Below are 55,624 nucleotides of genomic sequence, written 5' to 3' on the forward strand. Positions count from 1 at the left end.
AGATCGTCGCCAAACGCTCGAATACGAGTAGAATCAACACCGTGCGCCATGTCCACCAAATTTAAACCGGACAGCAGTGGGCTTGTCCCAAGGATCTAAGCACGTCCAATTCAATCGAGACGTTGCAGATGCTCGGGACAGGCCCGAGCATGACGGAAGAGAGCTTTCGGGACTTCGCCCAAAAACAAAAACGGCCCCCGAAGGGGCCGTTATCATTTCTCACGCAACCTGCTTCTTCGCCGCAAGCTTGCGCTTCACATCCGGCGGCGTCGCTTCGTCCACAAGGCTCGTAATCGCATCTTCCAGCGACATCGGCGTCTGGTTCTGCGAACCGAGACGGCGGATGTTGACGGTGCGCTCTTCCGCCTCTTTCCGTCCGCAGACGATGATGACCGGAACCTTGGTCACCGAATGCTCGCGGATCTTGTAGTTGATCTTCTCGTTGCGGAAGTCGGTCTCGACCGCCATGCCCGCTTCGCGCAGCGCTTCGGCGACTTCGCGGCCGTAATCATCTGCATCCGAGGTAATCGTCGCAACCACGACCTGAAGCGGCGCAAACCACAGCGGCATATGGCCGGCGAAGTTCTCGATGAGAATGCCGAGGAAACGCTCCATCGAGCCGCAGATAGCGCGGTGGATCATGACAGGCTGGGTCTTCTCCGAGTTCTGGTCGATATAGAAGGCACCAAAACGTTCCGGCAGGTTGAAGTCCACCTGCGTCGTGCCGCACTGCCATTCACGGCCGATGGCGTCCTTCAGCGTATATTCGAACTTCGGCCCGTAGAACGCGCCCTCGCCCGGCAGGATGCCGGTCTTGATGCGGCCTTCGGACTGTTCCTCGATGGTCTTCAGAACATCCATCATCACGCTTTCGGCGCGATCCCACAGATCGTCGGAACCGACGCGCTTCTCCGGACGCGTGGAGAGCTTGACGACGACTTCGCTGAAACCGAAATCCTCGTAGACGGACAGGATGAGGTCGTTGATGCGCAGGCATTCCGCCGCCATCTGCTCTTCCGTGCAGAAGACATGCGCATCGTCCTGCGTGAAGCCGCGAACGCGCATCAGGCCGTGCAGAGCACCGGAAGCTTCATAACGATGCACGGTGCCGAATTCCGCAAGACGGACGGGCATTTCGCGGTAAGACTTCAAGCCATGCTTGAAGATTTGAACGTGACCCGGGCAGTTCATCGGCTTCAGGGCAAACACGCGCTGATCGGCTTCCTCGTCATCGGGATGGGTGAAGGCATGGGCGGATTTCACCGCGAACATGTTTTCCTGATACCAGCCCCAGTGACCGGAGGTTTCCCACAGCGACTTGTCCAGCACCTGTGGTGCATTGACTTCCTGATAGGTATTGGCGAGCCGGCGGCGCATATAGGCCGTCAGCGTCTGGAACATCCGCCAGCCCTTCCCGTGCCAGAAGACGACGCCCGGGCCTTCTTCCTGGAAATGGAACAGGTCCATTTCGCGGCCGAGGCGGCGGTGGTCGCGCTTTTCGGCTTCGGCCAGCACGTGGAGATAATTGTCCAGCTCTTCCTGCGTCGCCCAGGCGGTGCCGTAGATGCGCGACAGCATCGCATTGTTGCTGTCACCGCGCCAATAGGCCCCGGCCACCTTCATCAGCTTGAAGGCCGTGCCGATCTGCCCCGTGGACGCCATATGCGGACCACGGCAGAGATCGAACCAGTCACCCTGATAATAGATCTTCAGGTCCTGACCTTCCGGAATGGCGTCGACCAGCTCGACCTTGTAGTTCTCGCCCTTGGCGGCGAACACTTCCTTGGCCTTCTCGCGCGACCAGACCTCCCGTGTAAACGGCTTGTTGCGCAGAATGATTTCCTTCATGCGCTTTTCGATCTTCGGCAGATCTTCCGGCGTGAAGGGTTCGTTCTTGGCGAAGTCGTAATAGAAGCCGTTCTCGATGACAGGGCCGATCGTCACCTGCGTACCGGGCCAGAGCTCCTGCACGGCTTCGGCCATGACGTGGGCGGCATCGTGGCGGATGAGTTCCAGCGCACGGCCGTCTTCACGCGTGACGATCTCGATTTTCCCATCGGTGATGGTCTCGGACAAATCGCGCACGGTACCGTCAAGCGCAATGGCGACAGCCTTCTTGGCAAGCGATTTGGAAATGGATTCGGCGACCTCGCGGCCGGTCGTACCGGCGGGGTAGCTGCGCACGGATCCATCGGGAAATGTAAGGGAAACAGCTTCAGACATTGTATAGTTCTCCTATCCAGTCCCGCCAACGAATGCGGGTGGTGTTGGAATAATGATTTGCCCGCGACAAGCGGACAGGCAGGCTGATAAAGGCTTTTGCCATTGCAGTCAAAGGCGAAGGATAGGTCAGCGAAGCATTTGCGCGAGACCATTGACCGTATTGGCGTTGCGGGTCGTGCCGATACCGAGCCTTTTGGTGGTCAGCACGGACAGCAGCCTGCTCTCGCTCGGCTTGCCGCAAAAATCGATCCATAGATCGCCGCCGGCAAGAGCGATCTTTTCCCTCCCGCGGTATTTCTCCAGCAATTCAAGGACGCCGTTGTCCAGCGGCGCCCGCATCACCCGAACGCAGACATCCGGCGGATTGCCCTGGACGAAAGGATTATCCGCGGCCAGTTTCAGCCAGTCGCCGCCCGAACGAACGAGAATATCGACATGTTTGCCGAAGCGGTCTTCGAAGGCGCGCTCCAGCCTGTCCTCAAACTCACGAACAGGTGCCGCCCCGGCGCGAAAAACCAGATTTCCAGTCGCGACCAGCGTTCTGCATTCGGCAAGTCCCAACTCCTCCGCCAAGGCCCTGAGATCAGCCATGACGAGCCGCCTGCCCGCGCCTAGCACGATGCTGTGCAGCAGGGCCACATAGTCATTCATCGATGCAGGCTCCAGTAACGACAGGGCATCCACCAGCGCCTGCCGCCACCGAGCGCTTCCGGCACCGGGTCCAGCCCGCTGGTGCCTCCCGGTCCGCAGCGCGCGACGCGAAATAGGGTCATCCATCCGCCGGCCCAGAGCCCGTGTCGGGCAATGGCTTCATAGCCATATTCGGAACAGGTGGGGATATGGCGGCAGGAATTCCCGATGAAGCCGGATAGCGTGAGCTGATAAAACCGGATGAAACCGACGCCCAGAAGCCGCCCCGGCGTTTTGGCAAAGCTGCCTGTCCAGTTGCGGGATCGGCCCGCTTTTTTCGTCGTCTGCTGGTGCCGGCAGCCCGGTTCGCCGCACATCGCCTAACCCGCGGCGTTGAGAGCCGGCCGCCCCTCGATCTGGTCGAGCGCATCGACCACCGCTTCGAAGGTCAGCATGGTAGAGGCGTGGCGCGCCTTGAAATCGCGGACGGGCTGAAGCACCCGCATGTCTTCGAAACGGCCCGCCGGCCCCTCACCGTCCTGTTTCAGCATGGCGAGCATGTCTTCCCGCGCCTGCCGGATTTCGCCGCTGGAAGCCCCTATGATGTGGTGCGCCATGATGGAGGCAGAGGCCTGGCCGAGCGCGCAGGCGCGAACCTCATGCGAAAACTCCGTCACGATGCCGCCTTCGACCTTCAGATAGACCTTGAGCTTAGAGCCGCACAGCCGGGAGTGTTTCTCGGCGCTGGCGTCGGCATCCTCAAGAACGCCGATGAGAGGAATATTCCCGGCAAAGTCCAGAATGCGATTATTGTAGATGTCGTCCATCGTCGGTGCCCGGCGCGCTCGAGATTGCCCAAAAATAGGACAGGTCAAATTTTTCAAACACAGCGTTTGTCGCAGTGAAGCTTTCCTGCCCTCCATTCTCATTATATGCTAACGAGCTTTCTGGACATCAAGCCGTGATGAAATTAACGGCTCCGATACCGAAATAACAGCATCGGTCTTGCCAAAATGCTGTAAAACAACCAGATAGCAGCAACTGCGAACATGAGTTCGCGATGAAAAACGAATTCAGGTGCGGCCTTTACCCGCATCGGGAGAGACGGAATGGATGCGATCGTGAAGAATTTCCCCGGCGCTGGCGCAAAACCCGACGTGGCAGAAGCTCGCCCAAGCCAGGCCGAAGCGGAAGAAGCAGTGCGCGTTCTTCTGCGCTGGGCAGGAGAAAATCCCGCCCGCGAAGGACTTCTGGATACGCCGAAGCGCGTCGCCAAGGCCTATCGCGAGCTTTTTGCCGGTTATGAGCTGAACGTTCAGGACGTGCTCGGCACGACCTTCGAGGAAGTCGGCGGTTATGACGATGTTGTGCTGGTGCGCGACATCCCCTTCTTCTCCCATTGCGAACACCATATGGTGCCGATCGTCGGCAAGGCCCATGTCGCCTATCTTCCGGCCGGCCGCGTGCTCGGCCTGTCGAAGATCGCCCGCGTCGTCGAAATCTTCGGCCGCCGCCTGCAGACGCAGGAAAACATGACCGCGCAGATCGCCAGATCGATCGAGGAAACCCTGAAACCGCGCGGCGTGGCCGTCATGATCGACGCCGAACATATGTGCATGTCCATGCGCGGCGTAAACAAGCAGGGCTCCACGACGCTCACCACCAGCTTCACCGGCACGTTCAAGAACGATCCGGCCGAACAGGTGCGCTTCATGACCATGGTGCGGAACCGCTAAGCGCTGGACCGAAAAGTGTAGCGCGGGTTTCCGAGAAGCCCGATGCCCAGACAAATTTTGGAGTGGCGGACTGATTCCATTGCCTCCGCCGCTCTGAAACCTTCCGCTTTTCTCCCGGGGTAGCCATGTCCATTTCGTTTCCGTCCGCACCTGCGGACAAGGAAGTGCTCGAAAACGCAGGTCTTTTTTCGCCGAAATTCGATGCCCACGGCCTCGTCACCGCCGTGGTCACCGATGCCCGTGACGGCGAGTTGCTGATGGTCGCCCATATGAATGCGGAAGCTCTGTCGCTGACGCTGGAGACCGGCATCGCCCACTATTACAGCCGTTCGCGCGACAAAATCTGGAAGAAGGGCGAAACGTCAGGCAATCTGCAGACGGTGAAGGAATTCCGCACCGATTGCGATCAGGACGCCGTGTGGCTGAAGGTCTCCGTCGCCGGCCATGACGCGACCTGCCATACCGGCCGCCGCTCCTGTTTTTATCGTACCGTCGAGCTCTCCAACGGCGATGCGGTCACGAAGATCACCGACGACACCCGCCATTTCGATCCGGCCACAACCTATTCGGACACATAAACGGCCACCTTCCATCGGCCGCACCAATTTGCTACCAATATAGCGGGCTCCGGGGATTTGAGGGGAGCCTGAGGAACTGGCAGGGAGTGCGGTCATGTTGGGATGGGGAAATCGTCACAATCAACTTGCGGCTGGAAATCCCGAAGCCACCGGCAATGAGCCGCCCGTCACCCAGATCGTCGACAAACACCGGATAGCGCTGGCGCTTGGCGGCGGCGCAGCTCGCGGCTGGGCCCATATAGGCGTCCTGCGGGCACTGGACGAGGCTGGTGTGAAGATCGGCATGATCGCAGGCACGTCGATCGGCGCGCTGGTGGGCGGTTGTTATCTCGCCGGCAAGCTCGATGAGCTGGAGGAGTTCGCCCGTTCGCTGACGATGCGCCGCATTGCCGGCCTGCTCGATCTCACCATCGGCGGCGGCGGGCTCTTCGGCGGCATGCGGCTGACCAAACGCATGCAGGAACATCTGGAAGGCCTGCGCGTCGAAAACCTCGACCATCCCTTCATCGCCGTCGCGACGGAACTGCGCACCGGCCACGAGGTCTGGATTCACCAGGGCGATCTCGTCACCGCGCTGCGCTCTTCCTATGCCCTGCCCGGCATCTTCGAACCCGTGCAGTGCAACGGCCGCACGCTGATAGACGGCGCGCTCGTCAACCCCGTGCCGGTTTCGGTCTGCCGGGCCTATGAGCAAGCGCTGGTCGTCGCCGTCAATCTGAATTACGACCTTTTCGGCCGTTCCGCCGTGGTCAAGCACGCCGCCTCACCGTCGCATGGCGGCGCAGCACCGGCGGTGGAAAGCCCGCCGCGTCCCGGCCTGCCGGGCGTCATGGTGCAGGCGTTTAACATTATTCAGGACCGGATTTCGCGCTCGCGCCTGGCGGGCGATCCTCCCGACCTGATGATGCATCCCCGCATCAACGATATCGGCCTCTCGGAATTCCATCGCGCCAGCGAAGCGATCAACCGGGGATATGAGGAAACGCGCTCCCGCATTCCGGAGCTTGAACGCATGCAGCAGGCATTCCGCCGCTGATGCGCGAGACCCTCGCCTCATTCCTGTGCTTGTAACAGGAATGAGGGAAGTAATACGCTTCGCGAACTAACTCACCCGGCAATATAGGCCTTGATGTGCTCCGCTTCGGCTTCGATCTCGCCGATCCGCGCCTTCACCACGTCACCGATGGAAATGATGCCGGCAAGGCGGCCATTCTCTTCAACCGGCACATGCCTGAAGCGTCCGCCCGTCATGATTTCCATCAGTTCATCGGTGGTGGAATTGTGATGACAGCGTATGACATTCTTGGTCATGGCCACCGACACGGATTGCTGGAGGGAAGCGGCACCTTGGCCCGCCACGGCCTTTACGAGATCACGCTCCGTGAAGATGCCGAGAACGACGCCATCGGCGTCGGTCACGACGACGGAACCGATCTTATGCGCGTGCAGCGTTCCCGCCGCCTCACCGATGCTGACCTCCGGACCGACAGTCACGACGTCCCGGCCCTTGCGGTCGAGAAGATCCTTTACGAATGTTGGCATGCCTTCCTCCTCTTTTCAGCGATACGCAGCGCCGCAGTCTCCCCCGGCGGTTGCAAATCATGGGATATCGTGCGCTGAGGTCCGCATGAATGCAATCCCGGATGGGACGCGCGAAAGCAAATTTGCGCCACGGCCGACAAGGAGCGTGATCGGCTCAGGCCAGTCGTCGATCGAAAAGCCCGAAGAACAGGAAGCCGAGCAGAAAGCCGAAGACGTGCGCATCCCAGGCGATTTCACCGCCGACATCGCCGAACAGCGGCACGCCGACCGCAATCAGCACATTGCCGAACAGCCACATCAGCGTGAAGATCAGCACGGTGCGGTTGGAAAGCGCCCCAAGAATGCTCTGCCGCGGCATCAGATGCCCGAAGGAGGCGCTATATCCACCGCGCGCAGGGAAAGCGAAGCGGCAGGCTGCTCCCATCAGCGCCGAAACGACACCCGACGCCCCGATCAGCACGGTCACATCGCCCCAGTTCAGCGCCGCATGGCCGAAGGCGGAAACGGCGGCGGAAATGCACCATAACAGCACGAAGCGCACTGTTCCGATCCGGCGCAGAACCGGCGCGCCGAAGGCCATCAGCCACAATCCGTTAAAGAGAATGTGCTCGATGCCGCCATGCAGGAAAGAATAGGTCACCGGCGTCCAGAGCCATTCCAGCCCCTGCTGGGAAAACGGCACCGCATAACGCAGCGGAATGAAGCCGAAGGTGAAGATGAACCAGCCATTGCCTTCCTCTGACAAAAGATAGGCGGGAACGACATAAGCGACGATCAGCGCGGCCAGAATGCCGACCAGCAGCGATGGCAGGTTGAAGACGGGATTGTTCGTGTCGTCTTTCGGCTCCGGCGTTTTCGAAACCGGCGGCTGTTCGCCGTCCCCATAGGACATGATCCCATCCCTGTCTTGGTCGAATTTTGCGTTCCCCGAGCAATATAGGAAGCCCGAACGAAAAAAAAGCCGTCCCGCCCTTGAAGCGCTCGACGCCCAAACCGCAATCGGCAAGGACGCCGGGCCGCGGGCGGTCCGGCTTGCGGGCCCGCCTTAAAATAACAGGCGACGCCATCGAATTGTGCTGACGGAACTTTCCCCGACATGGCCGCTCCGATGCCACGACTATCGCCATCGGGCAATATCAACCCTTTGTTAACCTTAATAAATCCACTTGGCACGAAAATCGCTACACCTCCAGATACAGACGTTCGGATGGACATGATGTCCCAAAAACGAACATGGAGAGATGCTATGAAGAGCATGGCCGGACTGGACATATATGCCTATTGGGATGAACTGCGCGGCAAGCGATCGGCCCCGCGACGCGAGGACCTCGATCCAGCAAAACTGAAACATCACCTTGGCGATCTTTTTATCCTCACGGACAAGGGAGAGAACACGCCGTTCTTCCGCCTTGCCGGTACTCGTCTTTGCGATCTGTTCGGGCGGGAATTGCGGGATCGCCCGTTTTCGGAATTGTGGCAGCCGGCAAATGCCGTCTTCCCCTGCCGCGTCGCGCGCGGCATCCTGCACCACCAGTTGCCCGTGGTGTTCGATGTCGAGGCGGAGGACGGCCATGGCGCCGCACCGCTGGCATTCGAAATGCTGCTCCTGCCGCTTCGCACCGATCCCGACGCCGCCCCAAGGTTGCTCGGGGCGCTGGTTGCAGAGCGGCCAAGACACGAATTCGCCGCGCCCATCCAGTGCCTGTCCATGAAAAGCAGCCGCCTGCTGCGCCTGGACATCGCGCCGGCGGGGTTTCCGGTGAACAAGGGGGCCGAGGATACACTGCGCGCCGAAAGCTGCTAACGGACCTGTTCCAACGCTCCCCCCTCCGGGAGAGGTCCGACAGCGCCGGAATCTCAAAAAAATACGTCAGAACTGCAACAATATTGCCGATCAGAAAAATTGTAGAGGTTAAACAATACAGTCTGTTAACTCGCGCAAGGTAGAAATTTACCGTCATCATTCATTACAATTGCGCTGCCCATGTTTTCGTCCCGCTCGGTCAACACCGCCCAAATCCTGCGTCCGGTTGAGGAAGCTCATCTCGATGACGCCGTCCGTGTGTCCTTCACCGGCCGCCTGATGTTGCCCGACCATGAAGAATATGATTGCACCGCGACCGAGATGACCGCCGAAAGGGCGCAGTTCACCTGCTCGGGCATTGCCCGCCGCGGTGACCGCGTCATCGCCTATCTCCAGCATATCGGCCGGATCGAAGGCACGGTGACATCGCTCACCGCATCGGGCTTCCTCATCGCCATCAACGCGCCGGAGCGCAAGCGGGAAAAACTCACAGCGCAGCTCGCCTGGATCGCCAAGCGTCAATTGCTCGGCCTGCCGGAAGACCGCCGCCACGACCGCCTGACACCTCGCAATGCGAGAGCCCAGCTCGTTCTGGAAGATGGCGTGCTCGTCGCCTGCCGGCTGATCGACCTTTCCCTGTCGGGTGCGGCAATCGAGATCGAAAACCGGCCGCCGCTCGGAAGCCGGGTCCAGCTCGGCAAGAACATGAGCGGCAAGATCGTGCGCCACTTCATGGAAGGCGTCGCCGTGGAATTCGACCGCGTCCAGTCACCCGACGCACTGATCGAATTTCTCTAACTCATTCCACCCGGACACGGCAGGTTTTGCGCCGGTAAGAATGCGTGCAGCATTTTTGGCGCGTTTTGCGCTCGCCCCAATCGCATAATTGCGAAGATTCCCGGACGGCGCCTTGGCGGGCTATGCGCTGTCTTCGGCCCTATCGGGCTCATCAGCCGCTCCTGGCGTCAGGTGCTTTATTCTCACTTCTCGCCTACCGAACGTCCATTTTCACGCCCTGACGCCTACGGCAGACCGGCCTGGACCCATCACAGTCGGTAAAAGGGATGAGCGCGGCGGATCATGTTGCGCCCTTGGCCAGTTCATCCACGGCGCGAAAACCGCTCCGCAAAACTTTTTTCCAGAAAAAATGCAGTTTTTTTGAAGTTTTTTTGTCGCTTTTTCCGGCCTGTATCAGCCTGAAACAGCCATCCCAAAACGGGAAATCCACCTCTTCGCCAAGTGTCGCCAGCCGGCCGCACGCGAAAACGGAAACCGCAGCACGCGGAAAATGGCTGTCAATACAGCGGTCTAGATGGCTACCAAAAACCTAAAGCCACGATGCGTAAAATTGTAATAAAATTTGCTTCAAAGACGCATAAAAACTAGTTCGAATACAGTTCAAAACAACGGCTAATTTGCTGAAATTTAAGCTCAAATTGCGCTTCGCAAATTTCCGCCGGGTCAAAATATACCTGCGAATGTCTCCTCACCACGGGGAGACAAGCAATGAACAAGAACAACCGTTTCGTTTTCACTCTGATCGCATTCATCGTCAGCGCCTTCGCGCATCAGGCAAGCGCCTCGCCGGCCGCCGTCATGCGCGTCATCGGCAAGGCCAACCCGCCGATCGGCCACTATGAATTCTGCCAGACCTATCAGAGCGAATGTCAGCCGACCTCGCTGGACAACGGCCCGATGAAGCTGACCGAAGAGCGCTGGAAGACGATGCTCGACGTCAACTACACCGTCAACACCACCATCACGCCGATGACCGACATGGAAATCTATGGCGTCGAAGAACGCTGGGCCTATCCCACCACGGTCGGCGATTGCGAAGACTTCGTGCTCCTGAAGCGCAAGATGCTGATGAACAAGGGCTTCTCCGCCTCCAACCTGTTGATCACCGTGGTTCTGCAGCCGAATGGCGAAGGCCACGCCGTTCTGACCGTCCGCACCGATCGTGGCGATTTCGTTCTCGACAACATGCGCAACAAGGTCATGAACTGGTCTGAAACCGAATATACCTACCTGAAGCGCCAGGACACCGCCAATCCCGGCCGCTGGGTCAAAATTCAGGATGGCCGCGCCACCACTGCGGTTGGCGGCATCAACTGACCGCACGACCGACCCGTCTCCCCCCAAAAAGAAAAAGCCGGCTCCGCAAGGATGCCGGCTTTTTCATTGTCAAATCCGTTAAGCGTCAGAGCAGCCCAAGCTCCGCCAGTTCCCGCCTGAGATCGGAAGGCATGTCCTCGCCGCCCGTGCCGCCGCCGAGATCGCGGGGCGCCTCGTCGTCCTTCAGGTAACGCCAGCCCTGAAACGGGCGCTTCGGCGCAGGTGAGGTTTCGATGACCTCCGGGCCGAGAATGAGATCGCAGCGGGAAATACCGTCTTCGCCCTTGAAGGAGCGGATATCGAGAAGTTTCTGCCGCGCCTGCACCTGCCCCTTGATGACCCAGTAGAGCGAACCGCCCTCGAGCAATTCCTCGACACGTTTCGGGATCATCCGGGTTGTGTGGACGCTGTGCGGCTCGAGGCCTGCGGCAATTGCGGTCAGCGCACGATGCGCGACCCAGTCTCTCAAGTCCTGGATTGAATCCGCACCGACGCAAAGTTTGATGAGATGTAAAGGCATGGTTCTATCAATGCCTTTTTGCGGCGGGCGTCAAGCATGGCAACCATGCCTGACGCCCTGCCCGTTCAGCACTCCACAACGTTCACGGCAAGGCCGCCGGTGGAGGTTTCCTTGTATTTCTCGCTCATGTCGTTGCCGGTCTGGCGCATGGTCTCGATACAGGCATCGAGCGGCACGAAATGCTGGCCGTCGCCCTTCAGCGCCAGCGAGGCCGCCGTCACCGCTTTCACCGCGCCCATGGCATTACGTTCGATGCACGGCACCTGTACAAGCCCGGCAATCGGATCGCAGGTCATGCCGAGATGATGCTCGAGCGCGATCTCGGCGGCATTTTCCACCTGTTCCGGGGATCCGCCCATGACCGCGGCAAGGCCTGCCGCCGCCATGGCGGAAGCCGAGCCCACCTCGCCCTGACAGCCCACTTCCGCGCCTGAAATCGAGGCATTGTGCTTGATGATGCCGCCGATGGCGGCCGCCGTCAGCAAAAAGTCGCGCACGTCATCGACGCTCGCATCCTCATGGAAATGCCGGAAATATCTGACGGTCGCCGGAACGACGCCTGCCGCACCGTTGGTCGGCGCAGTCACCACGCGGCCACCGGCGGCGTTCTCCTCGTTCACCGCCATGGCGTAGACGCTCAGCCAGTCATTGGCCATGACCGGGTTCAGCCGGTTGCTGCGCCATTCCGCATTCAGCTTCTCGTAAATGGAGCGGGCGCGGCGGCGCACCTTCAGACCGCCAGGCATGATGCCGTCCACTTTCAGGCCGCGCTCGATGCAGCCGTTCATCGCTTCCCAGATCTGGTCGAGACGCTCGTTCAGCTCCTCGCGGGAAACCACCGTCTCCTCGTTGGCCCGCTTCATCTGGGCGATGGTGCGGCCGGAACGGGCCGCCATATCCAGCATTTCCCGCGCGGTGGCGAAGGGATAAGGCACGCGCGGACCGTTATCGATTGTCTTGCCGCGCTGCTTGATCGCCTCCAGCTCCGTATCGGTCACGACGAAACCGCCGCCGACGGAATAATAGATGCGCTTGACGAGCAGCCTGCCCTGATTGTCGAAGGCGGAAAAGATCATGCCGTTGGCATGGCCGGGCAGCGGGTTCTTCTTGTCGAAGACCAGATCTTCGGCCGGGCGGAACACATAGGACGGATGGCCGGGCGGCGTCACGGTGCCGGCCTTTTCCACCGTCTCGATAATGGCGTCCATCGCATCGGGGTCGACAATATCCGGCCGTTCGCCGGTGAGGCCGAGAATGACGGCACGCCCGGTACCGTGGCCGATGCCGGTAAAGGCGAGCGAGCCATGCAGGCTGACCTTCAGCTGCGCAACGGCCGCGCCTGCCGGCCGCGGCCACTCATCGCTAAGGATCAGCGCCAGAAAGCGGTTGGCTGCCGTCATCGGCCCCATCGTATGGGAGCTCGAAGGACCGATACCGATCTTGAAGACGTCAAAGACCGAAAGAAACATGAAGTTCGCCTTGAATGAGAATGGATTCCACCTCCATCATATCCAAAGCCGAAACGGATCGCCACAAAAGAGCGTCAGCGGTTTGCGCAGCTGCGACATAATTGCCCTCAAACGAAAACAGCACGGTTTCCAAAGGAAAACCGCGCCGTTTCAAAACCCGTCATTCAGGAGAGATGCTTATGGGCTGCCAAAAATGTACGTCAATGCGAGAAAAGCGGCAAAGCCTGCAAGTGCGCGCAATGTGACGCCCCAGCAGGATTTCTGAGCGGTTTCTTCCATGATTACTCCAGCTATTCACTCTCCGGGCGGTCTTCAAGACCCGGCCCGTTGAGGCAAGCATTTATTAAAATCTGGCGGCGAAGGCAAATGCAAAAAGCGGCTAAATGAAGGCGTTTTCGACAGGCTGCCATTCGCCCCGCGCATAGGTATGTGAAAAAACAAGGTGTTAGCGTGAGGCCCGTATAAGCGCCATTTGGGGCTTCGCCGCAATTTAGGCTAAAGTGTAACCGTTATTTAAAGCTTTCCTACAAACACCTGTTGAAAACCACGCCGGCCGAACACCTTACGGTCGAATTTCTTGCGCTGAAGCGTCGCGCCTTGAAAGGGCATGACCTGTGCTTTATCGACGATGGCAACGGCAACGATGCGAGTCACCCCATGCAGCAGGCATCCTCCTTCCCCGATCGCGAAACGGTCGCATCGAAACTCACTTCGCTTGCAAGCGAGGATAAAGCCTGGGTGCTGCTGTTGATGGAAAATGCCCTGCAGGACGAGAACCTGCTGGCTGGCCTCAATCTTTATCTCGACCAGCAGACCAATGCCCGCTTCCTCAACAGCCTGAAGCTGGAAACGACCGGCGAATGGCTTGGCGGCAACGCCCCTGCCCGCCTGCAGATCCGCATCATGGAAACCGCAAGGGCGAGCCAGCATCCCGCTTTTCTCGCCTTCCGCAAGGGACTGACGGCATCGGCCGGTCTCGAAAAAGCCTATCCCAAGGCGCCGATCTGATCGTTCAGGCTAATCCGGCACCCTGTCGACAACAGCGATGATCGGCCCCATCAGGAACAGCGAGTCCCGCCTTTTCATTGCGGGAATATCGACGCTGGATATGGTGCCGTCGAGATAGAGCGCATTCGGCGCGTCCAGCACATCCCTGAACAGCGTGGCGAAATCGTAAAAGCGCACGGTATTTTCCGATATGGCGAAATGCACCATGCCATCGCGGGAAACGCCAACGCCGTTGCGCCGCTTCAGGCTGTCGCTATCGGGCAGAAAGCGCGGATGCAGCTTGCCATCGATGACGAGCATCGGCCCGGATTGCGTGGCGAAGTCCGGCTTGGGATCCGCTGCCAGATAGGCCTGCGTTTCCAGCACGCCGGCCGCCGCCCCCTTCAGATAAAACACGCCATTGGGCAGAAGATGAAAATTGCCCCAGCCGCCGCCGGTGCTGATCGGCGAGCGTTCGATGCCATTTTCGATAAAGAGCCCGACGGGGGAATAGTCCGAATGGTACATGCCGCCATTCATGGCGAAGACGCTGAACATGTGCTGCCGCCACAGCGCCGACGAGAGAGCGGCGAACGAGCCATATCCCTGGCCGGAGACATGATCGCGGTCGTATATCCGGATGGTGCTTTTTGCCGGGTCGAAACTGCAGACGGTATAACGACCGCCCGCATGGTCCATGATCCTGCAGAAATCCGCCTGCCCGCCGGCCTGAGCCGAAAATGGCAACAGCAATGGCAACAGCAGCTTGGCCAGTCTTTTCATCAATCCGTTCATGCCCGCCCCGTGATTCTTGTCGGGGCACATTCGCAGAAAAATTCGGTCAAAGAAAAGGCGTCACCCGTGTTTCAGGATGACGCCGGACCTTTAAGGGGAGATGTCGTCAGCGACGGGCGGCGCGGTCCACATTGCGGCCGGCATCCTGCGTCGCGTCGACGGCGTTCGCCGTGTCACGACCCATGCCGCGAATGGTGTTACCACAGGAGCTCAGGGTGACAACGGTCAACAAAGCCACGAAAACGGTCGAAAGAATGCGTGTGATCATGTGAAACTACTCCCCTATGACTTGCCGTCCAAAGGCAAGTACCGATGTGATATGCGTCACAATAACGTGAGTCCCAAAAATCCGTTCCAGCGACATTTCAAAAAATCCTGTCGATGAAAATTAACATGGTTTTGAAGTTCACGCGTGAAACTCGGCGTCTGGATCATGGCTTAGGAAAATCCCGTGGGTGATATGACTGACATCAACAATCGGCTTCTGGTGATGACGGCGGGCGGGGTGAACCCCAATGTCATGATCAATGCGCTGGCGGCCCGATTTCCCGACATCCATGTTTTCATGGAGCAGCCGGAAAGCAAGTCGGTCATTCTCAGGCGGCGCGCGCGACGGCTCGGCTGGATTGTCGCTGCGGGCCAGATGGCGACGATGATCGCCTCGCGGCTCGGCAAACGCTTCACTGTTAGCAGAAGCGATGCGATCATCGCCGAATACGGCCTTTCTCCCGATCTCCATCACAGCCTCCCCGTCACCCAATTCGCCTCGCTCAACGATGAGGAATGCCGCAAGGCCGCCAATCTGCTGAAACCGGCGGCGATCTTCACCATTTCCTGCCGCCTGCTGACGCCGACCACGCTTCAGGCCCTGCAATGCCCGGTCATCAATTTCCATGCCGGCATCAATCCTGCCTATCGCGGGCAGATGGGCGGATACTGGGCGCTGGTGGAAAAAGACCGCGGCAATTTCGGCGCAACCGTGCATCTGGTCGACAAGGGCGTGGATACCGGCGCCACGCTCTACGAGAAGCGGCTGAAACCATCCCCTTCCGACACGATTGCCACCTATCCCCTGCTTTTGACCGCCGCTTCGGTGGATATCGCCATCAGCGCCATCGAGGACGCCCTTTCCGGCAGCCTTGCGCCGCAGCCGCCCTCACCCGGCAAATCGGTACTGCGCTTCCCGCCGACCATCTGGACATGGCTTTGGAACGGCCTGACGAAACGGATCTGGTGAAACCGCGCGTCATTGATTGGGGCCGAGCTTCGTCGCAGATGCAAGCCTGTCTTGCCGCAACAGGCACAGACTTCGCCGCAAAATAGGTGCATGATAATAAAAAGGATCACGCACAAATTGCCCGATATCTCCACCGCTTCCATCATTCCCGCCTCCATCGAAGCCTCGCCCGCGCAGGTGCTTGGCTCGACGGACCTTGCCGGGCTCTTTCCGCAGGGTGTGCGCGTCTATCTCACTGACACTGGCGCCGCCTCGCAGGAAAGGCTCGTCGAAGCCGCAGGACATTTGCGCGATCTCGGTTATGAGCCGGTGCCGCATCTTGCAGCGCGGCGCATGCCCTCCGGCACAGCGTTTGAGGAACAGGTAAAACGGCTTGCCGGAGAAGCGGGCGTAACCGATGTTCTGGTTGTCGGCGGCGGCGTCGACCGGCCGGCCGGTCCCTTCGCATCCAGCATGGACATGCTGTCCACCGGTATTTTCGACCGTTGCGGCATAAGGCAGATCGCCATCGCCGGCCACCCGGAAGGCAGCCCGGATTTCAACGACGAAACGGCGATGGCCGCACTCAGGCTGAAACGCGATTTTGCCGAAAGAAGCGATGCCGTTATGCGCATCGTCACCCAGTTCGGTTTCGATCCCGCGCGTTTCATCGCCTGGGCGGAAGGGTTAGCGGCGTCAGGCATCGAGCTTCCGGTGCATATCGGCGTTTCCGGCCCGGCCAAGATCACGACGCTTCTGAAATATGCAGCGCTTTGCGGCGTCGGCAATTCCATCGCCTATCTCAAGAAAAATGCGCTTTCGCTGACGACGCTTGCCAAAGGCCATTCACCGGAAAGCATCGTCGGGCCGATCGAGCGGCACTGGCAGGCCAATCCGCTGGGGCCGATCCGGCAAATTCACGTCTTCCCCTTCGGCGGATTGCAGAATTCGGCCGACTGGCTGGTCAAGCGTGGAAGCTGGCAAACCGGCGCGGTGGACCGTTCGGCATCGCCGGATTCGATGACCGGCTAAAACCGCGATTCTAACGGCGCGACGGGCCACGGCCGCCGCGCACCTCGAATATCTCAGGCCGCCTTGGCGACTTCGACAAAAGCGTTTCGAATGCTTTCAGCCACGGCAAGAACAGGGCGGGACGCCTTGTCACCCATGATCAGGCGGATATCGAAACAGCCGAGTTCCGGCAGGCCTTCCTTGTCGCCCAGAATGACCATGTCGTTCTGCACATAGGATCGCGGCAGCGGCGCGATGGCGAGATCGGCGGCAATCGCCGCGCGCTGCGCCATGGTATGGCCGCTGAGATAGGCCACGCGGAAATTACGGCCGCGCTTTTCCAGCGAATGGATCGCTTCCGAGCGCCAGATGCAACCCTCTTCCCAGATGGAGATTGGCAGCGGATCGCGCAGATAGGCCGTGCCACACTTTGCACCCGCCCAGACCAGACGCTCGCGCATCAGCACCTCGCCCGTATCCCGAAGGGGATGAGAGGCACAGTTGACGAGGGCAAGATCGAGCCTCTGCTCATCCATGCGCTTATAGAGATTGGAGCTGGAATCGATGGTGACGTCGATCATGATGCCGGGGAAAGCCTCGGCAAAACGCTTGAGAATGCCCGGCAGCAGGCCACGCTCGCCAATATCCTCCGGCGCACCGAGACGGACGACGCCGGAAAGCTCCGGCATGACGAAACGTGACACAGCCTCGTTGGACAGCGCAATCATGCGCCGCGCATAGGTCAAAAGCGTCTCCCCATGCGCCGTCAATGTCACCGAACGGGCATCGCGCAGGAAAAGCGTCGTTTTCAACTGCTCTTCAAGCTTCTTGATCTGCATGGAAACGGCAGACGGCGTTCTGAACACCACTTCTGCGGCGGTGGAGAAATTTCCCGTTTCCGCGATGGCGACGAAGGTTCTCAATATGTCGTTATCCAGCAACGGCAGCGGTTGGCGGAAAGTCACGGTCATGGCACGCACCTTCAAATATTTTGATTTATAGATGGATATCATTTCGTTTGATTGAATGTCAACAAGCGCGCACCATCCGGGACATCGATTGACGGGGCGGATTTAGCCTCGTCGGCAAGCGCATACCGAAGTCGCAAACAGGATCGTGGTTCAGGAAAGGATCAAGACATGACCATGATACATTATCTCCCCGTGGCGAACCGTTCCTCGCACCGTCCGTCATCCAGCGGCTGGCTTCATCGCCTGTCCGACCATGTTGCCGCCCGTTACGCCGCATGGCGTCGCGAAAAAATGCTTCGCGCACTGGAAGCATTGCCACCTGAAACATTGAAGGATATCGGATGGCCGACGACGGACAACAGCCGCATAAACGTCATCCGCAGATGACATTCAACCGGTGGCCCGCAACGTTTCCAGACGTGCGAGCCATCCCTGCCCGCCCTTCGGATGGAGGAACAAGGGCGCAAAATAGCGTGCCTGTTTTACATGCGACACGCCGCCTTTTTTAAAGGCTTGTCGCAAAATTTGCATATTTCAAAAGCGATTTTTTGACAGCCCCGATTCCACGGCGTATTTTTCGTTAAAGATGTCGTAGACAGGACATCCAGAAGACCAATTCCAAGGGAGGAATTGCGTATTCGCAACGGAGCACGGGCAAATGAGCAGAAACTCCCAGAAGAAGCGCTCAATCGTCTTTTTTCTCATTCCGCAATTTACCATGCTGCCATTCGCCGCAGCGGTTGAAACGCTTCGCATCGCCAACCGAATGTTGGGCTATCAGGCCTATGAGTGGCGGCTCTCCTCGCTCGATGGCCAGAAGGTCATGTCGTCAAGCGGCATCTGTCTTGAGCCCGACACCTGTCTTGCCGATGAGCGGCGCTACGTCAACGGCGAAAACCGCCCGGAAATGGCGATCATCTGTTCGGGCATCGATGTGGATCAACACATCAACAAATCCGTCAATGCCTGGCTGCGCGAAGCCTATAATCGCGGCATCGCCATTGGCAGCCTCTGTACCGCCGCCCATATTCTCGCACAGGCGGGCCTTTTGAACGGCAAGCGCTGCGCGATCCACTGGGAAAACCTGCCCGGCTTTTCCGAAGCCTTCCCGCAGGTGGAAGTCTACGCAGATCTTTTCGAAGTCGACAGCAACATCTATACCTGCGCCGGCGGCACGGCCTCGCTCGACATGATGCTGAGCCTTATCGGCCAGGATTTCGGCGAAAACCTCGTCAACCGCGTCTGCGAACAGCAATTGACCGACCGGGTGCGTAGCCCCAATGACCGCCAGCGCCTGCCGCTACGCGCCCGCCTCGGCGTGCAGAACAGCAAGGTCCTGTCGATCATCGAATTGATGGAAGGCAATCTTGCCGAACCGCTGTCGTTGCTCGATATCGCCGATGCCGCCGATCTGTCGCGCCGGCAGGTGGAGCGCCTCTTCCGCCAGGAAATGGGCCGTTCGCCCGCCCGCTATTATCTCGAAATCCGCCTCGACCGCGCCCGCCACCTGCTGGTGCAATCGGCCATGCCGGTGGTCGAAGTCGCCGTCGCCTGCGGTTTCGTCTCCGCCTCGCATTTTTCAAAGTGTTATCGCGAAATCTACAATCGCACGCCGCAGCAGGAACGCGCCGAGCGCAAGCTCCTGATCAGCGCCTCGCGAATGGCGATGGCGAGCCAGGCAGGCAAGGCTGCGCATTGAATGCGGGCTAATGCCGCAAACGCGACGGAGCTTGTTTCAGGATAAAAAACCGCTCCTCCCTCATGCCGGTCCCCGGAACAAGCCCGAGGATGATCCGGCATCCAGTCACGGCGCGTCTGCGCCGTGAGAAGGGTCTTTCGCGATCAAGGACTTGATCGCGCTGGACCCCGGATCGAGTGCGGGGTGACGGAGTGGGGATGATGGAACTTTGCTAAACCACCGAACCTGTCAGCGGCTACCAAACACAATCAGACCACTTCACCCAAACGGCCGAACCGCATGGGCAAGGTCTTCCGCCGTCAAGCCGTCGCCTGCCCTATGGCCTGCCTCGCCATGCAGCCAGACCCCGGCCGCGGCCGCTTCGAAGGCAGGCGCGCCCTGTGCCAGCAGCGCGCCGATGATACCGGCCAGCACATCGCCTGATCCAGCTGTCGCAAGGCTTGCGGGAGCGTTGGTGTTGACCAGCGCCCGGCCATCCGGCGCTGCAATCACCGTATCCGCGCCCTTATAGACCAGCGCGGCGCCGCTGCGGGCCGAGGCGACCTGCGCCTTCTCGATCTTGCTCAGCATCTTGTCGGCGGCAAGATCGGGAAACAGTCGCGCAAATTCGCCCTCATGCGGCGTCAGCACGAATTTGCCTGTGCCCGACGTGACACGCGCAAACAGGGCATCCCTGTGATCCCTGAAAGCCGTGATCGCATCGGCATCCAGCACGACCGCCTTATCTCCAAGCAGAGACACGAAGTGGCGCGCCTTTTCGAGGTCGCCGAAACCCGGGCCGAGAACGAAAGTGCCATGACGCCCATCGTCCAGCCACGACCGCAGATCGTCGGCATCGTCCACCGGTGCGTTCATCACCGCCGTCAGCGTGACGGACAGCACATCGAGCGCTTGCCTAGGCGCAGCGACGGTGACGATCCCCGCTCCCGCCTTCAGTGCCGAAAGCGCGGTCATGCGGCTTGCACCCGTCGCATGGGCCGGGCCGGAAAAGACGGTCAGATGCCCGCGACGGAATTTATGGGTTTCCATATCGGCATGAGGCAAGGCATCCCGCCAGATCAGCGGATCATTTTCCGCCACCGATCCCGCATGGGCATCAAGGATGCGGGACGGGATGCCGATATCGAACACCTCGAGCGTTCCACAAAGCTCCCGCCCTGGCATCAGCAGATGACCCGGCTTGCGCGCCATGAAGGTCACCGTCCGCTCCGCCCTGAACGATGCGCCGAGAGGCACGCCCCGCCTGCCGCAGAGGCCCGAGGGCAGGTCGACGGCGAGAACCGGCACCTTCGCCCGCGTGACCGCCTCAATCACTCGAATAAGCTCCTGCGGAACATCGCGGGACAATCCGGCCCCGAACACCGCATCGATCACCACGTCACCGGCAACTGGGGAATACCCGTCAAACGGCAGCGGCGTCACGCCGCTCCGCTCGAATGCCGTCCGCGCATCGCCGCTGAGCGCACCGACATCACCGAGATGATAAACCGCGACGACTGCCCCGCTCTGCAAAAGCGCCCGCGCCGCCACATAACCATCGCCGCCATTGTTGCCACCCCCGCAGAGCACGACGAAACGCTGCGCCTGCGGATAGTAACGCAGCACCGAGGCCACAACGGCCTGCCCCGCCCGCTCCATCAGGTCATAAAGAGGAATGCCGGATTGCCCGGCCGCCGCATCGATGCGGGCCATGGCAACAGGGTCGATAAGGAAGAGGCGCGGAAGGGATTTCATGTCCCGATCATCCCTTCAAAACGCCGGAAAGGCAATCGATACAAAAATAAGCAAATTGCCATGTCTAAATAATAGACAAATGCATAAAATATAAACAAACGACCATTCCCCTGTTCGCACCTTTCCAAATATTCAAATCAACTAAAATAATACAAATTCACAGAAATGCTGATGGATTTTTCGGGTTTCCGCGAGAAATTGGCTGGAAAAGCGCAAAAAGCGAATGCATTTTGTGTCGGAAAGCCGGGGGATCGAAGTTTTTTCTTCAAGCCCGCTTCCGATCTGGCACAATACGTGCATTCTTGTGGCAGAGCGGGAGTTACCTGCTTTAACGGGAGAAGCGGAGAGATATTTTCTCATGAAAAAGATCGAAGCGATCATTAAGCCTTTCAAGCTCGATGAAGTGAAGGAAGCCCTTCAGGAAGTCGGACTTCAGGGAATCACGGTCACGGAAGCAAAAGGCTTTGGTCGTCAGAAGGGCCACACGGAACTCTACCGCGGAGCAGAGTACGTCGTGGACTTTTTGCCGAAAGTGAAAGTCGAAGTCGTATTGGCGGATGAGAATGCGGAAGCCGTCATCGAGGCGATCCGCAATGCGGCGCAGACAGGACGTATCGGCGACGGAAAGATTTTCGTTTCCAATGTCGAGGAAGTCATCCGCATCCGTACCGGTGAAACAGGCGTGGACGCCATATAATCAAGAACGTCCCGAGCCGGGGAGGCTTGGGTTTTCACCTCGTCATCATCACACTCAAGGAAAACGTTTAAATGACGACCGCAAACGATATCTTGAAGCAGATCAAGGATAACGACATCAAGTTCGTGGACCTGCGCTTTACCGACCCCAAGGGCAAGCTGCAGCACGTCACCATGGATGTTGTCTGTGTGGACGAAGACATGTTCGCCGATGGCGTCATGTTCGACGGCTCCTCGATCGCCGGCTGGAAGGCCATCAACGAGTCCGACATGGTGCTGATGCCCGATCCGGCCACCGCCCATATCGACCCGTTCTTCGCCCAGTCCACCCTGGTCGTCCTTTGCGACATCCTCGACCCGGTCTCGGGCGAAGCCTATAACCGCGACCCGCGCGGCACCGCCAAGAAGGCCGAAGCCTACCTCAAGGCATCCGGCATCGGCGACACCGTTTTCGTTGGCCCGGAGCCGGAATTCTTCGTCTTCGACGACGTGAAGTACAAGGCTGATCCCTACAACACCGGCTTCAAGCTGGATTCGTCCGAACTGCCGTCCAACGACGACACGGATTACGAGACCGGCAACCTCGGCCACCGTCCGCGCGTCAAGGGCGGCTACTTCCCGGTTCCGCCGATCGACAGCCTGCAGGACATGCGCTCTGAAATGCTGACGGTTCTGGCCGAAATGGGCGTGGTCGTCGAAAAGCACCACCACGAAGTGGCTGCCGCACAGCACGAGCTGGGCGTGAAATTCGACACGCTCGTCTCCAGCGCCGACAAGATGCAGATCTACAAGTACGTCGTGCACCAGGTCGCCAATGCCTATGGCAAGACGGCAACCTTCATGCCGAAGCCGATCTTCGGCGACAACGGCTCGGGCATGCACGTTCACCAGTCGATCTGGAAGGGCGGCAAGCCGACCTTCGCGGGTGACGAATATGCCGGTCTTTCCGAGACCTGCCTCTATTACATCGGCGGCATCATCAAGCACGCCAAGGCCATCAACGCCTTCACCAACCCCACCACCAACTCCTACAAGCGTCTGGTGCCGGGTTATGAAGCGCCGGTTCTGCTCGCCTACTCCGCGCGCAACCGTTCCGCCTCCTGCCGTATCCCCTTCGGCTCCAACCCGAAGGCAAAGCGCGTCGAAGTCCGCTTCCCGGACCCGACCCAGAACCCGTACCTCGGTTTTGCGGCCATGCTGATGGCCGGCCTCGACGGCATCAAGAACAAGATCCACCCCGGCAAGCCGATGGACAAGGACCTTTACGATCTTCCTGCCAAGGAACTGAAGAAGATTCCGACCGTCTGCGGTTCGCTGCGCGAAGCGCTGGAAAGCCTCGACAAGGACCGCAAGTTCCTGACCGCCGGCGGCGTGTTCGACGACGACCAGATCGACTCGTTCATCGAGCTGAAGATGCAGGAAGTCATGCGTTTCGAAATGACCCCGCATCCGGTCGAATTCGACATGTACTACTCGGCCTGATCGGCCTTTGGAGCGCTCCCATCGGGGCGCTCCATCCATTCCGGCGGTTTTCCCTGGAAAGCCGCCGTTTTCTTTTGAAGCCCAGCCATCATTGCGAAGAATGTCGAACAAGCCAGCCTCTCAGCAAACGCGCCTCACGGACTGGCTCATCTTTCTGGCGGTGCCGTTCTTTTTCTCCAGCAATGTCATTTTCGGCCGTGGCGTCGTCGGCGAAGTCTCGCCTTTCATCGCCGCCTTCATCCGCTGGATCGGCTCGACCCTCATCATCGCCCCTTTCATGATCGCCGACTGGCGCAACTGCCTTGCCTTCGTGCGGCGAAAAACGCTGCTCTGGCTCGTCCTCGGCATTCTCGGCATGGGCATCTGCGGCGGCGTGGTCTATTGGGGGCTAACCATGACGACGGCCGCCAACGGCACGCTGATCTACACCACGTCCTCGCTGTTCATCATCCTGTTCCAGCGCGTCTTTCAGGGCCGCCCGATCCGGAAGCTGGAAGTGGCGGGCATGGTCATCGCCTTTGCCGGCGTGGCGGCCATCGTGCTCAAGGGCGATATGTCCGCTCTCTGGCAGCTGAATTTCAACATTGGCGATTTCGCGATCCTGACGGCGGCCATCGCCTTTGCGGTCTATTCGCTGCTGCTGCGCGATCCTGCCGCACGGCAGATGGCCTCCTTCAGCCTTTTCGGCCTGATCGCCTTTTCCGGCGCGCTCGTGCTTCTGCCGCCGGCGGCTCTGGAACTGGCGCAGGGCGGCATGTTGCCCGCAACGCCAATGGCCTGGGCCAAGATCGGCGGCATCATCCTGTTTGCCTCACTATTGGCCTTTTATTGCTTCACTCATACGGTGCGCGTCTTCGGTCCCGCCACTGCTGGCGTCACGCTTTACATGATGCCGCCGGTCTCGATCCTCATGGCCACGCTGTTTCTGGGGGAGACTTTCGAGACCTATCACGCCGTCGGCATCGTGCTCGTCACCGGCGGCGTCATCATCGCCACCGCGCCCATCGGCGGAAGGCGCTGAACGCGGAAGGCAGACCGGCGCCAAAACCGCTAGGTCTTGATATTTCGCATTCCGATACCACCTAGTATTGGGAAAGGAAGTACATGCCATGAAACAAAGAAACGCAAAATTCACGCTTGGCGAAATCGTCCGCCACAAGGTGTTTCCGTTCCGCGGTGTGGTGATCGACGTGGACCCGGAATATGCCAATACCGAGGAATGGTGGAATGCCATCCCTGCGGAAATCAGGCCGGATCGCGACCAGCCCTTCTATCATCTTCTGGCTGAAAACGAGGAGACGGAATATGTCGCCTATGTTTCCGAACAGAACCTCGTCCACGACGAAAATGAGACGCCGCTCCGAAATCCCAATATCGGCCGCATCTTCGACAAGGCGCCGAATGGCGAATGGCGCCCGAAAATGTCGACGGCGCATTGACGCCCGCCAAATTTCTCCCCTCCCTCCCAGGAGCATAAAAAAACCGGCCTGTCGCCAGACCGGTTTTCCTGTTTTTGGAGCTTACGCTGCAATCAGGGCTTTGGCGCGCCCTTGGCAGCGTCCTGAGCGGCTTCCAGCTTCTTGCGGGCCTCTTCAGCCTTCTTCTGCATGCCTTCCTGCAGGCTGCGCTGGCTTTCGGCAAGCTGCGACTGGGTGATCGCCGGGCCGTCATAAGCGCCGGTGAAGCCGGAGAGCGCGATCTTGATGGGGTTCGGCGCGCGGCGGAAGTTGATGGAGGTGAAGACCACCTCGCTACCCTTCTTCAGGGAAGCGATCATGGCGTCCGTCAGCGGAACTTCAGCCGTGCACTTGTCAGGAAGGCAAACGGCGTAATCGAGCTTCTGGCCCTTGCCGCCGTCGATCTGCATCATCACGCCCGGAGGAACGAGACGCGCGGTCGGAACGGAGACCTGCAGCAGCTTGCGGTTGACCTTGCCTTCAACGGTGATGAGGCCGACGGCGGTGATCATCTGGCCGTTCTGGGCAAGAACCACGTTCTGCACGACGCAGACATCGTTGTCTTCCTGCTTGGAGCAGGTCTTGAACCAGCCGAGCGGCGGAGCGCCAGCGCCCTGAGCGGCGGGAGCAGCATCCTGAGCCTGCGAGATGGCCGGAGCGGACATTGCGCCGAGAGAAAGGACCAGAGCGGACAGAGCCGTCCGGGTGAATGTGTTTGCCTTGTGCATCATAAGAGTTCCGTCTCCTGAATGTCTGCCAGAACAGAACCGCAAGATCCTGTTCGCCGATGGCGGTATCCTTCTGCCCGTTCAACTGTCGTTTAAATGAGGCAAATGCGTGACCCGTCTCTTCCGGTCCCCCTGTTACATGCCGATCGCGGCGATATCCAGCACTTCTTTAACTTTTTCTTGAGCTGACCCAAGATTTCCCGCCGTTGCATGGGTCATGCAATGTCCGTGTGCTACATATCTGCCAGAATCATGACGATAAACCGGTCAGGTCCACATATCGGACTGACCGTTGAGACAGGATAGTGACATGCGCAACCTTGCGGCCTTCATCCCCGCATTGTTCCTTCTGGGATCATCCCTGCTTCCCGCCGGAACCGCCCTGGCGCAGCCGCTTCACGGCATTTCCATGCATGGTACGCCTGCCATGCCGGCAGATTTCCGCCACTTCCCTTACGTCAATCCGGACGTGAAGAAAGGCGGCCGAATCTCTTACGGCGTCGTCGGCACCTTCGACAGCCTCAATCCCTTCGTTCTCAAGGGAATGCGCACCACCGCGCGCGGGGTCTGGGACCCGGAATTCGGCAATCTTCTTTACGAACCGCTGATGCTGCGCTCCAGCGACGAGCCTTTCAGCCTTTACGGCCTGCTCGCCGAAACCGCGGAGTGGGATGAGGAGCGCAGCTTCGTCCAGTTCAACCTCAACCCGAAGGCAAAATGGTCCGATGGCGAGCCGGTGACCGCGGATGACGTGATCTTCACCTTCAACCTCCTCAAGGAAAAAGGCCGCCCACCCTTCAACACCCGTCTGGACGGCGTGGCGAAGCTGGAAAAGATCGGCGATCGCAGCGTGCGTTTCACCTTCAATGACAAGGCGAACCGCGAAACGCCGCTCATTCTCGCCTCCTCCACCCCGATCCTGCCGAAACATGCGATCGATCCGGAAAAATTCGAGCAGGCGGGCCTCGGCCCGGTCGTCGGCTCGGGTCCATACCGAATCAAAACCCTTCGGCCGGGCGAACGAATCATCTGGGAGCGGAACCCGGACTATTGGGGCAAGGATATTCCCGGCAAGGTCGGCTTCGACAATTACGACGAGATCAGCGTCACCTATTTCCTTCAGGTCACCACCATGTTCGAAGCCTTCAAGAAGGGTGATATCGACATTTATCCTGAAGGCGACGCCATCAACGGCACGTCCGATACCTCCCACTGGGGACAGGCTTACAATTTTCCGGCCGTCCATCGCGGCGATATCGTCAAGGACGTCTTCCAGCCGCGTCTGCCCACCGGCATGTTCGGCCTCGTTTTCAACACCCGCCGCGCCGTCTTCGCCGACGAAAAGGTGCGCGAAGGCCTGTCCTATGCGCTCGATTTCGAATGGATGAACAAGAACATCCTCGGAGGCTCCTTCAAGCGCACGCAGAGTTACTGGCAGAACTCCCCGCTCGGCGCTTATGGTAATGCCGCCGACGAGCGCGAGCTTGCCCTGCTTGGCGACGCGGCGAAAACCATGCCGCCGGAACTGCTAGCGGGAACCTATGCCATGCCGACCACCGATAGCACCGGCGCGGACCGCAAAGTTCTGAAAATGGCCGTCGACAAGCTGAAAGAGGCTGGCTACAGCATCAAGAACGGCAGAATGTCCGACGCCAGCGGCCGTCAGCTTGCCTTCGAAATCATGACGCAGAACCCGGCGCAGGAGCGCATCGCGCTTGCCTATCAGCGTTCGCTCAACCTGATCGGCGTCGCCATGGGCATCCGCTCGGTCGATGACGGGCAATATCAGGCCCGCTCGAACAGCTTCGACTATGACATGATCATCCGCTCCCTGCCCTCCTCGCTCTCACCGGGCATGGAACAGCTCAACCGCTGGAGTTCGCTCTCGCGGGATGCGCAGGGCAGCTTCAACTATGCCGGTGCCGCAAATCCCGATATAGACCGCATGATCGAGGCCCTGCTGCAGGCAAGGTCGACGGAGGATTTTCAGGCGGCGGTGCGCGGTTACGACCGCCTTCTCGTTGCCGGCCACTATGTCATTCCGCTCTATTATATCGGCGCGCAATGGGTGGCCCGCTGGAAATATATCGACCGCCCGGATATGACGCCGATATCCGGCAATCAGAAACAGACCTGGTGGGATGCGCGGGCGCAATAAACCGCACCGCACCCATCCCCGGCAGAGAAAAGGGAAGATAAAACCATGGAACGCATCGTTGTCGACGTCGTATCGGATATGGTCTGCCCGTGGTGTTATCTCGGCAAGGCAAGGCTCGATCTCGCCATTGCCGAGGTGCAGGACGAAATCAGCGTCGACGTGAACTGGCGTCCTTACCGCCTCAACCCGGATTACCCGCCTGAAGGCGTCGATCAGAAAGCCGCTCTCGAGGAAAAGCTCGGCAAGGAACGCCTGGAACAGGCACATGCCACGCTGATGCAACTCGGCAGGGAAGTCGGTATCAATTACGATTTCGATGCGATCAAGATCGGCCCGAACACGCTCGACGCCCATCGGCTGTCGCTCTGGGCGCATTCCGAAGGCCGCGACGTTCAGGAAAAAGTCGTCACCGCCCTGTTCAAGGCCAATTTCGAGGAAGGGCGCAACATCGGCGATCACGCGGTGCTGACCGATGTGGCCGAAAAATCCGGCATGGACGCCAAGGTCGTGGCCCGGCTTCTCGCCTCCGACGCCGACAAGGACACCGTCATCGCCGAAATCGATGCGGCGCAGCAAATGGGCGTCGCCGGCGTGCCCTTCTTCATCATCGACCAGAAATACGCCATAAGCGGTGCACAAACGCCGGACGCATTGATTGCTGCACTGCGGGATATTGCAAAAATCAAGGCGGACGAGCATAGATCGATGAACTGACGGTCAAACCACCGGCGGTTTTCATCAACTCGATTTTTCGCCGGTGTTTCCGTGTCCGACCAGACCCTGAAAGGCATTCTGCTTGCCTTTGCCGCCTTCGCTGCCTACGCCTGGAGCGATGCAAGCGTTAAACTCATAGAAGGCCAGATTTCACCGATCGAATCGGCCTTCTTCGGCGCCCTTTTCGGCCTCGTCGCCCTGCCCTTCATTCGCAAGCGCAATGATCACTGGGTGGATGTGGTGAAGACGACGAACCGCCCCTTGTGGATTATTCGCTTTTTTGCAGCCGGCACCGGCGCAGTGGGCAGCGTGACCGCTTTCACCCATCTTTCCATGGCGGAAGCCTTCGCGCTGATCTTCCTGCTCCCTTCCTTCGTCACCATCATGTCGGTGGTGTTCCTGAAGGAACAGGTGGGCATCAAGCGCTGGTCGGCCGTCATCATCGGTTTCCTCGGCGTGCTGGTCATCCTGCGTCCGGGCTTCCGCGAACTCGGCATCGGCCATCTCGGCGCGATCATCGGCGGCTTCAGCGGTGCGCTCAGCATTGTCATTTTCCGCGCCATGGGGCCATCGGAAAAGAACGTCTCGCTTTATGGTGCCGGTGTGCTCGGCTGTCTCACCATAAGCGGCATCGCCATGGTGCCGACGTTTGTTATGCCAGCCGGCGAGCAATGGCTGTTGCTGGCGGGATATGGCCTGCTCGGCGCGCTTGGCAACGTGCTGGTCATGTATGCCGCCCAATATGCGCCCGCCGCCATGATCGGCCCGACGCAATATAGCCAGATGCTCTGGGCCATCCTGTTCGGTTACCTGATTTTCGGCGACCGTATCGACGGTTGGATGCTGGTCGGCATCGCCCTCATCGTCGGCTCCGGCCTGTTGACGCTGATCCGCGAGAAGCAGAGAAAGGTGCCGCTGCCCGCCTCGATCGCCGCCACCGACCAGAACGTGGCCGTCGGCATCACGCCGGAAGGCCCCTGATAAGTTTGCCCTTCAAAGGTTGAAAGAGAGACCTGGCGGCTTGCACCATAGATATGGCGTGTTCCGCCACTGCGATGGCACGATGCGCGACCTATGTTGGCCCTATCCAAGAGCAAGAGGTGCCAACATGAACATACGAACCCAACCGACCGCCCTCGTTACCGGCGCATCATCCGGCATGGGCAAAAGCATCGCCAAACGCCTGATCGCCGATGGCTATCTCGTCTATGTCGCCGCGCGCAGCATCGACAGGATGACGGACCTGGAAAAGCTCGGCGCGGTTGCGCTGCGCATGGACATCTCAAGCGACGAGGACATCGTCGCCACCGTTGCCGCGATTACCGCACGATCCGGTGGCGTCGATGTGCTCGTGAACAATGCCGGCTACGGGCTCTACGGCCCCGTCGAGGAGATTCCGCTCGACGAGGCGCGCTACCAGTTCGAGGTCAACGTTTTCGGCACCGCCCGTCTGACCCAACTCCTTATGCCGGCCATGCGCGCAAGGAGCAAAGGCACCATCGTCAACATCACCTCGATGGGTGGTAAGATCTACACCGTTCTGGGTGCCTGGTATCACGCGACCAAACACGCGCTGGAAGGCTGGTCGGACAGTCTGCGGCTGGAAGCCGAGCCATTCGGCATCCGCGTCGTGGTGGTCGAGCCGGGCCTGATCGAGACCGGTTTCGGCGCTGCCGCAGCGCAGGGTCTCCTCGAACGCTCGGCAAACGGCCCTTATGCGAAGATGGCGCAGAGCGTTGCGGCTTCCATGGACCGAAGCTACGGTAAGGGTATGGGCACCGATCCCGAGCTCATTGCCGATGTGGTGAGCAAGGCGGTCAGGTCCGCCCGCCCGAAGACACGTTATGCGGCCGGCAAATACGCCCGGCTGATGATCGGCGTGCGCAAATGGTTCGGCGACCGGGCCTTCGACAGGCTGATCAGAAGCCAGATGTAGAAAGAAGGCCGGAGGTCGGATCATGAGCAGGGATTTGAGCGACAGGTGCAGGCTGCCCCAGGCTTTCTGGCGGGCGGCGGAGCGTATGGGGCTGCCCGCTCCGGCCCTGCTGCGGCAGGCGAAGCTTCCCGCAACGCTGCACATCGCTCCGGATGCATGGTTGACCACGGCGCAATATTTCGACCTGTGGCGGGCGGTCGAGGCCCTGTCGCAGGATTCGGCCATCGGCCTCCGGATGACGGTCGAGACAGACACGGCGATGCATCCACCCGCCACCATGTCAGCCTTCTTTGCCCGCGACTATCGCGACGGGTTGCACCGCCTGGCCCGCTTCAAGCGGCTGTGCACCCCGGAAGAGCTTTCGGTAACGGAAAACGGCGGCGAAGCCCGGATCGCCGTAAGATGGTTGCACACTGACGAGGCCGAGCCGGACGCTGCGGCCGACGTCACTTTCGCCGCCCTTCTCGAACTGGGGCGGCGGGGCACCGGCAGACACGTCACCCCGGTTCGAGTGGAGATGATTCGCCGTGGACCTGTTTCCGACGTCCATCGGAGTTATTTCAATGCACCCATCCGCACCGGCTGTCCGCAGAATGCCATGGTGCTGAAACGCAACGATCTCGATCTTCCCTTTGCCGGCCATAATCCCGAACTGCTGGCTATACTGGAGCCCGCGCTTGCGACCTCCCTTGGGGAGATCGAGGCGCAATCCTCGCTGCCGGAGCAGGTCAAGATTCTGATCAAACGCCGCATCGCAAGCGGCAAGCCGGAGATTTCCGAGGTGGCGCGCGAACTCGGCATGAGCGAAAGAACCCTACAGCGTCGTATCACCGAACAGGGATCGAACTATCGAGCGCTCATTGAGCAGGCGCGGCAGGAACTCGGCCGCGACCTGCTTTCAGACAAACGCAATGGAATTGAAGAGATAGCCTTCCTGCTGGGTTTCCAGGACACCGGCTCGTTCTATCGGGCGTTTCGAACCTGGGAAGGTGTGACGCCAGCCCAGTGGCGAGGGAGACACTGACATTGAACAGAGCGTCGTCAGCTACCGGCCAAAGGCCGGAAGCTGCCTCTCGCTTTCCGCATCGGTGTTGGCTTTGGGGAGGTTGTCCATTGACAGCGGACCGATGCGCATGGGGCTTACCCCCCTCTGCCCTGCCGGGCATCTCCCCCTCAAGGGGGGAGATCGGCAAGAGGCCCTTTTGTCGCTTCATTTTCAAGCTTCCAGATGGGCGAGACCTTGCCACAGATCGATCTCCCCCCTTGAGGGGGAGATGTCCGGCAGGACAGAGGGGGGTAAGCCCCATGCGCATCGGTCCGCTTTGGGTTGACGACCTCCCGAAGTTTTAGGACCGCGCCAGTTCCGCCAGCTGTGTCATGATCATCGCCGCCCCCGCCAGCCGCTTCTCCGGCGTCGGCAGGTCGCGGGTCAGGAACAGGCTGTGATCGGGGCGGATCTTCGCCATCGTGCCCTGCTTGCCGATATAGGCGACCAACGCTGCGGGGTTGGGGAATTCCTTGTTGCGGAATTGCACGACCACGCCCTTCGGCCCGGCATCCACCTTCTCGACATTGGCGGTGCGGCAGAGCGACTTGATGTAGACGATCTTGAGGAGATGCTGCACCTCTTTCGGCAGCGGGCCGAAACGGTCGATCATTTCCGCGCCGAAACCATCGATCTCGCTTATATCCGCAAGCTCGCCGAGACGGCGGTAGAGACCCATGCGCAGATGCAGATCCGGAACATAATCCTCCGGAATCATGACGGAGGTGCCAACCGAAATCTGCGGCGACCAGCCGCTATCCTGCACCTGCTCGTCGCCCTTCACTTCGGCAACCGCCTCTTCCAGCATCTGCTGGTAAAGCTCGAAACCGACTTCCTTGATGTGGCCGGACTGTTCCTCGCCGAGCAGATTGCCCGCGCCGCGAATATCGAGGTCGTGGCTGGCAAGCTGGAAGCCGGCGCCCAGCGTATCGAGCGATTGCAGCACCTTCAGCCGCCGCTCCGCCATCGTCGTCAGCACCTTGTTGACCGGCAGGGTGAAGAGCGCGAAGGCGCGCACCTTGGAACGTCCGACACGGCCGCGCAGCTGGTAAAGCTGGGCCAGACCGAACATATCGGCGCGATGCACGATCAGCGTATTGGCGGTCGGCACGTCGAGGCCGGATTCGACAATGGTGGTCGACAGCAGCACATCATATTTGCCGTCGTAGAAGGCGTTCATGATGTCTTCGAGTTCGCCTGCCGGCATCTGCCCATGCGCCACCGCCACCTTAAGTTCCGGCACATCCGATTGCAGGAAGGCGTGAATGTCAGCAAGATCGGCAAGACGGGGGCAGACGTAAAAACTCTGGCCACCGCGATAATGTTCGCGCATCAGCGTTTCGCGGATCACCAGCGGATCAAACGGCGAAATGAAGGTGCGCACTGCCATGCGGTCCACCGGCGGGGTGGTGATGAGCGACAATTCGCGCACGCCCGTCATGGCAAGCTGCAGGGTGCGCGGAATGGGCGTCGCAGAGAGCGTCAGCACATGCACGTCGCTCTTCAGCTCCTTCAGGCGCTCCTTGTGCTTAACGCCGAAATGCTGCTCTTCGTCGATGATCAGCAGGCCGAGATTGGCGAAGCTGATGCCCGCGCCGAGCAGCGCATGGGTGCCGACGACGATATCCGTCTTGCCATCAGCCACTTCCTTTTTCGTCAGCGTCAATTCCTTGGAGCCGACGAGGCGCGAAGCCTGCTGCACCCGGATCGGCAACCCACGGAAGCGTTCCGAGAAGGTGCGGAAATGCTGGCGGGAAAGCAGCGTGGTCGGCACCACCACCGCCACCTGCACGCCGTTCATGGCGGCGAGGAACGCGGCGCGCAACGCCACCTCGGTCTTGCCAAAACCGACATCGCCGCAGATGAGCCGATCCATCGGCCGGCCAGCGCCGAGATCCTCGCGAATGGACTCAATCGCGTTCAGCTGGTCTTCCGTCTCGTCATAAGGGAAACGGGCGGCAAATTCGTCGTAAAGCCCATCCGGCGCAGTCAGCACCGGCGCATGGCGCACCAGGCGCGCGGCGGCGATGCGGATAAGCTCGTCTGCCATGTCCAGCAGGCGTTTCTTGAGCTTGGCCTTGCGCATCTGCCATGCGCCGCCGCCAAGCTTGTCCAGTTGCGCTTCCGCCGCATCCGAACCGTAACGGGACAGAAGGTCGATGTTTTCAACCGGCAGGAACAGCTTGGCGTCATCGGCATAATGCAGTTCCAGACAAGCGCGCGGCGCACCCGCCGCCTCGATTGTCCGCAGGCCAACGAAACGGCCGATACCATGTTCGGCATGGACAACCAGCGAGCCCTCATCCAGCCCCGCCACTTCCGAGATGAAATCCGCGCCGCGCTTGCGGCGCTTGGAGCGGCGCACCATGCGGTCGCCGAGAATATCCTGCTCGCCGATAACGGCCAGTGTTCCGGTCTCGAATCCCGCCTCAAGGCTCAGAACCGCCGAGGCCGCCTCGCCCTTGCCGAGCTTCTCCACCTCTTTCAGCGAGGTGACCGGCTTGATCTTCTCAAGCCCGTGCTCGTTCAGCACCTGCAACAGCCGGTCGAGCGAACCTTCCGACCAGCCTGTTATCAGCACCTTCCAGCCCTTGGCGCGGCGCTCGGCAATGTGCTTCACCGCCAGATCGAAAACATTGACCCGCTCTTCGCTCTCGCCTTCGGTCGGCGGGCGCGCCCAGCGCGGACCGACATGGGCGTCGAGCGTCGCGACCGGGCGGCCTTCGCTGTCCTGTTCGTTGAAAGGGGTCAGACGCACGGCGTTAACGGCGGCGAGCGCGGCATCGAAGCTCTTGCCATCGAGATAAAGCTGGCCGGGCGAAACCGGCTTGTAGGGCGCACCCTGCGTCGAGCCCTTGGTTTCGCCGGAACTGCGGCGCGCATCGTAATAATCGAGCACCAGCTTGGAGCGCTCTTTCGCGGCCTCCCGCGCCGTGTGTTCGGTGACGATGCGGAAATCCTTCAGATAATCGAAGGCGGTCTCCAGCTGCTCGTAAAACAGCGGCAGCCAATGCTCCATGCCGGCATAACGGCGACCTTCGGAGACGGCCTGATAAAGCGCGTCGTCGCGGGTCGCCGCACCGAACAGCGACAGGTAATTCTTGCGGAAACGGCTGATCGTATCCGGCGTCAGCGTCACTTCGCTCATCGGGTTCAGATCGAGCGAGCGCGCCTGACCGATGGTACGCTGGCTGGCCGGATCAAAGGTGCGGATGCTTTCCAGCGTATCGCCGAAGAAATCGAGCCGCACCGGCTCTTCCGTGCCCGGCACGAAGACGTCGAGAATGCCGCCGCGCACGGCGAATTCACCCACTTCACGCACCGTCGCCACCCGGTCGAAACCGTTGCGCTCCAGCCGCGCGGCAATCTCCTCCATGCGGATCTGGTTGCCGGGTTTGGCAGAAAAGCCGAGACTCTCGATAATGTCGCGCGGCGCCATCTTCTGCAGCATGGCGTTGACGGTGACGAGCACGATGGCCGGATGCGGTTTCTTCGCATGGGCAATCAGACCGGAGAGCGCCGCCAGCCGGCGCGCCGAGGTGTCGGCGCTCGGTGACACGCGGTCATAGGGAAGGCAGTCCCAGGCGGGCAGCGTCATCACCGGAATGTCAGGTGCGACGAAACCGAGGATCTGTTCGAGATCGGCGACCCGCTGGCCATCCGACATCACATAAGCCACCGACGTGCCCGCCCGCGCCATATCGGCAAGCAACAGGGCTTCCATGCCGGAAGGCACGTTTCCGATGGTCAGCGGCGTATCGGCCGACGACACCAGCTTTGCATCGAATCCGGCTATCATATTCTCACGCTTTCAGGGTGTCAGTGGTGACGAGATCGAAATCGGGACGGTAGGAGGCGATCTTCTCAAACAGCGGGGTCTGGAATTTTTCCGGTATGGCAAGGGCGCCGGTCACCATCTTGACGAGGTCGTTATCCTCTTCCGCCATAATGACTTCCAACTCGTCGAGCTGGTCATCGGAAAGCCCGGCAATATTGTCTTCCGCGAATTGCCCGAGCACCAGATCCATCTCGCGAATGCCCCGATGCCAGCAGCGGTAAAGAATCCGCCGGCGTCTCGGATCGAGGTCGGCACTCGTGCGCACCAGTCCAGTCATCGCATTCACCTTTCGGTTGATTAATCAACAAATTGTTGACTGCGACCTCCTATAGAACAGGAGGCGAACGCTTGGGAACCGGTTTTTATCGAAATAATGCCACGGCGGTGAAAATCTGCCGGTGATAACCCGCCTTTGTGACCAGCGAAGTCTTGCATAAGCCGCCCCCTTCCCCGATTTTGCTGACCCATGCGCCCGGCCATTCTTGATCCGCTGTTTGCCTCCGTCTCCACCCTTGCCGGTGTGGGGCCGAAACTTGCCGATCTTCTGGCCAAGCTGCTCAGCCGGGAAAGCGCCGACGACACCCGCGTCATCGATCTCCTCTTCCACGCGCCATCCAACGTCATCGACCGCCGCAACCGCCCCGGCATTGCGCTGGCAGCACCCGGCGCCATTGTCACCATTCAGGGACGCATCGACCGCCACCAGCCGCCACCGCCGGGAAACCGCAACGCGCCCTATCGCGTCTTCCTGCATGACGAAACCGGTGAACTGGCGCTGACCTTCTTCCGCGCCAAGGGCGACTGGCTGTCCAAGGCCCTGCCCGTCGATGAAGAGGTTCTCGTCAGCGGCAAGGTGGACTGGTTCAACGGCCGCGCCTCCATGGTGCATCCGGATTTCATGGTGAAGCTTTCCGAGGCGGAAAACCTGCCTTTGGTGGAAGCCGTTTATCCCATGACCGCCGGGCTGTCTGCCAAGGTGCTGCGCAAGGCAATCGAAGGCGGGCTTTCAAAGCTGCCGGTCTTTCCGGAATGGATCGATGAGACGCTGAAGACCCGCCATGGCTTCGGCGACGTCGCTTCAAGCTTCCGCGAATTGCACGACCCGCGCGACAGCGCCGATATCGAGCCGCAGGCGCCGGCACGCAGGCGGCTTGCCTATGACGAATTCCTCGCCGGGCAGCTGTCACTGGCGCTGGTGCGCCAGCGACTGCGCAAGGTGGCGGGCCAGCCGATCCGCGCCAGGGGCGATATCGCCGCAAAGATCCTGTCGCAACTGCCCTTCTCGCTGACGGCGAGCCAGAGCGCTGCGGTGAAAGATATCCTGACCGACATGGCCGGCGAAGACCGCATGTTGCGGCTGCTGCAGGGCGATGTCGGTGCCGGCAAGACCCTGGTGGCGCTGATGGCCATGGCGACCGCCGTGGAGGCCGGCGGACAGGCGGTACTGATGGCCCCGACCGAAATCCTCGCCCGCCAGCATTACGCCACCATATCCAAACTCGCTCAGGCAGCAGGCATCACCGTCGAAGTGCTGACCGGCCGCACCAAGGGCAAGGAGCGCCGCGAGATCGAGGAGCGCGTCGCGTCCGGCGAAGCGCAGATCGTCATCGGCACCCATGCGCTGTTTCAGGACAGCGTGAGTTACAGGAATCTCGTGCTGGCAGTGGTGGACGAGCAGCATCGCTTCGGTGTGCACCAGCGCCTGCGCCTCACCGCCAAGGGCATCACGCCGCATATGCTGGTCATGACAGCCACGCCCATTCCACGCACGCTGGTTCTGGCTGCTTTCGGGGACATGGATGTCTCCAAGCTCACCGAAAAACCGGCGGGCCGCAAACCCATCCAGACCGTGACGATCCCCACCGAACGGATCGGCGATATTGTCGAGCGACTTCGTGCGGCGCTGAAGGAAGGCAAGAAGGCCTACTGGATCTGCCCGCTGGTGGAGGAAACGGAAGAGTCCGAGCTGATGTCGGCGGAGGAGCGCCACGCGGTTCTCTCACAGATGCTCGGCGCCAATATCGGCCTGATCCATGGACGCATGAGCGGCCCGGAAAAAGACGCTGCCATGCTCGCCTTCAAGAACGGCGAAACCCGCCTGCTGGTGGCCACGACAGTGGTCGAAGTGGGCGTCGACGTGCCGGATGCGACGATCATGGTCATCGAACATGCCGAACGTTTCGGCCTCGCACAGCTGCACCAGCTGCGCGGCCGTGTGGGACGCGGCGACGAAGCCTCCACCTGCATCCTGCTCTATAAAGGCCCGCTCAGCGAAAACGGCCGCGCTCGGCTGTCCATCCTGCGCGACAGCGAAGACGGCTTCCTGATTGCCGAGGAGGATTTGAAGCTGCGTGGTGAAGGCGAGCTGCTCGGCACCCGCCAGTCCGGCACGCCGGGCTTCCGCATCGCAAGCCTCGAAGCCCATGCCGACCTTCTGGAAATCGCCCGCAAGGACGCAGCCTACGTCATTGAGCGTGACCCCGAACTGACAGGTCCACGCGGCAATGCGCTGCGTACCCTGCTCTATTTGCACCGCCGCGACGAAGCGATCCGCTTCCTGCACGCCGGCTGAAAGTGAACCGCCATGAACATGATCGACCCACGCCGCCCGCCACCCGCCTTCCGCAAGGGCTACGCGCTCTGTTCGCCGCAGAATATCCTGCAGCCCGAGACATTTGCGAAGAGTGCGAAAAAGGCGATCGGCAAGGCGTTCAAGAAGCCCGGCCGCAAGAAGGCGTGGAGCCAGGCGATGGAAGAAGGCTGGAGCGTGCGGCTGGTCTATATGCGGCTTTTCGTTCCCGTATTCCACGCGACCAATACGGGGACCGAAGTGGATGATCTGGATGATGAGGACTGACCATGAAGTCCGGAGACTGTTGGGCTAAAGCGCCGAAGGCCACCGCTGCGATGTGTGGATGATCGTCAAAATTTCGATATCCCCGCCCACGCGGTAAGCAATGATGTAGGAAATGTCGGTAAGCACGGCTTCCCGTGTTCCTCTGATGCGTCCGACCCGCCCCATGGCTGGCTGTTCCACCAACATATCAACCGCTGAAACAATGCGGGAAATCACCCGGGCCGCAGCCGCTGGGTTATCCTTTTCGATATGCGCACCAATTTCATCGAGCCGTCGCAGCGCCCGTAAGGTCCAACGAATTCGCCGGTCACTCATGACGGCCGGGCGGATTTTACATATTTCCCGACAATGTTTGCGAGATCCTCAGCTGTCCCGAACTCGCCGCGTTCGGCTTCCGCCACACCCGCCTCGATCTCGGCAAGCTGCCACTCCTCGCGGGCGATAAAGTCCTCAATCGCCCGCGCCGCCATGTAGGATCGCGACCGATCAAGTTTTTCCGCCAATTGGTCGAGTTTGTCGGCAACCTCATCAGGCAGACGCACAGTAAATGCAGTCATAATCGCAACCCTTGTTGGTTCACTGTGATTATTGGTGAACCACATTGGTTCGTCAACCGTATGGCTTTACCTCCCTCCGTGAGAATGGAGGAAGGAATCTAGCGCCTTGCGAATGCGTTCAAACCGGCGCAATCATCTTCGGCGGCTTGAAATCCGGGGCCACCAGACCGCCGGATATCAGCAGTTTCGCCGCATCTTCCGGCGTCATATCCAGCATCACGATCTTGTCTTTCGGCACGAACAGCAGAAAACCGGCTGTCGGCACCGGTGTCGGCGGCAGGAAGACGGCGACCATCTGCTGGCCCATTTCGTTGAAACGATGGGCAAGCTCGCCCTTGGCCTCGGAGGCAACGAACACCATCGCCCAGGTGCCGGATGACGGAAACTCGATCAGGCCGACCTTCTTGAAGGAGTTCGAATGCTCTTTCAGAACGGATTCGAACAGCTGCTTGATGCTCTTGTAGATCGGCCGCACCAGCGGCATGCGGTTGAGGATGGATTCGCCGACGCCGAAAATCCATTTACCGATGAGGTTATTGCCGAGAAAGCCGATGAGGGTGATGCCGATAACGGCGATCAGCAGGCCGAAACCGGGAATAGCCACATCGAAATATTGCTCGGGATCGTAACGGGCCGGAATATAGGGCTTCACCCAGCTATCCGCCCATTGCAGGAAGCTCCACACCAGCCACATGGTGATGGTGACGGGCGCGAGGATCAGAACGCCCGTGAGGAAACTATTGCGCAGCCGGGCTGCGAATGAAATTTTGACTGGAATATCGGTCATTTACCGTTCGGAATTAAGCGTTGTCGCCATCGAAACCCGGATGAAAACCGACAATGCCGGATGGAGTTCCACCATGCAAGCGAAGAACTGTGAAATATTCGTTAGGAATCCCTTGCGCATTCACCCCTTCGACATGGCGAAAACCGAAGCGGCCATAGTAATCCGGATCGCCCGCGACAACCGCGCCGGAAGCATTCAGACGCTCCAGAACGGCAAGCCCGTCCCGCACCAGCCTGGAGCCGACGCCCTGCCCCTGCCGTTCCGGCGTTACGGAAAGCGGCGCGAGACAGAACCAGCCGGTCTCGCCGCTGGTAAGCGTCACTGGCGAAAAACCGATATGGCCGATGATGCCTTCGCTATCCTCGGCAACCAGTGAAACGGTAAGCGCGCCCGCCCTGCGCAACCGCTCGACGATCAGATGTTCCGTCTTGTCGCTATAATCGACGTTACGGAAAGCATCTTCCGTAACGCGAGCAATCGCCTCTTCATCGCCCTGACGCTCCGGCCGGACGATCATTCCACCGTTACCGATTTAGCAAGGTTGCGCGGCTGGTCCACATCCGTGCCCATGAAGACGGCGGTGTGATAGGCCAGCAGCTGGATCGGCAGCGAGAAGACCATCGGCGCAATAAGCTCATCGACATTGGGCAGCGTGATCGTCGCCATGGTGTCGAGCTTGGATGCGGCGGCCCCCTTCTCATCGGTGATGAAGATGATGCGGCCGCCGCGCGCGGCGACCTCCTGCATGTTCGAAACGGTCTTCTCGAAGAAACGATCATGCGGCGCGATGACGATAACAGGCATGTTCTCGTCGATCAGCGCGATCGGGCCATGTTTCAACTCGCCGGCGGCATAACCTTCGGCGTGGATATAGGAGATTTCCTTGAGCTTCAGCGCGCCTTCCAGCGCCAGCGGGAAGCTGGTGCCGCGGCCGAGATAAAGCACGTCCTTGAAACGCGACAGATCGCGCGACAGCGCTTCAATCTGCGGCTGGATGCTGTTGAGAACCTTGCTCATGATGCGCGGCATCTCGGTGAGATGGCGAACCAGTTCGGTTTCCTGCTGGGCCGTGACCGTACCGCGCGCTTTTCCGGCGGCAACGGCGAGCGAAGCGAGCACGGCAAGCTGGCAGGTGAAGGCCTTGGTGGAGGCGACGCCGATTTCCGGACCGGCAAGGATCGGGAAGATCGCATCGGATTCGCGTGCCATGGTGGATTCACGCGTGTTGACCACCGCGCCGATCTTCAGCCCTTCCTGCTGGCAATAACGCAGGGCCGCCAGCGTATCGGCGGTTTCGCCCGATTGCGAAATGAACAGCGCAGCCTGCGTGGGAACGAGCGGGATTTCGCGGTAACGGAATTCCGAGGCGACATCGATTTCCACCGGCAGACGGGCATAACGCTCGAACCAGTATTTGCCGATCAGGCCGGACAGATAGGCCGTGCCGCAGGCGGAAATGGCAAGGCCGGAAAGCTTGGCGAAATCGATGGCCGTGTCGGCCTGCTTCACGGTCTTGGAGGCAAAATCCACGTAATGGCTGAGCGCATGCGAAATGACTTCCGGCTGCTCATAGATTTCCTTTTCCATGAAGTGGCGATGGTTGCCCTTGTCGACCACATAGGCCGTCGCCTGCGAGATCTGACGGTCGCGCTTCACCGGCTTGCCGGAGAAATCGATGATCTCAGCACCCTGCCGGGTCACGATGGCGCAGTCGCCATCCACCAGATAGGTGATCTCGTTGGTGAAGGGCGACAGCGCGATGGCGTCGGAACCAAGGAACATTTCGCCCCGACCGTAACCAACGGCAAGCGGCGGGCCGGAGCGCGCCGAAAGCAGCGTGCCGGGATCGTCCTTGAACATCACCACCAGAGCATAGGCGCCCGTCACGCGGTTCAGCATCTTCAGCATCGCCTCGCGATGGCCGAGACCCTCGCCGGTATACTTTGCCAGAAGCTGCGCCACCACCTCGGTGTCGGTCTGGGTGGTGAAGGTCGCGCCCCCGGCGGTCAGCTCTTCACGCAGTTCCGCGAAGTTTTCGATGATGCCGTTATGGACGACGGCAACGCCATCGACGAAATGCGGATGGGCATTGGTTTCGTTGGGAACACCATGCGTTGCCCAGCGCGTATGGGCGATGCCGACCACACCCGGTAGCGGCTTTTCCGAAACCAGTTTCTCGAGATTGAACAGCTTGCCTTCCGCCCGGCGACGGTCCATCGCGCCATTGTCGATGGTGGCGACACCAGCCGAATCGTAACCGCGATATTCGAGACGCTTCAGCGCATCGACAAGCCGTTCAGCAACGGGCTGGGTTCCGACAATTCCGACAATTCCGCACATATATTTCTCCACCGGCGATCTCTTCGCCGAAACTACTAACCGTTCCCGAACAATCCGCAATTATGGCGCCGGTCACTTTCGGTATCGTTTGGTAACGTCCGTCAGGACGACTTTTTCTTCGCTTCCTTCAACGCCTTCGCCCGCTCGCGCACCACCGTCGCGCGACCGGGTTTCACCTCCTGGCGTGCGCGCCCGAAAGCCAGCGCATCTTCAGGCACGTCATCGGTAATGACGCTGCCGGAAGCGATATAGGCACCCTTGCCAATGGTGACAGGTGCAACCAGCGACGAGTTCGAGCCAATGAAGCTGTTGGCGCCAATGCGCGTCTCAGCCTTGTTGTAGCCGTCGTAATTGCAGGTGATGGTGCCCGCACCGATATTGCTGCCCGCGCCGATGAATGCATCGCCGATATAGGTCAGATGGTTGACCTTGGCGCCCTCACCGATCTCCGCCTTCTTGACCTCGCAGAAATTGCCCACCTTGGCATTGGCATGAAGGTTCGCGCCCGGACGCAGCCGCGCATAGGGGCCGACGGCCGCACCTTCGGCGACATGCGCCCCTTCCAGATACGAAAACGCATGGATGATGGCGCCCGGCTCGATGGTGACGCCGGGACCGATGACGACATTCGGTTCGATCAAAACGTCCTGACCGATCTTCGTGTCATAGGAGAGGAAGACGGTTTCGGGCGCAATCATCGAAACGCCGTCCACCATCAATTCGTGGCGGCGACGTTCCTGCCAGAGCTTCTCGATAAAGGCCAGTTCGGCGCGGTTGTTACAGCCGACCAGCTCGGCTTCGGGCGCATCGATGGCGACGGCGCGGCGGCCGAGGGAACGGGCGATCTCGACCACATCGGTCAGATAATATTCGCCCTTCACATTGCTGTTGCCGATCCGGTCGAGCAGGTCCAGCGCGTTGCGGCCGTTGATGGCCATCAATCCGCTATTGCACCAGGTAACCTTACGCTCCGCATCGGTCGCATCCTTCTCCTCGCGGATAGCGACAAGTTCGCCATCCTTGACCAGAAGCCGGCCGTAGCCGGTCGGGCGATCGGTATGGAAACCGATGACGGCGACATCGGCGCCGGCGGCAATCGCCTCACGCGCCCGGTCGAGCGTTGCAGACGTGATGAGCGGGACATCGCCATAGGCAACGATGAGATCGTCGAAACCGCGCTCGATGGCTGCGCGTGCGGCAAGAACCGCATGGCCGGTGCCCTTGCGTTCCGTCTGCAGGAAAGCTTCGACCTGAAGACCCTTCATGCTTGCGGCGGCAGCGACATTGTCGGCATCGCGCCCGACCACCAGCGCCACCGTGCCGACGCCAGATCCAGCCACCGCCTCAACCACATGGCTGATCATCGGACGCCCGGCGACCGGATGCAGCACCTTGGATTTCGACGATTTCATGCGCGTGCTGTCGCCCGCTGCGAGAATAACGGCTAGAGAGCTGCGCTCCATAAGACCTCCAACACCCAGTCACCGACCGCAGGGCGGCCAGGACGGCGGCATATGTTTGACTTCACGCCGTCCGGCAAAACGAACGGGCGCATCGGTAATTTCATTCCGGAATTGCTATAACGGCGGCCCACTTAAGAAACCATGCAAATCTGCACCAAATTTCCGCACCGATTTTCATCAAACGTGATTGGAACGGGATCGCATCCCGCTCCCGCGGTGTGATTTATCGCCGGGGGTTGCGGGCAGTGAATTCCAGCACCTGCTGGCGGCCGTTTTCGATCAACCTTTCCATCTCGCGGCGCGCTGCGGCCTCATCGCGCAGGCGAAACGCCTCCACGAGCCGCAGGTGGGAGGCGGACACGTCGGAAATCTCATTGGGATCGGTTTCCGGGTTGCTCATCCGGAAAATGCCCACCAGAGCCGCCTTTATCAGCGAACCGACGGTGCGCATGAACGGATTGCCGGACATTTCGGTAATGAGGACATGGAAATTCATATCCGCAAGCGCGCGCTTTTCCTTGGAATAGGCCGTATTGCCCATCTCGTTGGCGTAAGCGGCGAGCTTGGCGATATCGGCGTCCTTTGCCCTGATGGCGGCAAGCCCTGCGCCATAGGGCTCGAAGGCGTGACGGATATCGTAAAGATGCAGCAGAAACTCGTCGCTGACGCCCGCCTCGAAATGCCAGAGCAGCACTTCGCTGTCGAACATGTTCCAGCTTTCGCGCTCCGTCACCCGGGTGCCGATACGCGCTTTGGGGGAAATCATGCCCTTGGCGGTCAGCGTCTTCATCGCTTCGCGCAGCACTGTGCGCGATACTTTCAGCCGCTCCATCAGCTCGGCATCGCCCGGCAGGATATCACCCGTCTTGAAGGTGCCGGATACGATATCGAGACCGAGCTTGTGAACGACCTGTGCATGATTTGTCTGCAGCTTTCGAAAACCGATAGCCGCATCGAGCATTCCGCGCTGCAAGTGCCATGTCCTTCCGTTCGGTTGGCGATCTTAAAAAATCGCGCCAGACGTGTATATCTCAAGTCAGAATATAGTGAAAAACATCAAGTCGCCTGAAAAGCAAAGGCAAACTTCGTCCACGGCGTAAAACATATGAAAATAACAAAGGCCGCACATGAATTTCATGCGCGGCCTGTTATCAGCGGGAATGGAAAGTCCCGTTATTGCGGCAGCTTGTCGTCCACGCCCGCGACGTAGAAGTTGAGGCCGAGCAGAACGCCGTCCTCGGCCTTTTCACCCGCCTTCAGCCATTCCGAACCGTCCTGCTTCTTCACCGGGCCGGTGAAAGGGTGCAGCTCGCCCGACTTGATCTTGGCTTCGGTATCCTCAGCCATCTTCTTCACGTCGTCAGGCATGTTGGTATAGGGCGCCATGGTCAGGATGCCGTCCTTCAGGCCGTCCCAGACGGATTCGGACTTCCAGGTGCCATCGAGAAGAGCCTGTGTGCGCTTGATGTAATAGGCGCCCCAGGTGTCCTTGATGGCGGTAAGCTGCGTCTTCGGACCGGCCGCGATCATGTCGGAAGCCTGACCGAAGGCCTTGATGCCGCGTTCTGCCGCAACCTGCATCGGCGCGGTGGTGTCGGTGTGCTGGGTCAGAATGTCGACGCCCTGGTCAATCAGCGCCTTGGCGGCATCGGCTTCCTTGCCGGGGTCGAACCAGGTGTTGGCCCAGACGACCTTCACCTTGAAGTCGGGATTGACGGACTGCGCACCGAGCACGAAGGCGTCGATGCCCATCACCACTTCCGGGATCGGGAAGGAGGCGATGTAGCCGGCGAGACCCTTCTGCGACATCTTCGCGGCGATCTGGCCCTGAATGTAGCGGCCTTCATAGAAGCGCGAATTGTAGGTCGCGACGTTTTCGGCGGTCTTGAAGCCGGTGGCGTGTTCGAACTTTACCTTGGGGAACTTCTGGGCGACCTTCACGGTCGCATCCATGAAGCCGAAGGAGGTGGTGAACACCAGTTCGCAGCCCGAACGGGCCATGCGCTCGATGGCGCGTTCGGCATCCGGACCTTCCGGAACGCTTTCGAGGAACGGCGTTTCGATCTTGTCGCCGAAATGCGCCTGCAGTTCCTGACGGCCGATATCATGCGCCTGCGTCCAGCCGCCATCGGTCTTTGAACCGACATAGATGAAGCAGACCTTCTTGGCGTCGGCGGCTTCCGCCGAAGAAACGACGCCGCCGAGAGCCGCAACCGAAGCGGCGAGTGCGATGACCAGTTTTTTCATTTTTACCCCTGTTGGTTTGGAGACGTGAGAATGCTTCACCTGTCCGGCACGAAGGATTTGCCAAGCGAGGCCGGCGTGTTGATCAAGGTCGTGCGGCGATTATGCGAGATGATGACCAGCACGACAATAGTTGCAAGGTAAGGTAGTGCCGAAAGCAGTTGCGATGGCACCCCGATGCCGAAGGCCTGCGCGTGCAATTGGCCGATGGTGACGGCGCCGAACAGGTAACCGCCCGCCAGCACCCGCCATGGGCGCCACGAAGCGAAGACGACGAGCGCCAGCGCAATCCACCCGCGCCCGGCCGACATGTTCTCTACCCATTGCGGCGTATAGACCAGCGACAGCTGCGCACCGGCAAGCCCCGCGCAGGCGCCGCCGAACATGACGGCGAGATAACGGGTGCGGATGACATTGATGCCGAGCGCATGGGCCGAGGCATGACTGTCGCCGATGGCGCGGATTTTGAGGCCCGTGCGGCTCTTGAACAGAAACCAGCCGATGCCGGCGACAAGCGCGATGGAGAGGTAGAAGATCAAATCCTGCCGGAACAGCAGCGGACCGAAGAAGGGAATGTCCGATAGCAGCGGAAAGACGATGGGCTGCAGTTTCACACCCGGCAGGCCGACGAAACTTTCACCCAGCATGCCCGAGACGCCGAGGCCGAGAATGGTGAGCGCAAGGCCCGTCGCCACCTGATTGGCAACGAGCGTCAGCGTCAGGAAACCGAAGAGCAGCGAGAAAACCGCACCCGAAGCAATGCCAGCCAGAATGCCGAGATAGGGAGACCCGGTCATATGCGCGGCCGCGAAAGCGCAGACCGCACCCATGATCATCATGCCCTCGACACCGAGATTGAGGACGCCGGAGCGCTCCGTCACCAGCTCGCCGGAAGCCGCGATGACGAGCGGCGTGGCGGCGGTGATGACGGTGAGGAGAATGGCCTGAAGCATATCCATCATGCCGCTCCTTCTTTACGATGCGCCTTGCCGGAAAAGACGACCCTGATGCGATAGAAGATCAGCGTATCGCAGGACAGCACGAAGAACAGCATCAGCCCCTGAAACACGCGCGTCACCTTGTCGGAGACACCAATCGAAAGCTGCGCCGCCTCGCCGCCGAGATAGGTCAGCGCCAGCACCAGCCCGGAAAGGATGATGCCGAGCGGATTGAGACGGCCGAGAAAGGCGACGATGATGGCGGTAAAGCCGTAACCCGGCGAAATGCTGGGCTGGAGATGGCCAATGGAACCGGAAGCCTCCGATATGCCCGCAAGCCCCGCCAGCGCACCGGAGAGCAGCAGCGAAAACCACACCATGCGGCTGGAGGAAAAACCGGCGAAGCGCCCTGCCCGCGCCGACTGGCCGAGCACGGTGACCTCGAAGCCCTTCAGCATGTAGCGCATCATGAACCACAGCGCGATGGCCGCGACGATGGCGAAAACGAAACCCCAATGCGCACGGCCCGATGCCAGCATTTCCGGCAGAACGGCGCTGTCGTTGAACGGCTTGGTCTGCGGGAAGTTGTAACCGCCCGGATCGCGCCAGATGCCGCGCGTCAGCCAGTCGAGGAAAAGCTGCGCGACATAGACCAGCATCAGGCTGACGAGGATTTCGTTGGTGTTGAACTTCGTCTTCAAAAGTGCGGGAATACCGGCATAAAGCGCGCCGCCCACGGCGCCCATCACCAGCATCAAAGGCAAAAGCAGCGGCGAATGCCAGTCCGGATAAAGCACCGGCAGGATGGAGCCGGTGATCGCGCCGATGGTGAACTGCCCCTCCGCGCCAATATTCCAGTTATTGGAGCGATAACAGATCGACAGGCCGACTCCGATCAGGATCAGCGGCGCGGCCTTGATCGCCAGCTCGTGCAGCGACCAGACTTCCAGCAGCGGCTCGACGAAAAAGGCGTAAAGCGCGTGAGCCGGATTTTTGCCGAGCATGGCGAACATGACGGCGCCGACAAGCAGCGTCAGCGTGAGCGCCAGAAGCGGGGAAAGCAGGGTGAAGAGCTTCGAGACCCCCGCGCGTTTTTCAAGCTCAATGCGCATGCTGGGCGGCTCCCGAATGTGACGTGTGAATGCCGCCCATCAAAAGGCCGATCTTTTCAAGCGTCATCTCTTCCACCGGATGGGCATCGGAGAGCTTGCCGTCGGAAATGACCGCGATATTGGTGGCGACTTCGAATATTTCATCGAGATCCTGGCTGATGACGATGACGGCCGAACCCGCTTTGGCAAGATCGACAAGCGCCTGGCGAATGCGGCTTGCCGCACCCGCATCCACGCCCCAGGTCGGCTGATTGACCACCAGCACGGCAGGCTGGCGGTCAAGCTCGCGCCCGACGATGAATTTCTGCAGGTTGCCGCCGGATAGCGACCCGGCCAGCGGGTCTGCCCCACTCTTGCGCACATCCATGGTTTCCGAAATACGCCGCGCCGCCGCCTTAATGACTGAGCCACGCACGATGCGCAGGAAACCGCCGGTCAGAAACGCCTTGCGGTCGGAACGCGCCCGCGCCAGCAGCAGATTGTCGGAAAGGCTCATGCCGGGAACGGCGGCGTGGCCATGGCGCTCTTCCGGCACAAAACCCGCACCCATCAGCCGGCGACCATTGATGCCGATACGGCCGACCGGCTTGCCCCGCAGATGGATCGCATCGTTATTATAGACCGGATATTCGCCCGAAAGCGCATCGAACAACTCGCCCTGCCCGTTTCCGGCAACGCCGGCAATCGCCAGCACCTCGCCGGCGCGTACGGTCATGGAAATCGATTTCAACGCCACGGCAAAAGGCGTGCGCGGCGCGACCGAAAGCCCCATGACCTCGATCTGCGGCGCACCCAGCGCCTCGCCCGTGGCCCGCGAAACGCTTGCGACATCGCTGCCCACCATCATGCGCGCCAACGATGCCGGCGTTTCCCTGCGCGGATCGCAGGCCCCCGTCACCTTGCCGTGACGCAGAACGGTCGCACGGTCGCAGATGCGCTGCACCTCTTCGAGACGATGGCTGATATAAAGTACGGAACGGCCTTCGGCTTTCAGCTTCTCCAGCGTCTCGAACAGCTTGTCGGCCTCCTGCGGCGTCAGCACCGAGGTCGGCTCGTCAAGAATGATCAGGCGCGGATTCTGTAGAAGCGCTCGGACGATTTCGATGCGCTGGCGCTCGCCGACCGAAAGATCGGCCACATGCGCATTGGGATCGAGCGGCAGACCATAGGCGCGCGACAGCTTTTCCGCTTGCCCGGCGATTTCCTTCAATGAAATTTTCGGATCGAGCGACAGGGCGATGTTTTCAGCGACCGTCAGCGCCTCGAACAGCGAAAAATGCTGGAACACCATGCCGATACCGAGCCTGCGGGCCTCGCTGGGTGAGCCTACGGAAACCGGCTGGCCCTGCCAGATAATATTGCCCTCGGTCGGGGCGAGAACGCCGAACAGCATCTTGACGAGCGTGGATTTGCCCGCGCCGTTTTCACCCAGAAGCGCGTGGATTTCGCCCGGCGCAATATCGAGATCGATGCCGTTGCAGGCGGCGAAATTGCCGAACAGCTTGGTCAGCTTGCGAACGGACAGGAGAGGCACGGCCTCCGGCGCCAAAGTTCCAGTCACGAGTTCCCTCTCTCACCAACCGTCATGCCTTCTTCGAGGCGTTTCAAACGGTTGCGGTCATTGTTCCCAATCCCGCGCCAAAAAGTATGCAATGATACGCGATCAGAACTTATTGATAACGGTTTTGCTGCTGCGCACAACTGAAAAAGAAGCCGCTTAAATGCAATTTGCACAAGCGATAAACGGCTTTACCCTTTTTTCATTTCGCGCCGAGCGAGGGGAAAAACTGCAATATTCCACCGATGCAATAAAGATAGATGCCGCTCGCCACGAAGCCGATCACGGCCCAGGTCGGGGTTTCGAAATGCATCAGCAGCGAATAACCGCCAAGCGCGCACCAGATGAAGACCACGGCGAGATTGAGCGGCCGCAATCGCTTCACCCGCACTGGATGCAGGAAGTTGATCGGCAGGAATGTCAAAAACACCGAAACGGTAACGACAATCATCGCCGTGGTGGCGCTGGCGTCCATGACAAACAGGGTGAACACCACCATGTTCCACACTACCGGAAAGCCGGAGAAGAAATATTCGTCCGTCTTCATGCCCATGTCGGCATAATAAATGGCGCTCGACACGACGATCATGCCGGCGGCCACGAAGGACAGCGGCTCGCCGATCATGCCCTTCTGATAAAGCGCAAAGGCGGGCAGCAGCACATAGGTAACATAGTCGATGATATTATCGAGCGTATCGCCAGACCAGTTGGGCAGCACTTCCTTAACCCTGACCTTGCGGGCGATGGGACCGTCGATGCCATCCACCAGAAGCGCAAGCCCCAGCCACCAGAACATGTCAACGAAACGGTGTTCGGCTGCGGCGACCACGCCGAGAAAAGCCAGGAACGAGCCGGAGGCCGTGAGCATATGGACGGAAAAGGCGCGGATTTCCGCGTAGGGAACACGCTTATAGTTGAAAATTTTCATAGTCAGCGTCTGTGCCCCGTTTTTTCATCCGCCTGTTCATTCCGGTATGCGGCCATTCACCACGCTTTGCAACCGGCTCAATCCACTTATCCTAAGACTAATATCGCGGCACAACCAACGAATCTTCACAACCGGATGTTCCGGGACCGAAGTGGATTTACCCGACCAAAGCCTTTATGATGCTTTGGAAATAACAACGGATCAGGACCATGAGACACTTCGATATCGCCATCACCGGTGCGGGACTTGCGGGCCAGATCGCGGCCATCGCGCTGGCGCGGGCGGGCCGCCACGTGGCGCTCGTTGCGCCTTCCAGCGACAGGAAGGACCAGCGCACCACGGCGCTGATGGACCAGTCCATCCGCTTCATGGACCGTCTCGGCCTGTGGTCGCGCATCGCGCCGTCAGCCGCACGCCTTTCCACCATGCAGATCATCGATGGTACCGACCGCCTGCTGCGTGCACCCACCGTGCAGTTCCGTTCGTCCGAAATCGGGCTGGATGCCTTTGGCTGGAACATCCCCAACGAGGCTTTGCTCGGCGTTCTGAGCGAAGCGGTCGAGCAGGAACACAATATTACCCGCCTCGATGCCACAGCCGAGACGATCGACATTGGCAACGACCGTGTATCGGTGACGCTTGGCGACGGCGAAACGCTCTCCGCCGCTTTCCTCATCGGTGCGGATGGCCGCAAATCCATGGTGCGGGATGCTGCCGGCATCGGCGTCAAATCTTGGTCCTATCCGCAGACGGCCATTGTTTTGAACTTCGGCCATAGCCGGTCGCATGGCAATGTCTCGACGGAATTCCACACCCCCACCGGCCCTTTCACCCAGGTTCCCCTGCCCGGCAACCGCTCCAGCCTGGTCTGGGTCGTCACCCCGCAACAGGCGGAGGAATTGACGGCGCTGCCGCTGGAAGCGCTCAGCCTCCGGGTCGAGGAGCGCATGCAATCCATGCTGGGAGCCGTCACCGTCGAGGACAGCGTGCAGGCATGGCCGCTCTCGTCCATGACCGCCCATCGCTTCGGCAAGGGCCGCGTCGCCCTGATCGGCGAGGCCGCACATGGTTTTCCGCCCATCGGCGCGCAGGGGCTGAACCTCAGCCTGCGCGACATCATCGCACTGACGGAATTGCTGAGCGCCGTCTCCGACCGGCCGATTGCAGCCGATGCCGGCAGCAGCTTCGACCGCAGGCGGCGAGCGGATGTCTATAGCCGCACGCTGAGCGTCGATCTTCTGAACCGCTCGCTGCTTTCCGATCTCCTGCCGGTGCAGATGGCGCGCGCGGCGGGCCTGCACGTGCTTTCCGGCATCGGCACCCTTAGAAGCATGGTCATGCGCGAGGGCATCGAACCGGGCCGTGGGCTGAAGGCCCTGCCCTCGCTGCTGTTCGGCAGCTTCAAAAAGGCTGGATGAAATACACCACGCCGGTCAGCGTGAGGACCGAAAGCACCGTCGAAATCAGGATCGTTGCCGACGCCCGCTCCTGCCAGACATGATATTGCTGGCCGATGACGAAAACATTCGTCGCGGTCGGCAGCGCGGCCAAAAGCACGGCCGAATAGATCCACACCGGCTCGAACCGCCCGAGCGACGAGAGCACAAGATAAGCGGCCAGCGGATGCAGGATCAGCTTTGCCGGCACGATATAGCTGATTTCGACCGGCACCCGTTTCATCGGCCGAAGCGCCAGCGTCACGCCCATGGCAAACAATGCGCAGGGCGCCGCCGATTGCGCCAGATAGTCCACCAGCCGCTGCACCGCTTCCGGCGGCTGCCATGACAGCGAAGCGGCAAGAAAGCCGGCGATGACGGAGACGATGAAGGGATGGGTGATGACCTTGCGCGCCACATCCAGCGCAAGCCTTGCCGGAGAGCGCTTGTCACCGCCGGCAACCGCCATCATCGCCGGGGCGACGATGAAATGGGCGGCGTTTTCCAGACAGACGATCAACGCCACCGGCACCGCCGCCTTTTCGCCAAGCGCCAGAAGCGCAAGGCCCGGCCCCATATATCCGATATTGCCGTAGCTTGCCGCGAAACTCTGGATCGTGGTTTCGGCAAGGCTGTTTTTCCGCACGAACCGGCCGATCAGGAACACAGCCAAGAAAATACCATAGGTGCAGGCGAGACTGGCCGCGACGAAATCCATCCGCGCCAGTTCTTCCACCGGCGTTTTCGACACCAGCTTGAAAAACAACGCCGGAAGCGCCGCATAGATGATGAAGGTGTTCAGCCAGCCCATCGCCTCGACCGGCTGCTTCGTGATGCGCGCCGCCCCGTAGCCGATGAAGATCAGGCCGAAAAACGGTAACAGCAATCCGACGATATCCGTCACTATGTTTCCCCCGCAAGCAACTCCAGCGGGAGGCTTAGCCGATTTGCATCAGGATCGGAAAGGTCTCCTGGAACCAGATCGCCACATTGGTGATAAAACCGGACATGAAAGCGAGACCGGTCAGCACCAGCAATACGCCGAGCAGCTTTTCCACGAGGCCGAGATGGCGGCGGAAGCGGACGAGGAAACGCATGAAGGAGCCGGAAAACGCCGCCGCGATCCAGAACGGCACCGCAAGGCCAAGAGAATAGACCGCAAGCAGCGCCGCACCGTCGCCAACCGTATCGCGCGCAGCGGCGACGCCGAGAATAGCCCCCAGAACCGGGCCAATGCAGGGCGTCCAGCCGAATGCGAAAGCAAGACCCATGACATAGGCCCCGGACAGCGTGGCAGGCTTGCCCGCCCCCTGAAACCGCGCCTCGCGCGAAAACAGGCCAATGCGAAACACGCCGAGGAAATTCAGACCCATCAGAATGATGATGAAACCGCCGATCTTGGCGAGAATATCGAGATTCTGGCGCAGAAGCGTACCGATCGTCGAGGCGCCGGCCCCCAGCGCCACGAAGACCGTGGCGAAACCGAGCGTGAAGAAGAAGGCCGAAAAGAGCACGGCCCTGCGAATCTCCGGCCGCGGCGCTGTATCTTCCGTCCTGAACTGCTCGACCGAAACACCCGCCATATAACAGAGATAAGGCGGCACCAGCGGCAGAACGCAGGGCGACAGAAACGAAAGAGCGCCGGCCAGAAGCGCGCTGAACAGGGAAATATCGGCAATCGACAAGAAAGAACTCCGCATTCCGCAAAGCCGCCGCGATTCTTAAGCTTCGCCGGCACTTCACGCTTCATTTTCGTGCATGTCATTGCTGCAAAAGGATTTCACCCGTCCGGCCGACATGTCTGAAGCCGGTTTTATCCCCAGCCGCCCCCTCTCTCCAATCACCTTTTCGGGGGTGCGACAAAAAAAACCGGATTGATTGTCGAAACCGCTTTTTTTGGGTTGACCGAACGGATCGCTCTACATATGTTCCGCGCACTTCCGAAGGGCAGCCAAGCCCCGACACGGGAGAGCGTAGCTCAGCCGGTAGAGCAACTGACTTTTAATCAGTAGGTCCAGGGTTCGAATCCCTGCGCTCTCACCACCTTCAAATACAATTTTCAGATATTTCACAAAGAGTTAGCGCCGAAGGTGGCCGAACTCAGGCGGTAATGGAAAAGATTCGGCCGCAGTCTCCGAGCGCAAAATAACGATATCCACCGCAAGCCCGGGTTTCAGAACAACCACTGCAATAAGGGGCACGGCTCGGCGCTAACGCCCCGGCATGACCGGGCAATCGTTTCAATCGCTCGAGATATTTCCTCAGGCCGAAATCTCAGTCAGTATTCACGCAAATCCAATCAGGATATCACTTGCGCGCGGCAGTACGGCGGCAGCGCCAGTTCCAGTCTCTTGGCTCGCCCGTGTCCATGTGGACCGATTCGGTGTGGCAATAGGTGCCGACGCCACCGCGTTCCGGCAGGGAACGTAGATAGGTGGCAAGCTCCCATTTGGAGACGCCCTTGATCTGGATGTCGGCGGCATCGCAGGTGTAGTGCTTGGAACCCTGCCTTATGCCCTTTGGCGGACGATAGCCCGAGGTGACGATCGCCGGGCTGTTATAGTGGCGCTCCACATCCTTGATCATCCGCACCAGTTCCGGCTTGAAACAGCCGACTTCGACCCGGTCCGTCTGCAGGAAAAGCCCGTTCGGGGCGACGCGGGTGAGGCCGGAGAGCGAGGCTAGCTTCATCAGGCCGGTCGGCTGGTCATCCTCTTCATCGAGATGGGCGTCGTCGAATTCGTCTGACATCATCGAGCGGCCGGAAAGGGCAATGCCCATCGTCCCGTCCGAAACGCCGGGCAATGCGGCGACCTGCGTATTGCCGGCCGTGCCGCTTTCAATCATTTTCGGCAGGCGCTTTTTGGCCGCACCGGCGAAAAATGCCGCAAGCGTCACGCCCTTACCCTCGCTTTCCTGCCCCTCGCCCGCCGCCCTGGCGTCCACGGCTGGTTGCGCGGTAACGGCCGCGAGCTGTTCCGATGCCGACTGCGGCACGGGTACGGATGCCGGCTGACGATTTTCGCTGTGCTGCTCCGCCGGCACCTGTGCGGCTGGCGGGACCTGAGCCGGCGCTGCCACCGGTTGCGGCTGCGCCGCCGGCACCGGCGCCGAATAAACGCTGCTGACGGCAGGAACGATTCTCTGGGTAGGAGCGCCCGCAGCGGCGGCCGTGCCCGACGCCCCTGCGGTAACGGCGGGCGCTGCTGCTGCGGATGCGGTGGAATAAATGCTTGTCGTTCCTGCGGAAATCGCCGTTGGCTGCGTCGTCAATCCGCCGATATCCGGGGCAGCGCCATAGGCCTGCGCCGGGCCGCCCGATGCCTGCGGCTGGGCTGGTGCGGCCGCTCCGGCCGCCGATGCCACGGCCGGATCCACGTAGTGTCCCTGTTGCGCACCGGCCGCAGCAGTTGAAGCGGCGGTCTGCGGCTTCTGTTGTGCGGAAATTTCCGGCTTTTTGGTCGCGGCGGCCATCTCTTCGTCGGTCACTGCCGAAACGCATCCGGAAAGCCCGAGCAGCGAAACCGCGATGACGAGACGCTGACGGACCAGACGTCCTTTCGCGCTCTCGACAGTTGTCATGGGTGGCCTCCGTATCTTGCATTTCCAACAGCAGCACGGGAACGGGCGCGTGTGCTTCCCCAAAACGGGACTGGCCGTTTTGATTCGCGGACTATGCCTCATCCCCTCGGGACAAGGCAAGAGCACCCGAAAACGCCGCTGCTCACCGGAAAATCCCTACCAGGAACCGGTATTCTGCATAGATATCCACGGTTCGGCTGGTGCGAGGCTTTCGCCCTTCTGCAAAATTTCGAAGGAAATGCCATCCGGCGAGCGCACGAAGGCCATGTGCCCATCACGCGGCGGCCGGTTGATGACGATGCCGTTCTGCTGAAGCCGGGCGCAGAAATCGTAGATATTGTCGACCTCGTAAGCCAGATGGCCGAAGTTGCGGCCGCCGGTGTAATCCTCGGTATCCCAGTTATAGGTGAGTTCGAGGCACGGCGCCTTGTTTTCCTTCGCCGCAGCAATGTCGTCGCGCGCCGCAAGAAACACCAGAGTGAATCGGCCTTTTTCGTTCTCGATTCGGCGTATTTCCTCAAGACCCAGCAGGTCGCTGTAGAATTTCAGTGATTCGCCAAGGTCTTTGACGCGAACCATTGTGTGCAGATACCGCATTTTCTTCCTCTCCATTACACGGGTCCGGAGCCGTTAAACGCATGATGGCAAGCCCCGGACAAGGACGGCGACATAAAAGCAGCTGCGTAAATCAAAAACTAGGGCTTGCGTGAAACCGTTACCAAGATGTTAATCTGGCGC

At 60.1% G+C, this 55,624-nt stretch carries 55 protein-coding genes and 1 tRNA gene; 25 read left to right on the top strand and 31 right to left on the bottom strand.

Annotated features, from left to right (window positions below; genetic code table 11):
- Positions 1–219: 219 nt before the first annotated feature.
- The 4 genes from thrS to ACQZ40_RS17930 form a co-directional block, all read right to left on the bottom strand.
- Positions 220–2,223: a threonine--tRNA ligase gene (gene thrS, locus ACQZ40_RS17915; RefSeq protein ID WP_065655142.1), complete on the bottom strand. Its 2,004-nt coding sequence runs from the start codon at positions 2,221–2,223 to the stop codon at positions 220–222.
- 126 nt (positions 2,224–2,349) lie between these two features.
- Positions 2,350–2,874: a DUF1697 domain-containing protein gene (locus tag ACQZ40_RS17920; protein ID WP_448748386.1), complete on the bottom strand. Its 525-nt coding sequence runs from the start codon at positions 2,872–2,874 to the stop codon at positions 2,350–2,352.
- Positions 2,871–3,230 (bottom strand): membrane protein insertion efficiency factor YidD, encoded by a 360-nt coding sequence (yidD, locus tag ACQZ40_RS17925; protein WP_448748387.1) that lies wholly within the window; start codon positions 3,228–3,230, stop codon positions 2,871–2,873. Before yidD ends, ACQZ40_RS17920 begins: the two co-directional genes overlap by 4 nt.
- A 3-nt stretch (positions 3,231–3,233) precedes the next feature.
- Complete coding sequence (locus tag ACQZ40_RS17930; RefSeq protein ID WP_271045953.1) at positions 3,234–3,680, bottom strand: iron-sulfur cluster assembly scaffold protein; 447 nt, start codon at positions 3,678–3,680, stop codon at positions 3,234–3,236.
- Between the two features lie 282 nt (positions 3,681–3,962).
- Here ACQZ40_RS17930 and folE point away from each other — a divergent pair, with 282 nt between their 5' ends.
- The 3 genes from folE to ACQZ40_RS17945 all read left to right on the top strand — a co-directional run bounded on the left by folE (position 3,963) and on the right by ACQZ40_RS17945 (position 6,203).
- The gene (gene folE / locus ACQZ40_RS17935; RefSeq protein WP_003495569.1) at positions 3,963–4,589 is read left to right on the top strand and encodes a GTP cyclohydrolase I FolE; all 627 of its coding nucleotides are present in this window, start codon (positions 3,963–3,965) and stop codon (positions 4,587–4,589) included.
- Between the two features lie 125 nt (positions 4,590–4,714).
- Positions 4,715–5,167: a phosphoribosyl-AMP cyclohydrolase gene (gene hisI, locus ACQZ40_RS17940; protein ID WP_065655146.1), complete on the top strand. Its 453-nt coding sequence runs from the start codon at positions 4,715–4,717 to the stop codon at positions 5,165–5,167.
- 94 nt (positions 5,168–5,261) lie between these two features.
- The gene (locus tag ACQZ40_RS17945; RefSeq protein ID WP_448748388.1) at positions 5,262–6,203 is read left to right on the top strand and encodes a patatin-like phospholipase family protein; all 942 of its coding nucleotides are present in this window, start codon (positions 5,262–5,264) and stop codon (positions 6,201–6,203) included.
- 71 nt (positions 6,204–6,274) lie between these two features.
- On the opposite strand, the gene ACQZ40_RS17950 is transcribed toward ACQZ40_RS17945, so the two are convergent.
- A complete protein-coding gene (locus ACQZ40_RS17950) occupies positions 6,275–6,709 on the bottom strand; it encodes a CBS domain-containing protein (RefSeq protein WP_003523399.1) in 435 nt (144 codons plus the stop codon).
- Positions 6,710–6,863: 154 nt separating this feature from the next.
- Entirely contained in the window at positions 6,864–7,601 is a 738-nt protein-coding gene (locus ACQZ40_RS17955) for a rhomboid family intramembrane serine protease (RefSeq protein WP_448748389.1), read from the bottom strand.
- Positions 7,602–7,955: 354 nt separating this feature from the next.
- Here ACQZ40_RS17955 and ACQZ40_RS17960 point away from each other — a divergent pair, with 354 nt between their 5' ends.
- From ACQZ40_RS17960 to ACQZ40_RS17970, 3 genes are all read left to right on the top strand, one after another.
- Positions 7,956–8,513, top strand: coding sequence for a PAS domain-containing protein (locus ACQZ40_RS17960; RefSeq protein ID WP_161987878.1), 558 nt, complete (start codon positions 7,956–7,958; stop codon positions 8,511–8,513).
- A gap of 180 nt (positions 8,514–8,693) precedes the next feature.
- Positions 8,694–9,311 carry a PilZ domain-containing protein gene (locus ACQZ40_RS17965; RefSeq protein WP_080856456.1) on the top strand — a complete coding sequence of 206 codons (618 nt, stop codon included), beginning with the start codon at positions 8,694–8,696 and terminating at the stop codon, positions 9,309–9,311.
- 708 nt (positions 9,312–10,019) lie between these two features.
- Entirely contained in the window at positions 10,020–10,628 is a 609-nt protein-coding gene (locus tag ACQZ40_RS17970) for a transglutaminase-like cysteine peptidase (RefSeq protein WP_003523403.1), read from the top strand.
- An 85-nt stretch (positions 10,629–10,713) separates the two neighbouring features.
- Here ACQZ40_RS17970 and ACQZ40_RS17975 read toward each other — a convergent pair whose 3' ends face one another.
- Together ACQZ40_RS17975 and ACQZ40_RS17980 are read right to left on the bottom strand one after the other, a co-directional pair.
- A complete protein-coding gene (locus ACQZ40_RS17975) occupies positions 10,714–11,148 on the bottom strand; it encodes a DUF1489 family protein (RefSeq protein ID WP_035260632.1) in 435 nt (144 codons plus the stop codon).
- Between the two features lie 65 nt (positions 11,149–11,213).
- Positions 11,214–12,617, bottom strand: a complete 1,404-nt coding sequence (locus ACQZ40_RS17980) for an L-serine ammonia-lyase (protein WP_078052692.1) — start codon at positions 12,615–12,617, stop codon at positions 11,214–11,216.
- On the opposite strand from ACQZ40_RS17980, the gene ACQZ40_RS17985 reads away from it, so the two are divergent.
- Both ACQZ40_RS17985 and ACQZ40_RS17990 read left to right on the top strand, forming a co-directional pair.
- Positions 12,616–12,882 carry a hypothetical protein gene (locus ACQZ40_RS17985; protein WP_448748390.1) on the top strand — a complete coding sequence of 89 codons (267 nt, stop codon included), beginning with the start codon at positions 12,616–12,618 and terminating at the stop codon, positions 12,880–12,882. The genes ACQZ40_RS17980 and ACQZ40_RS17985 overlap by 2 nt on opposite strands.
- Before the next feature lie 392 nt (positions 12,883–13,274).
- Positions 13,275–13,625 (top strand): hypothetical protein, encoded by a 351-nt coding sequence (locus ACQZ40_RS17990; protein WP_065655212.1) that lies wholly within the window; start codon positions 13,275–13,277, stop codon positions 13,623–13,625.
- 9 nt (positions 13,626–13,634) lie between these two features.
- Here the strand turns inward: ACQZ40_RS17990 and ACQZ40_RS17995 are convergent, their stop codons facing one another.
- Together ACQZ40_RS17995 and ACQZ40_RS18000 are read right to left on the bottom strand one after the other, a co-directional pair.
- Positions 13,635–14,387 (bottom strand): phosphodiester glycosidase family protein, encoded by a 753-nt coding sequence (locus ACQZ40_RS17995; protein ID WP_371259442.1) that lies wholly within the window; start codon positions 14,385–14,387, stop codon positions 13,635–13,637.
- A gap of 118 nt (positions 14,388–14,505) precedes the next feature.
- On the bottom strand, positions 14,506–14,667 hold the full coding sequence (locus tag ACQZ40_RS18000; protein WP_003495552.1) for an entericidin domain-containing protein: 162 nt from the start codon (positions 14,665–14,667) through the stop codon (positions 14,506–14,508).
- Between the two features lie 192 nt (positions 14,668–14,859).
- On the opposite strand from ACQZ40_RS18000, the gene ACQZ40_RS18005 reads away from it, so the two are divergent.
- Both ACQZ40_RS18005 and ACQZ40_RS18010 read left to right on the top strand, forming a co-directional pair.
- Positions 14,860–15,636, top strand: coding sequence for a formyl transferase (locus tag ACQZ40_RS18005; protein ID WP_448748418.1), 777 nt, complete (start codon positions 14,860–14,862; stop codon positions 15,634–15,636).
- Positions 15,637–15,726: 90 nt separating this feature from the next.
- Positions 15,727–16,647: a methylenetetrahydrofolate reductase gene (locus ACQZ40_RS18010; RefSeq protein ID WP_448748391.1), complete on the top strand. Its 921-nt coding sequence runs from the start codon at positions 15,727–15,729 to the stop codon at positions 16,645–16,647.
- Between the two features lie 53 nt (positions 16,648–16,700).
- On the opposite strand, the gene ACQZ40_RS18015 is transcribed toward ACQZ40_RS18010, so the two are convergent.
- Entirely contained in the window at positions 16,701–17,639 is a 939-nt protein-coding gene (locus ACQZ40_RS18015; protein ID WP_020810641.1) for a LysR family transcriptional regulator, read from the bottom strand.
- 126 nt (positions 17,640–17,765) lie between these two features.
- Between ACQZ40_RS18015 and ACQZ40_RS18020 the strand changes: the two genes are divergently transcribed.
- The gene (locus ACQZ40_RS18020) at positions 17,766–17,984 is read left to right on the top strand and encodes a hypothetical protein (protein WP_059760262.1); all 219 of its coding nucleotides are present in this window, start codon (positions 17,766–17,768) and stop codon (positions 17,982–17,984) included.
- 271 nt (positions 17,985–18,255) lie between these two features.
- Complete coding sequence (locus ACQZ40_RS18025) at positions 18,256–19,296, top strand: GlxA family transcriptional regulator (RefSeq protein WP_065655157.1); 1,041 nt, start codon at positions 18,256–18,258, stop codon at positions 19,294–19,296.
- 258 nt (positions 19,297–19,554) lie between these two features.
- On the opposite strand, the gene ACQZ40_RS18030 is transcribed toward ACQZ40_RS18025, so the two are convergent.
- Positions 19,555–21,030, bottom strand: coding sequence for an NAD(P)H-hydrate dehydratase (locus ACQZ40_RS18030; protein ID WP_448748392.1), 1,476 nt, complete (start codon positions 21,028–21,030; stop codon positions 19,555–19,557).
- Between the two features lie 358 nt (positions 21,031–21,388).
- Between ACQZ40_RS18030 and ACQZ40_RS18035 the strand changes: the two genes are divergently transcribed.
- From ACQZ40_RS18035 to hspQ, 4 genes are all read left to right on the top strand, one after another.
- Entirely contained in the window at positions 21,389–21,727 is a 339-nt protein-coding gene (locus ACQZ40_RS18035; protein WP_003515720.1) for a P-II family nitrogen regulator, read from the top strand.
- Positions 21,728–21,798: 71 nt separating this feature from the next.
- Positions 21,799–23,208: a type I glutamate--ammonia ligase gene (glnA, locus tag ACQZ40_RS18040; RefSeq protein ID WP_003523416.1), complete on the top strand. Its 1,410-nt coding sequence runs from the start codon at positions 21,799–21,801 to the stop codon at positions 23,206–23,208.
- Positions 23,209–23,308: 100 nt separating this feature from the next.
- The gene (locus ACQZ40_RS18045) at positions 23,309–24,229 is read left to right on the top strand and encodes a DMT family transporter (RefSeq protein WP_448748393.1); all 921 of its coding nucleotides are present in this window, start codon (positions 23,309–23,311) and stop codon (positions 24,227–24,229) included.
- Positions 24,230–24,317: 88 nt separating this feature from the next.
- Complete coding sequence (gene hspQ / locus ACQZ40_RS18050; RefSeq protein ID WP_003523419.1) at positions 24,318–24,647, top strand: heat shock protein HspQ; 330 nt, start codon at positions 24,318–24,320, stop codon at positions 24,645–24,647.
- A gap of 92 nt (positions 24,648–24,739) precedes the next feature.
- Here hspQ and ACQZ40_RS18055 read toward each other — a convergent pair whose 3' ends face one another.
- Positions 24,740–25,396: an invasion associated locus B family protein gene (locus ACQZ40_RS18055; protein ID WP_003523420.1), complete on the bottom strand. Its 657-nt coding sequence runs from the start codon at positions 25,394–25,396 to the stop codon at positions 24,740–24,742.
- Positions 25,397–25,703: 307 nt separating this feature from the next.
- On the opposite strand from ACQZ40_RS18055, the gene ACQZ40_RS18060 reads away from it, so the two are divergent.
- The 5 genes from ACQZ40_RS18060 (at position 25,704) to ACQZ40_RS18080 (ending at position 31,225) form a co-directional block, all read left to right on the top strand.
- A complete protein-coding gene (locus ACQZ40_RS18060) occupies positions 25,704–27,551 on the top strand; it encodes an extracellular solute-binding protein (RefSeq protein WP_448748394.1) in 1,848 nt (615 codons plus the stop codon).
- Between the two features lie 45 nt (positions 27,552–27,596).
- The gene (locus ACQZ40_RS18065) at positions 27,597–28,265 is read left to right on the top strand and encodes a DsbA family oxidoreductase (RefSeq protein WP_448748395.1); all 669 of its coding nucleotides are present in this window, start codon (positions 27,597–27,599) and stop codon (positions 28,263–28,265) included.
- Between the two features lie 51 nt (positions 28,266–28,316).
- A complete protein-coding gene (locus ACQZ40_RS18070) occupies positions 28,317–29,246 on the top strand; it encodes a DMT family transporter (protein WP_448748396.1) in 930 nt (309 codons plus the stop codon).
- A gap of 127 nt (positions 29,247–29,373) precedes the next feature.
- Positions 29,374–30,201 (top strand): oxidoreductase, encoded by an 828-nt coding sequence (locus ACQZ40_RS18075; protein ID WP_448748397.1) that lies wholly within the window; start codon positions 29,374–29,376, stop codon positions 30,199–30,201.
- 85 nt (positions 30,202–30,286) lie between these two features.
- Positions 30,287–31,225: an AraC family transcriptional regulator ligand-binding domain-containing protein gene (locus ACQZ40_RS18080; RefSeq protein WP_448748419.1), complete on the top strand. Its 939-nt coding sequence runs from the start codon at positions 30,287–30,289 to the stop codon at positions 31,223–31,225.
- Between the two features lie 322 nt (positions 31,226–31,547).
- Here the strand turns inward: ACQZ40_RS18080 and mfd are convergent, their stop codons facing one another.
- Positions 31,548–35,045 carry a transcription-repair coupling factor gene (gene mfd, locus ACQZ40_RS18085; RefSeq protein ID WP_448748398.1) on the bottom strand — a complete coding sequence of 1,166 codons (3,498 nt, stop codon included), beginning with the start codon at positions 35,043–35,045 and terminating at the stop codon, positions 31,548–31,550.
- Between the two features lie 4 nt (positions 35,046–35,049).
- The gene (locus tag ACQZ40_RS18090; RefSeq protein ID WP_065655165.1) at positions 35,050–35,361 is read right to left on the bottom strand and encodes an FAD assembly factor SdhE; all 312 of its coding nucleotides are present in this window, start codon (positions 35,359–35,361) and stop codon (positions 35,050–35,052) included.
- Between the two features lie 189 nt (positions 35,362–35,550).
- On the opposite strand from ACQZ40_RS18090, the gene recG reads away from it, so the two are divergent.
- Both recG and ACQZ40_RS18100 read left to right on the top strand, forming a co-directional pair.
- Positions 35,551–37,656 carry an ATP-dependent DNA helicase RecG gene (recG, locus tag ACQZ40_RS18095; protein ID WP_448748399.1) on the top strand — a complete coding sequence of 702 codons (2,106 nt, stop codon included), beginning with the start codon at positions 35,551–35,553 and terminating at the stop codon, positions 37,654–37,656.
- Positions 37,657–37,668: 12 nt separating this feature from the next.
- Positions 37,669–37,941, top strand: coding sequence for a hypothetical protein (locus tag ACQZ40_RS18100; RefSeq protein WP_448748400.1), 273 nt, complete (start codon positions 37,669–37,671; stop codon positions 37,939–37,941).
- 24 nt (positions 37,942–37,965) lie between these two features.
- Here ACQZ40_RS18100 and ACQZ40_RS18105 read toward each other — a convergent pair whose 3' ends face one another.
- The 12 genes from ACQZ40_RS18105 to pcsA form a co-directional block, all read right to left on the bottom strand.
- Positions 37,966–38,256 (bottom strand): type II toxin-antitoxin system RelE/ParE family toxin, encoded by a 291-nt coding sequence (locus ACQZ40_RS18105; RefSeq protein ID WP_448748401.1) that lies wholly within the window; start codon positions 38,254–38,256, stop codon positions 37,966–37,968.
- On the bottom strand, positions 38,253–38,498 hold the full coding sequence (locus ACQZ40_RS18110; RefSeq protein ID WP_448748420.1) for a CopG family ribbon-helix-helix protein: 246 nt from the start codon (positions 38,496–38,498) through the stop codon (positions 38,253–38,255). Before ACQZ40_RS18110 ends, ACQZ40_RS18105 begins: the two co-directional genes overlap by 4 nt.
- A gap of 118 nt (positions 38,499–38,616) precedes the next feature.
- On the bottom strand, positions 38,617–39,285 hold the full coding sequence (locus ACQZ40_RS18115; RefSeq protein ID WP_059760288.1) for a DUF502 domain-containing protein: 669 nt from the start codon (positions 39,283–39,285) through the stop codon (positions 38,617–38,619).
- A gap of 13 nt (positions 39,286–39,298) precedes the next feature.
- On the bottom strand, positions 39,299–39,802 hold the full coding sequence (locus ACQZ40_RS18120; protein WP_448748402.1) for a GNAT family N-acetyltransferase: 504 nt from the start codon (positions 39,800–39,802) through the stop codon (positions 39,299–39,301).
- Positions 39,799–41,625 (bottom strand): glutamine--fructose-6-phosphate transaminase (isomerizing), encoded by a 1,827-nt coding sequence (gene glmS, locus ACQZ40_RS18125; RefSeq protein ID WP_448748403.1) that lies wholly within the window; start codon positions 41,623–41,625, stop codon positions 39,799–39,801. Before glmS ends, ACQZ40_RS18120 begins: the two co-directional genes overlap by 4 nt.
- 101 nt (positions 41,626–41,726) lie before the next feature.
- Positions 41,727–43,088, bottom strand: a complete 1,362-nt coding sequence (gene glmU, locus ACQZ40_RS18130) for a bifunctional UDP-N-acetylglucosamine diphosphorylase/glucosamine-1-phosphate N-acetyltransferase GlmU (protein WP_078052488.1) — start codon at positions 43,086–43,088, stop codon at positions 41,727–41,729.
- 223 nt (positions 43,089–43,311) lie between these two features.
- Entirely contained in the window at positions 43,312–44,049 is a 738-nt protein-coding gene (locus tag ACQZ40_RS18135; RefSeq protein WP_448748421.1) for a FadR/GntR family transcriptional regulator, read from the bottom strand.
- Between the two features lie 212 nt (positions 44,050–44,261).
- Positions 44,262–45,335, bottom strand: a complete 1,074-nt coding sequence (locus ACQZ40_RS18140) for a BMP family ABC transporter substrate-binding protein (RefSeq protein ID WP_003523439.1) — start codon at positions 45,333–45,335, stop codon at positions 44,262–44,264.
- Between the two features lie 35 nt (positions 45,336–45,370).
- Complete coding sequence (locus ACQZ40_RS18145) at positions 45,371–46,291, bottom strand: ABC transporter permease (RefSeq protein WP_003523440.1); 921 nt, start codon at positions 46,289–46,291, stop codon at positions 45,371–45,373.
- Positions 46,291–47,382, bottom strand: coding sequence for an ABC transporter permease (locus ACQZ40_RS18150; RefSeq protein ID WP_003523441.1), 1,092 nt, complete (start codon positions 47,380–47,382; stop codon positions 46,291–46,293). Before ACQZ40_RS18150 ends, ACQZ40_RS18145 begins: the two co-directional genes overlap by 1 nt.
- Entirely contained in the window at positions 47,372–48,931 is a 1,560-nt protein-coding gene (locus ACQZ40_RS18155) for an ABC transporter ATP-binding protein (RefSeq protein WP_198939147.1), read from the bottom strand. The genes ACQZ40_RS18150 and ACQZ40_RS18155 overlap by 11 nt, the downstream gene beginning before the upstream one ends.
- A 211-nt stretch (positions 48,932–49,142) precedes the next feature.
- On the bottom strand, positions 49,143–49,868 hold the full coding sequence (gene pcsA, locus ACQZ40_RS18160) for a phosphatidylcholine synthase (protein WP_035263562.1): 726 nt from the start codon (positions 49,866–49,868) through the stop codon (positions 49,143–49,145).
- Between the two features lie 209 nt (positions 49,869–50,077).
- Between pcsA and ACQZ40_RS18165 the strand changes: the two genes are divergently transcribed.
- Positions 50,078–51,286 carry a UbiH/UbiF family hydroxylase gene (locus ACQZ40_RS18165; RefSeq protein ID WP_448748404.1) on the top strand — a complete coding sequence of 403 codons (1,209 nt, stop codon included), beginning with the start codon at positions 50,078–50,080 and terminating at the stop codon, positions 51,284–51,286.
- Here the strand turns inward: ACQZ40_RS18165 and ACQZ40_RS18170 are convergent.
- Both ACQZ40_RS18170 and ACQZ40_RS18175 read right to left on the bottom strand, forming a co-directional pair.
- Positions 51,270–52,208 (bottom strand): AEC family transporter, encoded by a 939-nt coding sequence (locus ACQZ40_RS18170; protein WP_065655176.1) that lies wholly within the window; start codon positions 52,206–52,208, stop codon positions 51,270–51,272. The two genes, ACQZ40_RS18165 and ACQZ40_RS18170, sit on opposite strands and share 17 nt — an antisense overlap.
- Before the next feature lie 34 nt (positions 52,209–52,242).
- Complete coding sequence (locus ACQZ40_RS18175; protein WP_003523449.1) at positions 52,243–52,989, bottom strand: cytochrome c biogenesis CcdA family protein; 747 nt, start codon at positions 52,987–52,989, stop codon at positions 52,243–52,245.
- A gap of 282 nt (positions 52,990–53,271) precedes the next feature.
- On the opposite strand from ACQZ40_RS18175, the gene ACQZ40_RS18180 reads away from it, so the two are divergent.
- Positions 53,272–53,347 (top strand) — tRNA-Lys (locus ACQZ40_RS18180).
- Between the two features lie 264 nt (positions 53,348–53,611).
- Here ACQZ40_RS18180 and ACQZ40_RS18185 read toward each other — a convergent pair.
- Complete coding sequence (locus tag ACQZ40_RS18185) at positions 53,612–54,886, bottom strand: YcbK family protein (RefSeq protein WP_174044499.1); 1,275 nt, start codon at positions 54,884–54,886, stop codon at positions 53,612–53,614.
- A 156-nt stretch (positions 54,887–55,042) separates the two neighbouring features.
- The gene (locus tag ACQZ40_RS18190; RefSeq protein WP_065655178.1) at positions 55,043–55,483 is read right to left on the bottom strand and encodes a VOC family protein; all 441 of its coding nucleotides are present in this window, start codon (positions 55,481–55,483) and stop codon (positions 55,043–55,045) included.
- Positions 55,484–55,624 lie beyond the last annotated feature (141 nt).

It is taken from the genome of Agrobacterium sp. 16-172Ci (assembly GCF_053522725.1).

Coding starts and splice junctions, on each gene's coding strand:
- thrS (WP_065655142.1), bottom strand. CDS start 2,223: ATGTCTGAAGCTGTTTCCCTTACATTTCCCGATGGATCCGTGCGCAGC.
- ACQZ40_RS17920 (WP_448748386.1), bottom strand. CDS start 2,874: ATGAATGACTATGTGGCCCTGCTGCACAGCATCGTGCTAGGCGCGGGC.
- yidD (WP_448748387.1), bottom strand. CDS start 3,230: ATGTGCGGCGAACCGGGCTGCCGGCACCAGCAGACGACGAAAAAAGCG.
- ACQZ40_RS17930 (WP_271045953.1), bottom strand. CDS start 3,680: ATGGACGACATCTACAATAATCGCATTCTGGACTTTGCCGGGAATATT.
- folE (WP_003495569.1), top strand. CDS start 3,963: ATGGATGCGATCGTGAAGAATTTCCCCGGCGCTGGCGCAAAACCCGAC.
- hisI (WP_065655146.1), top strand. CDS start 4,715: ATGTCCATTTCGTTTCCGTCCGCACCTGCGGACAAGGAAGTGCTCGAA.
- ACQZ40_RS17945 (WP_448748388.1), top strand. CDS start 5,262: ATGTTGGGATGGGGAAATCGTCACAATCAACTTGCGGCTGGAAATCCC.
- ACQZ40_RS17950 (WP_003523399.1), bottom strand. CDS start 6,709: ATGCCAACATTCGTAAAGGATCTTCTCGACCGCAAGGGCCGGGACGTC.
- ACQZ40_RS17955 (WP_448748389.1), bottom strand. CDS start 7,601: ATGTCCTATGGGGACGGCGAACAGCCGCCGGTTTCGAAAACGCCGGAG.
- ACQZ40_RS17960 (WP_161987878.1), top strand. CDS start 7,956: ATGAAGAGCATGGCCGGACTGGACATATATGCCTATTGGGATGAACTG.
- ACQZ40_RS17965 (WP_080856456.1), top strand. CDS start 8,694: ATGTTTTCGTCCCGCTCGGTCAACACCGCCCAAATCCTGCGTCCGGTT.
- ACQZ40_RS17970 (WP_003523403.1), top strand. CDS start 10,020: ATGAACAAGAACAACCGTTTCGTTTTCACTCTGATCGCATTCATCGTC.
- ACQZ40_RS17975 (WP_035260632.1), bottom strand. CDS start 11,148: ATGCCTTTACATCTCATCAAACTTTGCGTCGGTGCGGATTCAATCCAG.
- ACQZ40_RS17985 (WP_448748390.1), top strand. CDS start 12,616: ATGAAGTTCGCCTTGAATGAGAATGGATTCCACCTCCATCATATCCAA.
- ACQZ40_RS17980 (WP_078052692.1), bottom strand. CDS start 12,617: ATGTTTCTTTCGGTCTTTGACGTCTTCAAGATCGGTATCGGTCCTTCG.
- ACQZ40_RS17990 (WP_065655212.1), top strand. CDS start 13,275: ATGCAGCAGGCATCCTCCTTCCCCGATCGCGAAACGGTCGCATCGAAA.
- ACQZ40_RS17995 (WP_371259442.1), bottom strand. CDS start 14,387: ATGAAAAGACTGGCCAAGCTGCTGTTGCCATTGCTGTTGCCATTTTCG.
- ACQZ40_RS18000 (WP_003495552.1), bottom strand. CDS start 14,667: ATGATCACACGCATTCTTTCGACCGTTTTCGTGGCTTTGTTGACCGTT.
- ACQZ40_RS18005 (WP_448748418.1), top strand. CDS start 14,860: ATGACTGACATCAACAATCGGCTTCTGGTGATGACGGCGGGCGGGGTG.
- ACQZ40_RS18010 (WP_448748391.1), top strand. CDS start 15,727: ATGATAATAAAAAGGATCACGCACAAATTGCCCGATATCTCCACCGCT.
- ACQZ40_RS18015 (WP_020810641.1), bottom strand. CDS start 17,639: ATGATATCCATCTATAAATCAAAATATTTGAAGGTGCGTGCCATGACC.
- ACQZ40_RS18020 (WP_059760262.1), top strand. CDS start 17,766: ATGACCATGATACATTATCTCCCCGTGGCGAACCGTTCCTCGCACCGT.
- ACQZ40_RS18025 (WP_065655157.1), top strand. CDS start 18,256: ATGAGCAGAAACTCCCAGAAGAAGCGCTCAATCGTCTTTTTTCTCATT.
- ACQZ40_RS18030 (WP_448748392.1), bottom strand. CDS start 21,030: ATGAAATCCCTTCCGCGCCTCTTCCTTATCGACCCTGTTGCCATGGCC.
- ACQZ40_RS18035 (WP_003515720.1), top strand. CDS start 21,389: ATGAAAAAGATCGAAGCGATCATTAAGCCTTTCAAGCTCGATGAAGTG.
- glnA (WP_003523416.1), top strand. CDS start 21,799: ATGACGACCGCAAACGATATCTTGAAGCAGATCAAGGATAACGACATC.
- ACQZ40_RS18045 (WP_448748393.1), top strand. CDS start 23,309: ATGTCGAACAAGCCAGCCTCTCAGCAAACGCGCCTCACGGACTGGCTC.
- hspQ (WP_003523419.1), top strand. CDS start 24,318: ATGAAACAAAGAAACGCAAAATTCACGCTTGGCGAAATCGTCCGCCAC.
- ACQZ40_RS18055 (WP_003523420.1), bottom strand. CDS start 25,396: ATGATGCACAAGGCAAACACATTCACCCGGACGGCTCTGTCCGCTCTG.
- ACQZ40_RS18060 (WP_448748394.1), top strand. CDS start 25,704: ATGCGCAACCTTGCGGCCTTCATCCCCGCATTGTTCCTTCTGGGATCA.
- ACQZ40_RS18065 (WP_448748395.1), top strand. CDS start 27,597: ATGGAACGCATCGTTGTCGACGTCGTATCGGATATGGTCTGCCCGTGG.
- ACQZ40_RS18075 (WP_448748397.1), top strand. CDS start 29,374: ATGAACATACGAACCCAACCGACCGCCCTCGTTACCGGCGCATCATCC.
- ACQZ40_RS18080 (WP_448748419.1), top strand. CDS start 30,287: ATGGGGCTGCCCGCTCCGGCCCTGCTGCGGCAGGCGAAGCTTCCCGCA.
- mfd (WP_448748398.1), bottom strand. CDS start 35,045: ATGATAGCCGGATTCGATGCAAAGCTGGTGTCGTCGGCCGATACGCCG.
- ACQZ40_RS18090 (WP_065655165.1), bottom strand. CDS start 35,361: ATGACTGGACTGGTGCGCACGAGTGCCGACCTCGATCCGAGACGCCGG.
- recG (WP_448748399.1), top strand. CDS start 35,551: ATGCGCCCGGCCATTCTTGATCCGCTGTTTGCCTCCGTCTCCACCCTT.
- ACQZ40_RS18100 (WP_448748400.1), top strand. CDS start 37,669: ATGAACATGATCGACCCACGCCGCCCGCCACCCGCCTTCCGCAAGGGC.
- ACQZ40_RS18105 (WP_448748401.1), bottom strand. CDS start 38,256: ATGAGTGACCGGCGAATTCGTTGGACCTTACGGGCGCTGCGACGGCTC.
- ACQZ40_RS18110 (WP_448748420.1), bottom strand. CDS start 38,498: ATGACTGCATTTACTGTGCGTCTGCCTGATGAGGTTGCCGACAAACTC.
- ACQZ40_RS18115 (WP_059760288.1), bottom strand. CDS start 39,285: ATGACCGATATTCCAGTCAAAATTTCATTCGCAGCCCGGCTGCGCAAT.
- ACQZ40_RS18120 (WP_448748402.1), bottom strand. CDS start 39,802: ATGATCGTCCGGCCGGAGCGTCAGGGCGATGAAGAGGCGATTGCTCGC.
- glmS (WP_448748403.1), bottom strand. CDS start 41,625: ATGTGCGGAATTGTCGGAATTGTCGGAACCCAGCCCGTTGCTGAACGG.
- glmU (WP_078052488.1), bottom strand. CDS start 43,088: ATGGAGCGCAGCTCTCTAGCCGTTATTCTCGCAGCGGGCGACAGCACG.
- ACQZ40_RS18135 (WP_448748421.1), bottom strand. CDS start 44,049: ATGCTCGATGCGGCTATCGGTTTTCGAAAGCTGCAGACAAATCATGCA.
- ACQZ40_RS18140 (WP_003523439.1), bottom strand. CDS start 45,335: ATGAAAAAACTGGTCATCGCACTCGCCGCTTCGGTTGCGGCTCTCGGC.
- ACQZ40_RS18145 (WP_003523440.1), bottom strand. CDS start 46,291: ATGGATATGCTTCAGGCCATTCTCCTCACCGTCATCACCGCCGCCACG.
- ACQZ40_RS18150 (WP_003523441.1), bottom strand. CDS start 47,382: ATGCGCATTGAGCTTGAAAAACGCGCGGGGGTCTCGAAGCTCTTCACC.
- pcsA (WP_035263562.1), bottom strand. CDS start 49,868: ATGAAAATTTTCAACTATAAGCGTGTTCCCTACGCGGAAATCCGCGCC.
- ACQZ40_RS18165 (WP_448748404.1), top strand. CDS start 50,078: ATGAGACACTTCGATATCGCCATCACCGGTGCGGGACTTGCGGGCCAG.
- ACQZ40_RS18185 (WP_174044499.1), bottom strand. CDS start 54,886: ATGACAACTGTCGAGAGCGCGAAAGGACGTCTGGTCCGTCAGCGTCTC.
- ACQZ40_RS18190 (WP_065655178.1), bottom strand. CDS start 55,483: ATGCGGTATCTGCACACAATGGTTCGCGTCAAAGACCTTGGCGAATCA.